Source organism: Bordetella saccharivorans (assembly GCF_045862855.1).
Classification (GTDB): Bacteria; Pseudomonadota; Gammaproteobacteria; order Burkholderiales; family Burkholderiaceae_B; genus Bordetella_A; species Bordetella_A petrii_F.
In genome coordinates, this window is the sequence record NZ_BAAFZO010000001.1 from 4,673,063 (window position 1) to 4,728,126 (window position 55,064).

Genomic DNA, 55,064 nt, shown 5'->3' on the forward strand with positions numbered 1-55,064 from the left:
CCTCGACGATGGTCCCTTCCGGCTTGCCCCGGTATTCGCCGGACGGCTTGACCAGCACGCGGTCGCCATGCAGCACCTTGAGCATTTCGCGCGGCGAGAGGAACAGGTCCGGCCCGCCGTCGTCGCGCAACAGGAACCCGAAACCGTCGCGATGCCCCTGCACCTTGCCGGCCACGAAGTCGAGCTTGGTGGCCAGCAGCAACACTCCCTTGCGGTTGGGCATGAGCTGGCCGTCGCGCTCCATGGCGCCCAGGCGGCGTTCGAACCCCACCAGGGTGGCCGGCCGCTCCACGCCCATGCGCTGCGCCAGTTCGGCGGGCGACAGCGGCGTCCCGGCGGAGCGCAGCGCCTTGAGGATCGCCTCGCGGGAAGGAACGTCCGGGTCGAAGTCTGGGGGCGTTTCGGGCAAGACGAATCCTGATCTGCCGTTGTTATTGTTATTGGAATCTTTATTCGATCGTTTTGCCAAAGTTGAAAATCCTGTATATAATCTTTTGCTTCTGTGGTCTGCCCAAGGCTGATCACTGCAGCAAGGCTGAATGGTAACCCTGTTTTGATGCGTCGCTGATTTATTTGCAGCGTATCATACAAAGGCATGAAACTTTGCTCAGTGCCCAGGTGGCGGAATTGGTAGACGCGCATGGTTCAGGTCCATGTGCCGCAAGGTGTGGAGGTTCGAGTCCTCTCCTGGGCACCACGGAATTTCCCGACCCCGGCAGCCGCAAGGCTGCCGGGGTTTTCACATTCGCGCGGCCCGCTCAACCGCCCTCGCCGCTTGCGCCGCTCCTGCGCGCCATGCGGCTGCCCTCGCGGCGCACGTGGTGGCGCTCGTAGCGCGCCCGCCCCATGGCCTCGATCTGCCCCGCCACCAGCGCCTCGAATGGTGCCAGCAAGGCTTCGAACGAGCGCGGCGCCTCCAGCGCGCCAAGCGCCGCCGCCACCGCCTCGATGGTGGCCAGCGCCCGCGGCAATGCCACGTGCCGCACCCGGTAGCGCGACACCGTGTCGGCTGGCACGGTCACGCGCGGCAGCGCCGCCAGTTCCGGATTGCCCGCCAGCAATTGGCGCGCCTGGCGCCAGGTGCCGTCGGGCACCACCAGCAGCGTGGGCGCGGCATCGCCCGCCTGCGCCTGCAGCACTTCCGCCTCCGGCCCGGGAAACAGCAGCCGCGCCTGGTAGCCGTCGATCCGCCACAACCGCGGGTCGTAGCGCGTGCCGACGTGCAGGCTGGCATTGCGCAGGCCCAGCACCGCCAGGCGCGCGGTATTCAGGGCATGGCGCGCTTCATCGGGGTGCTGCAGCACCAGCAACCGTGTCCGGCTGTCCAATGACGGAATCCGCGCGCACAGGCAATGCGACTGCGGGCGCAGGCAGCGCGCGCAGGTGGGCCGCCCCCCGGGCGCAGCCAAGTTGCGCCTGTCCTGAAAAGTGTGCATAATGCGCGTCCTCTGATGTTCAAACGCAGTCCGGCAACGGCACCGCGCCCGAGCAACAGCGCCCAGGTGGCGGAATTGGTAGACGCGCATGGTTCAGGTCCATGTGCCGCAAGGTGTGGAGGTTCGAGTCCTCTCCTGGGCACCAATTACATCATCGCGAGTCATCATCGCGGTGCGCCGAAGACCCCGATCGCTTTCACGGCGTTCGGGGTTTTTCTTTGCCTTCAATTTGCCAGCGCCCGGCTCATGGCCACGTGTTCAATGCCGGCCTCGACGAAAGTGTCGCCCTGGGCGCTGAAGCCGTGCGCCTCGTAGAACCCGCGGGCATGGGTCTGGGCATGCAGCAGCAGCATGCGGTGCCCGTCGCCATGCCCCTGGGCGATCAAGGCGTCCAGCACCTGCCCGCCCACGCCGCTGCCGCGGGCGTGCTTGCGCACCGCCATGCGGCCAATGTGCCCGTCCGGCAACAGGCGGCCGGTGGCAATGGGCACGCCGTCGGCGCCATAGGCCACGGCGTGCACGGCCAGCGGATCGTCGTCGTCGAGCTCGATGTCGACGGGCACGGCCTGTTCGATGACGAACACTTCATGGCGCACGGCGTAGGCGTCCTCGCGCAGGCGTTCCCAGGTTCCCAGGACGATACGGATATCGGGCGTGGCTGGCATGGCGGTCCTCCTGCGATGGCGTCAATGATGGCACAGCCCCATTTTCGCAGACAAGACGGCCGGCGGACCGCCCCCGGGCGCGGGTAGAATGTGCGCCTCTTCTCATTCCCGCTGTTTCATGCAAGCCGTCGCCACCGCCGCCCTGCCGGTCTTCGCCCTCATCCTGACGGGCTGGCTGGCCGCCCGCGGCGGCGCGCTGGGCCCGGCCGCGACCGATGCGCTCAACCGCTATGTGGTCTACCTGTCGCTGCCCGCGCTGCTGTTCCGCGCCATGGCCCAGGCGGATCCCGGACAGATGCACTGGGGCTTCGCGGCCGCTTTCGCCGGCGGCATCGCGATCACGTTCGCCACCCTCGTCCTGACACGGCGTCGCCACGGCCGCCTCACCGACCGGAGCATCGAAGGCCTGGCGGCGTCCTACACCAATGCCGGGTACATGGGCATCCCTCTCTGCCTGGCGCTGTTCGGGCCGGCCAGCCTGGCGCCGGCCGTGATCAGCACGCTGCTGACCGCCTGCGTACTGTTCGGCGCAGCCATCGCCCTGGTCGAACTCGACCAGCACCGCGATCGCAGTCCCGGCACGACCTTGCTCAAAGTGGCGCGGGCCCTGGCGCGCAACCCGCTGCTGGTCGCGCCGCTGCTGGGCCTGGCCAGCACGCTGTCCGGCGTGGCGGCGCCAGCCGGCCTGGACCGCTACCTGGAATTGCTGGCGGCATCGGCCAGCCCATGCGCGCTGGTCACCATCGGCCTGTTCCTCGCCCAGGCCGAATCTGGCGGCGCGGGCGACGCGGTCGGCCGGCTGGTGGCCGGCAAGCTGCTGTTGCAGCCGACCGTCACCGCGATACTGGCCTTCCTGGTGTTTCCTATGCCGCCCATGTGGGCATGGTGCGCCGTGCTGATGAGCGCCCTGCCCATCGGCACCGGCCCGTTCATGCTGGCCCGGTTGTACGGCCGCGACGCGCGCGCCACGTCGCGCGCCATCCTGCTCTCGACGGTACTATCGGTGCCGACCGTCTCGCTGCTGGTCGCCTGGATCAGCGCCCACCTTCCCTCTTGACCCCCGCCCGTGCTCCTGCCCGCCGCCATCTTCGTCGCCACCCTGGTCCTGGTCATCTGGCAGCCGCGCGGCCTGGGGATAGGCTGGAGCGCGTCAGCGGGCGCCGCACTCGCCCTGCTGGCGGGCGTGGTGCAGCCGGCCGATGTCGTCGCTGTCTGGCACATCGTCTGGAACGCCACGGCCACGTTCATCGCCATCATCATCACCAGCATCATCCTGGATGCGGCCGGCTTCTTCGAATGGGCCGCCCTGCACGTGGCGCGCTGGGGACGCGGGCGCGGACACTGGCTGTTCGCGCTCATCGTGCTGCTGGGCGCCGCCGTCTCGGCCCTGTTCGCCAACGATGGCGCCGCCCTCATCCTCACGCCCATCGTCATGGAAATGCTGCTGGCCCTGGGCTTCGGCCCGGCCGCCACGCTGGCCTTCGTCATGGCCGCGGGCTTCATCGCCGATACGGCCAGCACGCCCCTGGTGGTGTCGAACCTGGTGAATATCGTCTCGGCCGATTTCTTCGGCATCGGCTTCGGGTCGTACGCCGCCGTCATGGTGCCCGTCAACTTGGCCGCGGTGGGCGCCACCCTGGCGGTGCTGTTCGCGTTCTTCCGCAAACAGATCCCCGCCCGCTACGACCTCCGGCAACTGCCGGCGCCGCGCAGCGCCGTGCGCGACCCGGCCACCTTCCGGGCCGGCATGGCGGTGCTGGCGCTGCTGCTGGCGGGCTTTTTCGTGCTGGAGCCGCTGGGCATTCCCGTCAGCGCCATTGCCTGCGCGGGCGCGCTGGCGCTCCTGCTGGTGGCGGGACGCCAGCATATCGTCGGCACCCGCCGCGTCATGCGCGAAGCCCCCTGGCACATCGTGGTGTTTTCGCTCGGCATGTACCTGGTGGTGTACGGGCTGCGCAACGCCGGCCTGACTGCCCACCTGACGGCGCTGCTGGAGAATTTCGCCGCCTACGGCGTATGGGGGGCGGCGCTGGGCACCGGGCTGGTGACCGCCTTTCTCGCGTCGGTCATGAACAACCTGCCCGCGGTCCTGGTGGGCGCGCTGTCGATCGCCGACACCACCGCCACCGGCGCCGTGCGCGACGCCATGATCTACGCCAATGTCATCGGCACCGACCTGGGGCCGAAGATCACGCCCATCGGCAGCCTGGCCACTCTGTTGTGGCTGCACGTGCTGGCCCGCAAGGGGCTGCGCATCACGTGGGGCTATTACTTCAAGGTCGGCATCGTGCTGACCCTGCCGGTGCTGCTGGTCACGCTGGCCGCCCTGGCGCTGCGCCTGCAGCCGGCTCTTTAAATTACCTATAGCTATTAAAAAATCAAGATACTGTAGTTTGAGTTATTTATTTCCGCGCCTAGACTGGTGCAAGACTGCAACCTGCGGCACTGCCGCTTCTCGCCCATGCCATCCTCCGCCTCTTCTACCTTGCCCTACCCATCGGCCCTCCCGCCGGTCCAGATCAACCGCAAACCGCTGTGGTTCGCGCTGCTGGCCGTGCTGGCCGGGGCCATCTACCTGAGCCAGGCCGTCGGCTGGCGGCAGGGCGCATTATGGATCGTCGGCGCCTTGCTGGGGGTCACGCTCTACCACGCCTCGTTCGGCTTCACGCAAGCCTGGCGGGTATTTGTCTCGGACCGCCGCGGCGCCGGGCTGCGCGCGCAGATGCTGATGCTGGCCGTCGGCGTGCTGCTGTTCTTCCCCTTCCTGGCGCAGGGCACGCTGTGGGGCCAGCCGGTCAGCGGCTTCGTCTCGCCGCCGGGCGTCTCCGTGCTGCTGGGCGCTTTCCTGTTCGGCGTGGGCATGCAACTGGGCGGGGGCTGCGCCTCCGGCACGCTGTTTGCCGTAGGCGGCGGCAATACCCGCATGCTGGTGACGCTATTGTTCTTCATCATCGGCTCGGTGATCGCCACGGCGCATTTCCCCTGGTGGTCGTCCCTGCCGGCGCTGGCGCCCACGTCGCTGATCAAGAGCTGGGGCCTGTCCGTGGCGCTGGCGGCCAATCTCGCCGTGTTCGCCTTGATCGCGTGGCTCACCACCGTACTGGAAAGGCGCCGGCACGGCCGCGTCATCTCGTTCGCCGCGCGCACCAGCCGGCCGGCCTCGCTGCTGCAGGGCCCCTGGCCGCTGATCTGGGGCGGCGTGGCGCTGGTGGTGTTGAATTTCGCCACCCTGGCACTGGCCGGCCGTCCCTGGGGCATTACCTCGGCCTTCGCCCTGTGGGGCGCCAAGGCGTTGGACGCGCTGGGCGGCGACCCGGCCTCCTGGACATACTGGGCCAAGCAGCAGGCGGCGCTGGCCGCGCCGGTACGCCAGGACATCACCTCGGTGATGGACATCGGCCTGATGCTGGGCGCGCTGGCCGCCGCGGCCGCTGCCGGCAAGTTCGCCCCGGTCTGGAAAGTCCCGGCGCGCTCGCTGGCCGGCGCCGTCATCGGCGGCCTGCTGCTGGGCTACGGCGCCCGCCTGGCGTTCGGATGCAACATCGGCGCCTACTTCAGCGGCATCCTGTCCGGCAGTCTGCATGCCTGGCTGTGGCTGCCGGCGGCGTTCGCGGGCAGCGCGCTGGGCGTGCGCCTGCGCCCGCTGTTCGGGCTGGCGGTGGAACGCACGCCCGCCGCGTCCAGCTGCTGACAAAACCGCCGGCCGCGGCCGGCCGGCCCGCGCCATCTGGTATGGTTGCCGTCATCCGTATACCGGGAGACGCGCATGGACTGGATAGTGGGCCGATACACAACCTTCTTCCTGGTGCTGCTGGGCGCGGCGGTCACCACGCCGCTGGCGCTCGCCGCATCGCCCTGGTGGCTGTGGGCCGCGGTGCCGCTGTGGCTGCTCGCGCTGCTGGGGCTGTATGACCTGATCCAGGTGCGGCACGCCATCCGCCGCAACTATCCGGTGCTGGGCAACCTGCGCTTCCTGTTCGAATTCATCCGGCCCGAGATCCGCCAGTATTTCCTGGAGGACGACACGCATGCCGCGCCGTTCTCGCGCGCGCAGCGCTCCATTGTCTACCAGCGCGCCAAGCAGGAAATCGACAAGCGGCCGTTCGGCACCCAGGAAGACGTCTACGGCGACCGGTACGAATGGATCAACCATTCGCTGGTGCCGGCGCGCATCGAGGATGCCGATTTCCGGGTGACGGTGGGCGGCCCGGATTGTCGCCAGCCCTATTCGATGTCGGCATTCAACATCTCGGCCATGAGCTTCGGCGCCCTGTCCGCCAACGCCGTGATGGCCCTGAACGAAGGCGCGCGCCAGGGCAATTTCGCGCACGATACCGGCGAAGGCGGCATCAGCCGCTACCATCGCCAGCCGGGCGGCGCGCTGGTCTGGAACATCGGCTCCGGCTACTTCGGCTGCCGCGACGCCAACGGCGCGTTCTCCGAGGAGGCTTTCGCGCGCAACGCCTGTATGCCGCAGGTGAAGATGATCGAGATAAAGCTGTCGCAGGGCGCCAAGCCCGGCCACGGCGGCATACTGCCCGGCAGCAAGGTCACGCCCGAAATCGCCGACGCGCGCGGCGTGGCGGCGTGGCAGGACTGCAATTCCCCTTCCAGCCACAGCGCCTTCGACTCGCCCATCGGGCTACTGCATTTCGTGGCCCGCCTGCGCGAGCTGTCCGAGGGCAAGCCGGTCGGATTCAAGTTCTGCATGGGCCATCCGTGGGAATGGTTCGCCATCGTCAAGGCGATGCTCGAGACCAACATCACGCCGGACTTTATCGTCGTCGACGGCGCCGAAGGCGGCACGGGGGCGGCGCCGGCGGAATTCGTCGATCACGTCGGCACGCCGCTGCGCGAGGCCCTGCGCCTGGTGCACAACACGCTCATCGGCGTCAACCTGCGCGACCGCATCCGGCTGGGCGCCTCGGGCAAGATCATCACCGCGTTCGACATGGCACGCGCGATGGCCATGGGCGCGGACTGGTGCAACGCGGCGCGCGGCTTCATGTTCGCAATCGGCTGCATCCAGGCGCAAGCCTGCCACACCGGCAAATGCCCGACCGGCGTCACCACGCAAGACCCGCTGCGCCAGCGCGCGCTGGTGGTGCCGGACAAGGCCCAGCGCGTGGCCCACTTCCATCGCAATACCTTGCACGCGCTGGCCGAATTGCTGCAGGCTGCCGGCCTGACCCATCCCGGCCAATTGCGGCCGCACCATATCGCCCGCCGCATTTCGTCCAGCGAGGTGCGCTTGTTGTCGGCGCTGTTCCCGGAACTCGAGCCGGGCGAACTGTTGCGCGGCGAATTCCGCCACACCGTCTTCAAGGTGGGCTGGTCGATGGCGCGCGCCGACTCGTTCCAGCCGGCCCATGACGTGACGGCGGCGCTGGCCGCCATTCACCGCGCCCAGACCGCCACGGCGTGAGCGTGCCTACAGCCAGCGTTCGAACAGCCGCGAGAAGAACTCCATGAAGCGGGCGTCCAGGCCGCGATCCCGCCAGGCCTGCAGCGTCACGGGCGTGGATTCGGCGACATCGTGATCGAACAGCGCTTCCATTTCGGCGCCGAACTCGGGCCCCAGGATCACCGCATTGATTTCGTAGTTCAAGGCAAAGCTGCGCCAGTCCATGTTGCTGGACCCCACCGTCGACCACACGCCGTCGACAACGGCTGTCTTGGCGTGCAGCAGCGCGTCGCGGCGCTCGTGGATCTTGACGCCGGCTTCCAGCAGGCTTTCGTAATGCGAGCGCCCGGCATGGAATACCAGCGACGAGTCGCTGAATCCCGGCAGCACCAAGACTACGTCGACACCACGCCGCGCGGCGTTCTCCAGCGCCTCGACAAAGGCGGGATCGGGCACGAAGTACGCCATGGTGATGTGTATCGACTCTTGCGCGCTCTCGAATGCCGACATCAGGGTCAGGTACACGGTATAGCCATCGCTGCGGTCGGGCTGGTTGGCAAGAATGCGCACGGCCAGGTCGCCTGCCGGCTCGACCTCGGGAAGGAATTCGCGAGGAGTGAGCGGCGGCCCCTTTTGTGACGCCCAGCCCGCCAGGATGACTCGCTCGAGTTCGGCTACCGCCGGCCCGGCAATGCGGATGTGCGTATCGCGCCAGGGTTGCGCGCCGCGGGCGTCGCCGCCCGAAGGCGAGCCGGACGAATACACGCTGCTGACATTGATGCCGCCCAGGTAGCCAACCTTGCCATCCACCACCAGCAACTTGCGATGGTTGCGCTGGTTGGGCGACCAGCCGGCACGGGCCGAGGCGGGGTTGACCGGGTTGAAGACAGCGACCTGCACACCCGCGTCGCGCATGCGGTCGAACAGCGCATCGGGAGTCCCGAGCGTGCCGACCGCATCGATCATGACCGCGACAGCGGCGCCGCGCCGGTGCGCGGCGATCAGGGCATCGGCGAAGCGCCTGCCTTCTTCATCGTCTTCGAAAATATAGGTTTCCATGTGCACGTAATGCCGTGCACTGTCGATCGACTCGAGCATCGCCTGGTAGGTGGCGCGGCCATCGGCCAGCAGGCGCACCTGGTTGCCGTGCACCAGCGGCGCTCCGCTGATGGCCTGCTCGACCGCCAGGTGCTGCGCGCGAAAGTCGCGCGAACGCTGCGAACCAGCATGTGCCACGATATCGCGTCCCTTGCGGTAGCTGGACCAGCCGGAATCTGCCGATTGGCCGGCCTGCGCCTGGCGTGCCGCGCGCTCGTGCGCATCGGGCACGCTGGCACAGGCGGCCAGGCACGCCGCCAATGCCAGCCACGCCAGGCATTGCGCCGCACGGATCCGGCCGCGCGCCAGCATGGCGGCCTCCCGGAACTCAGGGCTGCCACTGCGTCCGGTGCGACACCGTCGTGCGACGCGACGATGGCGCGCGCCGCAGCGGCTCGCGATCGGTCCAGCGCCCGCCGCGCCAGCGGCCGTGCTCGCGGTCGACCTGGAATCCGCCGGCATCGCGCAGCAATGCCATCACGGCTTCTTCTTCGTCGGGCTCGACCTGCACCGCCAGCAGTACGGCTTGCTCGGCCGCCGGCACACCGTTCAGGGCGGCATTGCGCAATTCGAGCAGGCGGCGCGCCGCCCACAGCGCGCCCGCGGCCGCGCCGACACACGCGCCCAGGACGGCGCCCCCGACCACGGCCAGGTCGCCGCGGCTCAGGAACAGCGCCGCGACCGTGCCCAGCAGGGCGCCAGCCGCCGCCAGGGCGGCCGCGCGCCAGGCCACGCCATAGCGCACCTCCCCCGCCTGCGCCTCGGCATCCTCATCCCAGGGGTGTATCCGGCCGGAGCGGCGCCCGCCGCGGAACAGGCTGACCGCCTCTTCGCGAAAACCCTCGGCCAGGAGGGCATGTGCCGCACTTTTTGCCGACGGAACACTATCGAAACGCGCAACGATAATCGACGACATACTGAAAGCCTTGGCATAGTAGTTCTGGACTTTATTCTGCGCGCCCTGCCGGGCGCTGTCCTGTGGTTTCGCAACCAGCAGTAATCCGGTATTTCGGCGCCCGGGCGGACAACGCATTTTGTGGCGCTTGGCCGGTCGGCGCTTGCTTTTCGTTAAAAACCTTTGCAATCCGCGCACAAGCCTTGACAGTGTCCGCAGGTTGCCGGCCACAATAAGGATCGCTCCTGCAAGGAACCATCGCATGGTCCAATCCCGCAGCATGCTCGCCACCGCGCCGCCGGCCATTCCGGACGCGTCCTGTCCGGCCCTCCAGGAATTGCAAGCCGGCCTGCTCGCGCCAGCGGCGCACATCGATCCCAAATACCTCTACGACACCCTGGGCTCCAGCCTGTTCTCCGCCATCACCCAGTTGCCCGAGTATTACCCCACGCGCTGCGAGGCGGAGATCCTGCGCGATCACGGGCACGCCATTGCCGGGCATGTGGGCGCGGTCGACACCCTGATCGACCTAGGCGCCGGCGATTGCGTCAAGGCCGAACGGCTGTTCGGCGTCTTGCGCCCGCGGCGCTATGTGCCGATCGACATTTCGGCCGACTATCTGCAGGCCGCCGTGGCGCGCCTCGAGCACGCCCACCCCGGCCTGGAAATCGTCGCGCTCGGCCAGGATTTTCACGCGGCGCTGGCCGTGCCCGCGCAGGTACCGGCGGCGCGCCGGCTGTTTTTCTATCCGGGCTCCAGCATCGGCAACCTGGACCCGGCGCAGGCGCTGTCGCTATTGACGCGCATCCATGCCGAGTGCGCAGGCGGCGGCCTGCTGATCGGCGTCGACCGGGTCAAGCCGCGGCACATCCTCGAACCGGCCTACGACGATGCGCTGCACCTTACCGCCGCCTTCAACCTGAACCTGCTGCGCCACGTGAACACCTTGCTGGGCAGCGATTTCGACGTTCACCACTGGAGCCACGTGGCGCGCTACGACGAGGCGCATTCCCGCATCGAGATGCACCTGCAGGCGCTGACCGACGTGCGCGTCTGCTGGCCCGGCGGACAGCGGCGCTTCACCAGCGGCGAACGCATCCACACCGAGAATTCGTACAAATACACCGCCGACGCCTTCCGCGAGCTGCTGGCCCGCGCCGGCTTTGCCGACATCCAGCACTGGTCGGATGCGCGCGAATGGTTCTCCGTTTTCAGCGCGCGCGCCTGACCGGCCGCCATTGACCCGCCCAGGACACCATGGACCCTGCCTGCCTGTTGACCCACCCGGTATCGCCCTACCAGGAAGGCCTGCCCGGCCTGTCGCAACGCCACGAACGCATACGCAACCAGACGCTGGCGCTGGCCGAGCCGCTCAGTCCCGAAGATTGCCAGATCCAGTCGATGCCGGACTGCAGCCCCGTGAAATGGCACTTGGCTCATACGACCTGGTTTTTCGAAACCTTCATCCTCGCCAGGTTCCAGCCAGAACGCGCGCCGTTCAATCCGCATTACCGGATGCTGTTCAATTCGTACTACAACGCCGTCGGCGAGCGCCATCCGCGGCCACAGCGGGGCCTGCTGTCGCGCCCGCCGCTGGCCGAGGTGCTGGCCTATCGCCGCCATGTCGATGGCGCGATGTCGGACCTGCTGGCGCGCCGGGCCGGCATCGATCCGGAATTCGACGAACTGGTGGAGCTGGGCCTGAACCACGAACAGCAGCACCAGGAACTGATCCTTACCGACATCAAGCACGCCCTGTCGCTCAACCCGCTCAAGCCGGCTTATGCCGGGCCGGCCCCCGGCCGGTTGCCCGCCGCCACGGCAGCCGGGTGGACACGCTACGGGGGCGGCCAGGTGCGCATCGGCCACGAACCGCCCGGCTTTGCCTTCGATAACGAAGGCCCCGCCCATGAGGTCCTGCTACGGCCCTACTACCTTGCAGACCGCCTGGTCACGCAAGGCGAGTACCTGGAGTTCATGCGCGACGGCGGTTACCGCCGCCCCGAACTGTGGCTGTCGCTGGGCTGGGACCAGGTATGCGCGGAACAATGGCAGGCGCCCTTGTACTGGGAAGGCGCAAAAGACGACTGGCACGTCTTTACTCTGCACGGCATGCAGCCCCTGGACCCGCATGCCCCGGTGACGCACATCAGCTACTTCGAGGCCGACGCCTACGCGCGTTGGGCCCGTGTGCGCCTGCCGCGCGAAGCCGAATGGGAACATGCCGCCCGCACCGCCCCGCTTGGCCGCGCCAACCTGCTCGAGGCCGGGCACCTGCAGCCGCGCGCCGCGCCGCAGCGCCCGCCCGCGGGCGGGCCGGTCCAACTGTACGGCGACACCTGGGAATGGACCAGCAGCGCCTATGACGCCTATCCCGGATTCACGCCCCCGGCCGGCGCGGTCGGCGAATACAACGGCAAGTTCATGTGCAATCAGTATGTGCTGCGGGGCGGCTCGTGCGTCACCCCGGGCGACCACATCCGCGCCAGCTACCGCAACTTCTTCCCGCCACAGGCCCGCTGGCAGTTCTCCGGCATACGCCTGGCCCGCGATGCCTAGCCCAGCCATCTACCCACGTAAGTTTGCACGCTGCCATTAAGCCATGCTAGAATTTCTTTCTTCGCTTTTCGAGCATGTTTTCAAGAAGCGAAGCCGCAGCGGACGCGATTTCAGCGCCCTTCTGCATGGCGCATTAGCTCAGCCGGTTAGAGCGACGGAATCATAATCCGCAGGTCCCCTGTTCGAATCAGGGATGCGCCACCAAGAAATTCAAGGCCGTTAGTGATGGTGATCACTAACGGCCTTTCCTTTTGGCCGCTGCATACCGCCCCTGCTTTCAGGTTGCGCGCCCCTTCCGTGTCCGTGACATTACGATTTTTCCGCAACGCACAATAACGCTGGAACCGTTATATATCTGATTATTTCTGCGGTGATTTTTTATTTAAATTTACATGCTTCGCTGACTAAAAAGTTACTGTATATTTCGCAATTTTACGCAACGAATCCCGCGCTTGGAGAAAACCCGGCCGCCGTGGCCCGCCCACGCCGGAAACTGATGTGACCAGGGCACCGCCGCAGACGACGCCCCTCGCAAGAATTTCGTTTTTCCACAACAACAACGGCCCAATTTCGCCACAAAAAAGTAACAATGTTGCGAGATCTTCTCGAGAAGTGCGATATTTATGCACAAACCATCACAGGATCCGGGGGTTTTCGAGCATTTATCGAAACCTGACTGAATGAGACTTGATGAAAACCAAAAAATCCGCCAATGTATAGGTGAAATCAGGGAGAAACAGCACTGATTTTTACCCGATTGTTTCCAGGCTCGCGATACAACGGGTTACGCAGGTCAATGGGGAGGAATGTCATGCAGTATTCGCACTTCAAACCGTCCGACACTTACGACAGCCGGCTCTGCCCGTCCGAGTTGCGCGCCGCAAAAACGGCCGTGGCTTCCCGGACCATGACAGCCGACTACCTGCGACAGCGCAGCACTGAAGAAGAATTGGCGCAGTACGTGCGCGAAAAGTACGCGCGCAAAGATCGCATCTGACCGCCGATCGGCGGTCCACGCTTATCCAAACCGGAATACGGGCTCGCAGGCGGATGAACGCCCCGCGCGGGCGAGGTACGCCCGACCGCGCGAGGCGTGAGGAGCCCGGATATCCGCCGTTTCACTGGCAAACTGCGGGAGCCAGCATGTGCAGCACTATCGTCCAGAAGTCCGGGCCCATGGATTACATGGCAGCCTTGTTTTCCAACGTCGGCCGGACACGCCAAGCCAGCATCGCGCGTGACGACGACACCATCGGCGCGCGTCCGCTGGCGATCCACTGCTTCGGCGACACGCCCGCGATGGACCGGTTCCACTGGGGCTACGCCCCCAGTTGGTGGAAACGGCGCCCCGTCATGAATGCACGCCTGGCCGCCCTGCTGCGGGGCTCCGCCGTATGGCGGCCATTGCTGGGCCGGCGCGTGCTGGTGCCCGCCGACGGCTGGTACCAGCCCATTGGCGCCGATCCGGCCGCCAGCCGGTATGTCCGCGCACTTGACGGCAAGCCCATCTACATTGCCGCCCTCACCGCCTGGCGCCCTGGCAACCAGCATGGCGAACAGGACGGGCTCGCGATCGTCACGGACGACGTCGCCGACGCCCGCAGCGAAGGCCATGTCCGGCCCGTGGTGCTGCCGATCCAGGCCGCGCTGGCCTGGGTCGATCCCTCCACGCCGATCATCAACGCGCTGGAATTGGCCTGCACGCCCTGGATGGAATCGACATTCCAGTGGCAGCCGGCGGTCGCCACCCTGCAATGAGGCCGGGCGCCGTCGCCCGACAGGGCGACGCGGCGAACGAAGATCAATGCTTCGGCGGAAAGTCGCCGGGCCAGTCCATGTCGTCGCCATGGGCTTCCGGCACGATATTGGCGCATTCCATCATCGCTATCTCCTTGTGAAGTCCAACGCGACAATGCCGTTCGCAAGCCACGTGCCCGACACCCCCGGCATCGCGGCGTATTTGGGAACAGCAAGGCATGCGCGTCGTCGCCACCGGCCTGCGCGATTATGTGAACGGCCCGCTGGGCTCGGAGACCTGGGAGATTACCCACGAGGAATGGCCTGCACGCCGCCGCGCGGACCCGGCCCGGGCGTAGAACGCGGCGCGCGGCGGCGGCCGTCAGGCGGCCATTCTGAGGTGGCGCTTGGAGACTGGCGTGGGCCGCAGCAGGCTGCTGGGCACATCCTCCACGAATTCCGCCGGCTCGCAGCGCACGCTGACCTGGCCCGGCAGGATCCAGCTCTTGCCGCCCCGGCATTCGGTCGCCTGCAAGCGCTGCGCCAGGCGCAAGGCATCGAGTTCGGCGCGGTCGCGGCCGGGCCGGACCATATCGCAGAAGCGCGTGAAACTGAACATGTGGGCGCCTTCGCGCGCGATGACGTCCACGCAACCCCGGAACTCTCCGAAATCGACTTCATGCACCCGCGGACGGATGGAATAGCTCACCCTGGAAGCAAAGGCAGAAAAAGTATCCATGGCTTGATCTCCCTGATGAAGTACTACGACTCCAGGGTAGAGCAAAAACAAGGCACCGCCGCGCACGCCTTGCAATCTTTGAAGACGATTACCCAGGGGTTACAGAAATCCATAATTGACTACATCCCTCACCTGACGATCAAACGGTGACGGAGCACTGGCCTCAGGGGCGGCGAGGCGTGTCGCCGTCCGCAGCGGGCTGGGCAAAATCCGAAGTGAAAAGGTCCCAGCAGGCAATGAACAAGGCCGCGACCAGCGGGCCGATCACGAAGCCGTTGAGGCCGAACAACGCCATGCCGCCCAGTGTGGATATGAGCACCACGTAGTCCGGCAGCTTGGTGTCCTTGCCCACCAGCAGCGGACGCAGGACGTTATCGACCATGCCGATGACCAGCACGCCGTACAGGATCAGCGTCACGCCTTGCCAGATCGCGCCGGTCACCAGGAAATACACCGCTACAGGCACCCAGATGAGCCCTGCGCCGATCGCCGGCAGCAAAGACAGGAAGGCCATGACGACGCCCCATAGCACCGGTCCCTGGATGCCCAGTATGTAGAAGATCACGCCGCCCAGCGCGCCCTGCACGGCCGCCACCGCGATATTGCCCTTGACGGTGGCGCGGATCACGGTGGTGAACTTGCGCAGCAGGTGCATCTTGTGCCCCTCGCTGAGCGGAATCGCGGCGCGCAGGCGCGCCGACAGCAGCGAGCCGTCGCGCAGCAAGAAGAACAGCAGATAGAGCATGATGCCGAAGCTGACCAGGAACTGGAACGTATCCTGTCCAATATTGAACGCCTGGGTGGCCAGGAACTGGCTGCCCTGCATCACGCCGGCGGTCAGCTTGTCCTGCAGGCTGGTGATGTCGGCCAGGCCAAAGCGTGACAACATGTCGTGCAACGACGGCGGCAGCGCATCAAGGACCTGCTGGAAATACAGGCCGAAATTGAGGCTGCCGGATTTGACGCGCTGGTAGAGGTTGGCGCCTTCCTGCACCAGCGACCCGGTGATGAATGTCACGGGCACGATCACCACCAGCAGCACCAGCAGCAGCGAGATCAGCGCGGCCAGGTTGCGCCGCTTGCCCAGCTTGGCGGCAATGCGCCGATGCACCGGGGCAAAGATGATGGCCAGAATGGCGCCCCAGAAGACGGCTCCGTAGAACGGCCACAGCACCCAGCCGAAAGCGACCGATACGACCACCAGCAACAACAGGAAAATGCGGTAATGCAGGTTAGAGCCGTTCATGTTTGATCCCGTGCGCGGCGGCGGCCGCGTGAGGCGCAATTGTACAAAGCCGGTATCGCAGCGGTCTCAATCCGCCGCCCCGGGTGCCAGCGCGGCCCGCGCCTGGCCCACCGCGGCCGCATGGCTGTTCAACGCATCCAGGAGGCGGTTCAGTTCGCGCTGGACCGACGGGTCGCGCACGGCCGCCGCATCGGCATCCACTGATATCTGGTCGCGATGCGCGGCGATGAATTCCGCAGCGCGCAGGGCGTCATCCAGCGCCGCCCCGGCTGTTGCGAACAGCGCATCGAGCCGTTGCGCCTCGGTGGTTACGAACCGTTCATAGGCTTGCGCGTAGAGCGGCTGCAGGTCGGCCGGCTGATCAAGGTCCGCGCGCGCGGCGCCGGCCTGCGCCAGCGCCTCGTGCAAAGCCGCGCGCGCGCCGGACAACGCCTGCCGGTCGTCCTGCAGGGCAGCGTGGCGCGCCTGCAACTGCGCCACCGAATGCAACTGCTCGTGCTCGATGGCCTGGCGCAGCGTCCGCCTGGCTGCTACCGCCGCGACGTGGAAATCGGCCAGCACGGCATAGTGTTCCGCATAGTCGCCGAAGGCATCGCGCTGCGCCTCGTCCGGCGCCGGCAAGTCGGCGCCCGACGCCACTTGCGCCTGCGCACTCAGCCATTGCATGAAGGCGGCGCGCTCTTCGGGCTCTTTATTGACACACCCGGCCAGCAACAGCCCGGCCAGCAGCAGCGAAATGAAACGGCACACGGCCCGCATGATCCCTCCAGGTTGCCGGCGCCCGCACGACAGCGAGCCCGGCCGGTTCGGAACCTTACCGCAAGTGCGCGCGGCGAAATAGCGCTTGTAGGAATTGTTGCCTCGGAAGCGATATGTGACATCGGGGCGGCGCGCCGCCCGCCATGCCCTACAATGCCCGCAAGCCAACCGCCCACTCATGCCGCCCCATGAATTCCGCCTCCCACACGGCCACAGATACCGATGCCCAGGAACCCTGGGGCCATGCCCACCCGGAGTGCCGCGGCGCCAACGCGTTCCTGTTCTTCACGTCCGACCTGGCGCGCACAGTGAACCAGGCGCTGGCCAACGCTCCCCTGGACGCTGCCGCGCTGGCTGGCGCGCAGCGCGCGGTCGACGCCCTGGTGCAGCGCTATGTGGACATCCAGGCCGCGCCGGCGGCATTCAACGGCCAGCGCATCCGCCTGAAGCTCGAGACGGCTCCCGGCGCTGCCCCGCAGGTCGCCCTGGAAATGTCGCCCGAACTGGAAGACCAGATCATCGAAGCCCAGCGCCTGGCCCACCAGCAAGCCGCCTTGCAGCGCTGAGTGCGGACGCGGGCGGCCCCTCGCCCTTGCCGCTTGACATAACACGCCGCCTCAACTACTATCAATAAATTAGTGCGCATTTTTACGTCGGCCGCTCGATACCACAAAACAAGGCCGGCTTCGCACTGACCGCGTCGCAACCCTGCGACCCCGCCCGTACGGTACCCGTACCGGAATATCGCCCGGGCAGCCCCGCACCCAACCGGGGCCACGAAGCGCCACGCTCGCCATCCAGCCAGCCTCCCGCAGCGCCGCCATCGGCCGCGCCCTGCCCTGCTTGCGTCCCGTTCGCGAGGCGGCGCCGCATTTCCTCATAACCAGAACTCGAAAAGCGAGAAAAACATGAACCACTCCATCCACCCCATCACTGCCGCCCACCTGGTGCGCCGTCGGCCGCACAGCAAACTGGACCAGATGCCGATCCATGTTGGCGACGTGGTGCACCTGCGCCCGGCCGACGGTCCGGAAATCCGCGCCACGGTCATCTACAACGCGCCGATCAACGGCACGGTGACCTACACCACCGACATGGTGCGCCCGTACGGCGCGGACCACGGCCCCGGCGTGCGCATCCGCTTCCGGCACGAGCACGTGCACCGGATCGAACCGCTGCGCCGCCAGGCCTGCCGCCACGCGTGAGCGCGCGGACGGCAACAGGACGCATGATAAATTCAGCTTCATCGTCCTTTGCCGCCCCCGCCATGCAGCACACGCGTTCATCCATCCGCATCTGGGATCTGCCCACCCGCCTGTTCCATTGGTCCCTGGCCGTCTGCGTCATCGGCGCCTATGTCAGCGTCAAGCTGGGCGGGCTGTACATGGACTGGCATGTGCGTTTCGGCCTGGCGACGCTCGGGCTGGTCGTTTTTCGCCTGCTGTGGGGCTTCGCGGGGCCGCGTTATGCGCGCTTCGCCACCTTCCTGCGCGGGCCGGCCGCCATCAAGGCGTACCTGCGGGGCGCGGCGGCGCCGGCGGGCCACAATCCGCTCGGCGCGCTATCGGTCGCGGCCCTGCTGGCCGCACTGGGCTTCCAGGCCGTCAGCGGCCTGTTCGCCACCGATGACATCATGACGCAAGGGCCGCTCTATGCCCGCGTCGACGAAACGATCGCAAGCCGCCTGACGTCCTGGCACCACTCCAACGAATGGGTCATCATCGGCCTCGTCGTCCTGCACTTGCTCGCCGTGGCCTGGTACGTGGCAGTGCGGCGCAAGCGCCTGGTGCGCCCGATGATTACCGGCGATGCGCGCCCGCAAGACCTGCCCGCCGCCACGCCGCCCGCCGAAGACGGCCCGGCCGTCTGGCTGCGCGCCCTGCTCGCGGCAGCCCTGGCGACGGCGCTGGTGCTCTGGATACGCTCGCTGGAAATCGTGGCCGATTTTTCATTCTCATAAGCCGCGCCGCGGCAGCCGCATGGACAAAAAAAAACGGCACCGCCCAGGGTGCCGGTTTTTTTTAGGCGGCCGCCGCTTATTTCTTCTTGCGATAGGAGTCGTGGCAGGCCTTGCAGCTTGCGCCCACATCGCCGAAAGCGGCGCGCAGCTGGCCGAGGTCGCCCGAATCGGCGGCGGCCGACAGCTTCGCCATGTTCTCCTTGAAGCGGTCCTGCTTCTGCTTGAAGCCCGCCGCATCGCTCCAGACCTCGGGCAGCGCATCGCCGCCCTCGGTGCCGGGACCGAATCCCGCCCAGGGCAACTCGGACAGCGTGTTCAGGATCTGCACGTTGGCCTTGATCTGTGCCGCGTCGTACGGCGCCTGGCCCTTGACCACCGGCTGCATGCGGCCGAAGTGGGAAGCCATCAGCGTCAACGCCGATTGCCGGTACTTGATGGCGTCGGCGGGCTTGGCGAATTGCGCCTGGGACGCCGTGGACCACAGCGACATCACGCTGAAACAGGCCGCGGCGGCCAGCAAGGGGAACTGCTTCATGAAGGATCTCCCGGTAGGTACGACAAGACCGGCGCCGCGACAGACGGCGCCGGCAGTGCCGACTATACCTCCCGGGCCAGGCGCGCGGCCAGTCCCACATAGGCGCGCGGCGTCAACGCCAGCAGCCGCTGCTTGGGCTCGTCGGGCAGCGCCAGGCCGCCTACGAATTCGCGCAGGGCCGCCTCGGTGATGCCCTTGCCACGCGTCAGCGCCTTGAGCTGCTCGTACGGCTGGGGCAGCCCATAGCGGCGCATGACCGTCTGCACCGGCTCGGCCAGCACTTCCCAGCATGCGTCGATGTCGGCGTCGATGGCGGCGGCGTTCACTTCCAGCTTGCCCAGGCCGCGCAGGCAGGAATCCCATGCCACCAGGCTGTAGCCCAGGCCCACGCCAAGATTGCGCAGCACGGTGGAATCCGTCAGGTCGCGCTGCCAGCGCGACACCGGCAGCTTCTCGGACAAGTGGCGCAGCACCGCATTGGCCAGGCCCAGGTTGCCTTCGGAGTTCTCGAAGTCGATCGGGTTGACCTTGTGCGGCATGGTGGACGAGCCGACCTCGCCCTCTTTCAGGCGCTGCTTGAAATAACCGAGCGACACATAGCCCCAGATGTCGCGGTCGAGATCCAGCACGATCACGTTGGCGCGCGCCACCGCGTCGAACAACGCGGCCATCCAGTCGTGCGGTTCGATCTGGATCGTGTGGCGATTCTGCGTCAGGCCCAGGCCCTGCAGCACGCGGGCGCTGAAGGCGGGCCAGTCGATCTCCGGGTAGGCCGACAGATGGGCGTTGTAGTTGCCGGTCGCGCCGTTGAGCTTGGCCAGCGGCTCGACCGCCTCGATGGCGGCAATGGCGCGGCCCAGGCGCGCGGCGACATTGGCGAATTCCTTGCCCAGCGTGGTGGGGCTGGCGGGCTGGCCGTGCGTGCGCGACAGCATCGGCTGGTCGGCGTGCTGGCGCGCCATGTCCTCGAGCTTGCCGGCGATCTGGCGCAGGCGCGGCACGATGACCTCGGCGCGGGCGCGGGTCAGCATCAGCGCATGCGACGTATTGTTGATGTCTTCCGAGGTGCAGGCGAAATGGATGAACTCGGCCGCGCGCGCCAGTTCGGCGTCGTCCGCCACCTTTTCCTTGAGCCAGTACTCGACGGCCTTGACGTCATGGTTGGTGGTGCGCTCGATATCCTTGATGCGGGCGGCGTCGGCCTCGGAAAAATCCCGCACCAGTTGCGCCAGTCGCGCGCGCGCCTCGGCGGAAAACGGCGCCAGCTCGGGCAGGCCGGCATCGGACAATGCCACCAGCCATGCCACTTCGACTTCGACGCGGTGCGCCATGAAGCCCGCTTCGGACAGCAGGCCGCGCAGCGCGTCCCCGCGCGCGGCATAGCGGCCGTCCAGCGGCGAAAGAGCGTTGAGGTGGCTGATCTGGTCGGCAATCTGCATGGCGTGGAAACAGGATGGAAATCGATGAAAGGCGGGTGGCGATTTTATCACCCGAGGCAATGTAACAATGTTGGACAAAAGCGTTGTGCGATGGGAACGTCGCACTTTTAAGGCTGCCTGTCCCTGCTATACTGCGGCCGCTTTCCGACTTCGCTTGTGGCTTCCATGAAACTGATCGGCTCGCTTACCAGTCCCTATGTTCGAAAAGTGCGGGTCGTCATGGCCGAAAAGAAGCTGGACTACCAACTCGAGCTCGAGAACGTCTGGTCTCCCGACACGCAAATCCAGTCCTACAATCCACTGGGCAAGGTGCCCTGCCTGGTCATGGAAGACGGCGGCGCGCTGTTCGATTCGCGCGTCATTGTCGAATACCTGGACACCCTCTCCCCGGTGGCGCGCCTGATTCCGCAGTCGGGCCGCGAACGCGCGGCGGTCAAGTGCTGGGAAGCCATCGCCGACGGCGTGCTCGACGCATGCGTCATTATCGTCAAGGAAAACCAGCGCCCCGAAGCGCAGCGCAGCGACGACTGGATCGGCCGCCAGCACCGCAAGATCCACGCCGGCCTGGACGCCATGGACAACAGCCTGGGCGAGCAGGCGCACTGCATGGGCGTGAACTACAGCCTGGCCGACATCGCCGTGGGCTGCGCGCTGGGCTACCTGGACCTGCGCTTCGCTTCGCTGGACTGGCGCGCCAACCACCCCAACCTGGCCCGCCACTACGAAAAGCTCGCCGCGCGCCAGTCGTTCATCGACAGCGCGCCGCCGGCCGCCTGAGCGGTCGCCAGGCGCGCAGCCGCCTCAGAGCGCGAAGGCCTGCCAGGCCTTCGCCAGCATGTACGCCGCCAGCGCGAACAGCAGGCAGGCGAATACCCGCTTCAAGGTGCCAACCGGCAGGCGATGCGCCATGTGCGCGCCAGCCGGCGCCGTGAGCACGCTGGTGGCGACCAGGGCCAGCAGCGCCGGCCAATAGATGTACCCCAGCATGCCGGGGTATGTCGCCGCGCCTTGATTCAGGCCCGACACCACATAGCCGATGCTATTGGCCAGCGCGATGGGAAAGCCCAGCGCCGCCGAGGTCGACACCGCGGCGTGCAGCGCCACGTTGCACCACACCATGAACGGCACCGACAGGAACCCGCCGCCGGCGCCCACCAGCCCCGACAGGAAACCAATGCCGGCGCCCACCGCCGTGGTGCCCACCACGCCAGGCATCTGGCGCGACGGCTTGGGCTTCTTGTTGCGCAGCATGCTCCAGGCCGAATAACCGACGAATACGGCGAAGAACAAGGACAGCCAGGCGGTGCTCAGCGCCGCGAACACGGTGCCGCCGGACAGCAGGCCGCCCAGGATGATGCCCGGCGCCATGGCAAACACGATCTTCCATTGGATCGTGCCCTTGCGCTGGTGGGCGCGCACGCTGGAAATGGACGTGAAGAGGATGGACGTCATCGACGTGGCGATGGCGGCATGCACCACCAGGTCCTGCGGCATGCCCTTCCAGGCAAACAGCATGGTGAGGAACGGCACCAGCAACATGCCCCCGCCGATGCCCAGCAGCCCGGCGGCAAAACCCACCACGGCGCCCAGCGCCAGCAGGCAAACCAACAACGTTACATCCACTTCGATCTCCTCTTGGTAATGAAACAGGTCCGGACTTCCGCCCCCTCCCCGGGGCGGACTGGTCAGGCGATGATGCCGCCGCCCAGGCAGATGTCGCCGTCGTACAGCACGGCCGATTGCCCGGGCGTCACCGCCCACTGCGGCTGGCTGAACGATAGCTCGAAAGCGCCGTCGTGGCCGGCGCCCTGCAGCATACAGGCTGCATCGCTCTGCCGGTAGCGCGTCTTGGCCCCATAGCCGCCGGCGGCAGGCGGACGGCCGGCCACCCAGCTGGCATCCAGCGCCTGCAGGCGGGCCGACAGCAGCCAGGGGTGGTCATGGCCTTGCACCACATAAAGCACGTTGTTTTTCAAATCCTTGCGCGCCACATACCAGGCGTCGGCGGTGCCGTCTTCGCGCTGGCGCCCCTTGACGCCGCCGATGCCCAGCCCCTTGCGCTGGCCCAGCGTATAGAACGACAGGCCGTGGTGCCGCCCCACGCGCCGGCCTTCCGGGGTGAGGATATCGCCCGGCTCGGTGGGCAGGTAGCGGTTCAGGAACTCACGGAACGGTCGCTCGCCAATGAAGCAGATGCCGGTGGAGTCTTTCTTGGCGGCGTTGTGCAGCCCGATCTCGTGAGCGATGCGCCGCACTTCGGTCTTGTGGAGCTCGCCCAGCGGAAACAGGGTGCGCGACAGTTGCGCCTGGTTCAGGCGGTGCAGGAAATAGCTCTGGTCCTTGGAGGCATCGAGCGCCTTGAGCAGCTGGTATTCGCGCCCGTGCGGGCCGGCGATGGCGCGCACCCGCGCATAATGGCCGGTGGCGATGTGCTCGGCGCCAAGCGTCATGGCGTGGTCCAGGAACGCCTTGAACTTGATCTCCGCATTGCACAGCACGTCGGGGTTGGGCGTGCGGCCGGCGGAATACTCGCGCAGGAACTCCGCGAACACGCGATCCTTGTATTCGGCGGCGAAATTGACGTATTCGAAATCCACGCCGACCACATCGGCCACGCTGGCCGCGTCGAGCAGGTCCTGGCGCGTGGAGCAGTATTCGGAATCGTCGTCGTCTTCCCAGTTCTTCATGAACAGGCCGACGACCTCGTAGCCTTGCTGCTTGAGCAGCCAGGCGGTGACGGAGGAATCCACGCCGCCCGACATGCCGACGACGACGCGGCCCTTGCCGGAGGATGAACGGGGCGTTACGGAAAACATGATGGCGTTATTTTAGTGCCGCGCCGGTTTCGTCGCCGATGCGCGGCTCGGCGGCCATGGAGACCTCCATGAGCCAGGCGCGGAAGGCCTGCAGGATGGGCAGGCTGGCCTTCTGCTCGGGGTAGCACAAGTAATAGCCCTGGCGCGCGCGGATGGGCAGCTGCAGGGCCACCGCCAGGCGGCCGTCGCGCAGCTCTTCCTCGACCAGGCAGCGCGGGATGAGCGCGATGCCGAATCCCGCGGCGGCGGCCTGCGACAGCAGCGAATATTGGTCGAAGCGCGTGCCTTCCAGGGCGCGCCGCGTATCGCAGCCGGCTTGCTCGAACCAGTCGCGCCACCCTTCCAGCGCCGAGGTATGGTGCAGCAGCGGATAGCGCAGCAGTTCTTCGGGCCGTTCGCACCCGCCCGCGATCAGGCGCGGGCTGCACACCGGCACGACATCGCGTCCCACGATGTAGTCGGCGCCGCTGCCCGGCCAGATGCCGTCGCCGAAGCGCACCGCCGCATCCAGCTCGGGCGTGGAGAAATCGTAGCCTTGCCGGTGCGGCAGGAATTCGACATGGATGTCCGGCCGCACCCGCATGAACGTGGCCAGGCGCGGGATCAGCCAGCGCGCGCCGAACGTGGGCATGCAGGTCAGGTGCAAGGTCCCGCCCCGGCCCTGGTGGGCGATCAGTTCGACGGTAGCGGCTTCGATCTGGCCGAGGCCGGCCTGGATTTTCTTCAGATAGCTCTGGCCCGCCTCGGTGAGCACCAGGCCTTGCCTGATCCTCAGGAATAGTTCGACGCCGAGGAAGGCCTCCAGATGTTTCACTTGTTTACTGACCGCGCCCTGGGTCACGCAGAGCTCCTGGGCCGCCCGGGTAAAGCTGCTATGCCTCGCAGCGACTTCGAAAGCCTGGAGGTCGGTCAGGGACGGGCAGAATCGGCGCATGGAAGGACGTAGGTGTTGTAATTACTTACAACTCCTGGCATGAGAAAAAGGAATAGCTTACGGAGAATCTTTCGTTTGCGCAAATAGTTGCGGACGCACAGAATCTTCAGGTTTGCTGTCCGCATACTCAACTTCCTACAGGGGAATCCATGCAACGTCGCCATGCCATCCTGGGCTTGACCCTCGCCGCGGCCCTGGCCGCTCCGCTGACCGCCGTCCAGGCGCAAGATGCCTATCCGACCAAGCCCATCCGCCTGGTGGTGCCCTTCCCGCCCGGCGGCACCACCGACATCGTCGGCCGCCTGTTCGCCGACAAGCTCAGCCAGGCCCTGGGGCAGACCGTAGTGGTCGAGAACAAGGCCGGCGCGGGCGGCTCGATCGGCAGCGCGCAGGTCGCCAGCAGCGAGCCCGACGGCTACACGCTGGGCATTGCCACCGTGAGCACCCACGGCATCAACCCTGCCATCTACCACAACCTGCCGTTCGACGCCGAAAAGGACTTCACGCCGATCTCCAACCTGGCCGCCGTGCCCAACGTCATGGTGATCAACCCCAAGGTGCCGGCTAAGAACATCAGCGAATTCATCGCGCTGGCCAAGAAAGAGCCCGGCAAGCTGGCCTATGCGTCGGCCGGCAACGGCTCGGTGTCGCACATGATGGGCGAGCTGTTCAAGATGGCGTCGGGCACCGACCTGATGCACGTGCCCTATCGCGGCGTGGGCCCGGCGCTCAATGATACGCTGGCCGGCCAGGTCGACGTGCTGTATGACAACCTGCCCTCGTCGCTGCCGCACGTGCAGGCGGGCAAGCTGGTGGCCATGGCCGTCGCCGCGCCCAAGCGCGTGGCCGCGCTGCCGAATGTCCCCACTTTCGCCGAAGCCGGCCTGGAAGCGGTGAATGATTCGTCGTGGTTCGGCCTGGTGGGCCCGGGCAATCTGCCCAAGCCGGTGGTCGAGAAACTGCATGCGGCGGTGGTCAAGGTCAGCGCCGACCCCGCCGTGGTGCAGCGCCTGGAGAGCCTGGGCGCCGCGCCGGTGGCCAATACGCCGGAAGAATACGCCCAGCAGATCTCGGCCGAGATCGCCAAGAACAAGCGTATCGCCAAAGAAGCCAACGTGAAGATCGACTGATCGATCTGCGGCCCCGCCGGCAGGCGGGGCCGCCCTCCCTCTTTCGTAGCCGTATCGATTCCTCCATGCTGATCACCCGTCCCCTGTCGTATCGCCTGGCGCTGCCGGCCCGTTATCCGGACGACGCCGCCGCCCTGGTGCTGGACTCGCCGCACAGCGGCACCACCTACCCGCCCGATTTCGCGCCTTCCGTGCCGTTCGCCGCGCTGCGGACCGCCGAAGACACCTGGGTCGACGACCTGTGGGGCGATGCCGTCGACATGGGCGTGCCGCTCATTTCCGCCGCGTTCCCGCGCGCCTATATCGACGCCAATCGCTCGCTCGAGGAAATCGATCCGCAATTGCTGGCCGAGCCCTGGCCGCAACCGCTGCCGGAGTCGCCCAAGGTGCGCCTGGGCAAGGGCCTGATCTGGCGCATGCTGGACGACGGCACGGCGCTGTACGACCGCAAGCTGAGCCTGGATGAAGTGCGGCATCGCATCGACGCCTGCTGGAAGCCCTACCATGCGGAGCTGGCCCGCCTGCTGGACCAGGCCCATGCGCGCCACGGCAAGGTCTGGCACATCAACTGCCACTCCATGCCCAGCGTGGCCGGCGCGTACGCCACCGACAAGCCAGGGCTGGTGCATCCCGATTTCGTGCTGGGCGATCGCGACGGCTCGACCAGCGACCCGGCCTTCCGCGAGTTCGTGGCCGCCTGGCTGCGCGAGCGCGGCTACGAAGTCAGCGTGAACGACCCCTACAAGGGCGTCGAACTGGTGCGCGCCTTCGGCCGCCCCGCCGAAGGCCGGCACAGCCTGCAGATCGAAGTGAATCGCAAGCTGTACATGGATGAAGTCTCGCTGCGGCCCTCGACGGGCTACGACAAACTCAAGAGCGACCTGCGCGGCCTGACCGCCGCCCTGCTCGACTGGACGCGCGCGCAAACGGCCTGACGCCGGACGTTGGTGCGCACGTGGCCGGCGGCAACGCGCCGGCCGTCTCAGACGCCTTGGCCCCGCCAAGGCGTTTTTTTTGCCGCCATGGCGGAACGCCGCTGTATGGATGGTCCCGCCCGGCAGCCACAAGCCGCGCCCCGCCGATTCGTGTATAACTACGCGAACCTTGGAGGAGAAGCGACGATGCAGATCGGTATACCGCGAGAATCCCGCGAGGGCGAGACTCGTGTCGCAGCAACGCCGGAGACCGTCAAGAAGTATATCGGCGCCAAGCATACGGTAGTGGTCGAGCGCGGCGCGGGGCAGGCGGCGCGCTATCCTGACGACGCCTATGCCGCCGCCGGGGCTGTCCTGGGCAGCGCGCAGGAAGCACTTGCTTGCGAGCTGGTGCTCAAGGTGCGGGCGCCCACGGCCCAGGAACTGCCCGCCATGAAACCCGGCGCGGTCTTGGCCGGCATGCTCGACCCGTTCGACGCCGAAGGGCTGGCGGCGCTGGCGGCGGCGGGGCTCACCGCCTTCGCCCTCGAGGCCGCGCCGCGCATCACGCGGGCGCAGAGCCTGGACGTGCTCTCGTCGCAAGCCAACCTCGCCGGATACAAGGCAGTGCTGCTGGCGGCCCATTACTACGGACGCCTGTTCCCGATGATGATGACCGCCGCCGGCACCCTCAAGGCAGCTCGCGTGGTAGTGCTGGGCGCCGGCGTGGCGGGCCTGCAGGCCATCGCCACGGCCAAGCGGCTCGGCGCGGTGGTGGAGGCCTCGGATGTGCGTCCGGCCGCCAAGGAGCAAGTCGAATCGCTGGGCGCCAAGTTCATCGACGTCCCGTTCGAGACCGACGAGGAACGCGAGATCGCGCAGGGCACCGGCGGCTATGCGCGCCCCATGCCGCCAGCCTGGATGGCGCGCCAGGCGGCCCTGGTGTCCGAGCGCTGCAAGCAGGCCGACATCGTCATCACCACCGCCCTGATCCCCGGCCGCCCGGCGCCCACGCTGCTGTCGGCGGAGACCGTGCAGGCCATGAAGCCCGGTTCGGTGGTGGTCGACCTGGCGGTCGAGCGCGGCGGCAATTGCCCGCTTTCCGAGCAAGGCCACGTGGTGGAAAAACATGGCGTGACCCTGGTCGGCCTGACCAACCTGCCCGGCCTCGTGCCCACCGACGCCTCGGCGCTGTACGCGCGCAACCTGCTCGATTTCCTCAAACTCATCACCGATCCCGACGGCGCGCTGGCCATCAAGCGCGACGACGAGATCGTCGCGGCGTGCCTGGTGTGCGAAGGCGGCAGCGTCATCCGGAGGGCCTAGCCATGGAAGCGATCGATCCCACGCTCGTCAACCTGATCATCTTCGTGCTGGCCATCTACGTCGGCTACCACGTCGTCTGGAACGTCACGCCCGCGCTGCATACGCCCCTGATGGCGGTCACCAACGCGATCTCGGCCATCATCATCGTGGGCGCCATGCTCGCGGCGGCGCTGACCGAGGGCGGCCTGGCCCGCGGCATGGGCGTGGTGGCAGTGGCCCTGGCCGCCGTGAATGTGTTCGGCGGGTTCCTGGTCACGCGCCGCATGCTCGAGATGTTCAAGAAAAAGGACAAGAAGCCCGCCAAGGAGAGCAGCCAATGATCTCGCTGAACGTGGTCACACTGCTGTATCTGGTGGCGTCGGTGTGCTTCATCCAGGCGCTCAAGGGCCTGTCGCATCCCACCACCTCGCGGCTGGGCAACGCCTTCGGCATGGCGGGCATGGCCATCGCCGTGCTCACCACCGCCGCGCTCATCGTGCAGCTCGCCCGCGCGGGGACGGCCGGGCCGGGCCTGGGCTGGGTGCTGCTCGGACTGCTGGTGGGCGGCTCCATCGGCACCTTGATGGCCAAGCGCGTCGAAATGACCAAGATGCCGGAGCTGGTGGCCTTCATGCACAGCATGATCGGCCTGGCGGCGGTGGCGATCGCCGTGGCGGTGGTGGCCGAGCCGCACGCCTTCGGCATCGCCGCGCCCGGCGCCGCCATTCCGGTGGGCAACCGGCTCGAGCTCTTCATCGGCACCTTCGTCGGCGCCATCACCTTCTCCGGTTCGGTCATCGCGTTCGGCAAGCTGTCGGGCAAGTACAAGTTCCGGCTGTTCCAGGGCGCGCCCGTGGCGTTTGCCGGCCAGCACATGCTGAACCTGCTGCTGGCCCTGGCCATGCTGGGCTGCGGCTTCTGGTTCATGGCCACCCAGGCCTGGACGCCGTTCATCATCATGACCGCCATCGCTTTCGTGCTGGGCGTGCTGATCATCATCCCGATCGGTGGCGCCGACATGCCGGTGGTGGTTTCCATGCTCAACAGCTATTCGGGCTGGGCGGCGGCCGGCATCGGGTTCTCGCTGAACAATCCCATGCTGATCATCGCCGGCTCGCTGGTCGGCTCGTCGGGCGCGATCCTCTCCTACATCATGTGCAAGGCGATGAACCGCTCTTTCTTCAACGTGATCCTGGGCGGGTTCGGCGGCCAGGGCGCGGCCGCCGCCGGCGCGGGCGATGGCCAGCAGCGCAGCGTCAAGTCGGGCAGCCCGGACGACGCGGCCTTCCTCATGACCAACGCCGAAACGGTCACCATCGTGCCCGGCTACGGCCTGGCCGTGGCGCGTGCCCAGCATGCCCTGAAGGAGCTGGCCGAGAAACTCGGCGAAAAAGGCGTGACGGTGAAGTACGCCATCCACCCGGTGGCCGGGCGCATGCCTGGCCACATGAACGTGCTGCTGGCCGAGGCCGAAGTCCCGTACGACCAGGTGTTCGAAATGGAGGACATCAACGGCGAATTCGGCCAGACCGACGTGGTGCTCGTGCTGGGCGCCAACGACGTGGTCAACCCGGCGGCCAAGAACGACCCGTCCTCGCCGATTGCCGGCATGCCTATTCTCGAGGCCTACAAGGCCCGCACCGTGATCGTCAACAAGCGCTCGATGGCGGCGGGCTACGCCGGCCTGGACAACGAGCTGTTCTATATGGACCGCACCATGATGGTGTTCGGCGACGCCAAGAAGGTGCTCGAGGACATGGTCAAGGCGGTCGAATGAAGCACGCCGCGCCCCGCCATCCATGCGCCCGCCCGCGCGGGCGGGTCGGCTGGCAGGGCTAGCGGCGCAGGCGCGCGTCCACGACCTCGATCCAGTGGCGCACCGGCGTGTCGGTGCCGCTTTGCAGGTGCGACACGCAGCCGATGTTGGATGAAATGATCACCGGCGGAGCCTGCGGCGCGATAGCGGCCAGCTTGCGGTCGCGCAGCTCGAGCCCCATCGCGGGATTGAGCACCGAATATGCGCCCGCCGACCCGCAGCACAGATGCGAATCGGCGAATGGCTGCAGGTCGAAGCCCAGCTCGCCCAACAGCCGTTCGCTCAAGGGCCGCAGGCCCTGCCAGTGTTGCAGCGTGCAAGGCGGGTGGAATGCCGCCCGGCCGCCCGGCTCCATGCGAGCGCGCAGGGCCTGGGCGTGCGGCGCCACCACTTCGGCCACATCCTTGACCAGCGCCACGATGCGCGCGGCGCGCTCCGCGTAGCGGGCGTCGTGACGCAGGTGATGGGCGTACTCCTTGATCATCGCCCCGCATCCCGACGCATTCATCACGATGGCCTCGATGCCGCCCTCCTCCACCAGCGGCCACCATGCGTCGATGTTGGCGCGCATCTGGTCGAGCGCCTGCGCCTGGGCATCGAGGTGGAAATTCACGGCCCCGCAGCAGCCGGCGCCCGGCGCCAGGCGCGCGCCGATGCCGATGGCATCCAGCACGCGGATGGTCGCCGCGTCGATGGTGGGCATCATGGCCGGCTGCACGCAACCCGCCAGCATCAGCACCTGGCGCGCGTGGCGCGACGGGTCGGGCAGCAGCCCGGGATTGCGCCACACCGGCACTTTGCGCTTGAGCGCGGCCGGCAGCAGCCCGCGCAACATCTGGCCGGCCCGCATCGCCGGGCCGAACAGCGGGGAATTCAATCCCTTGCGCAGCACCGCGCGACGCAGGCGATCGCCCCAGGGACGGCGCACCTTCTGGTCGACGACATGGCGGCCGATATCGACCAGGTGCCCGTACTGCACGCCGGATGGACAGGTTGTTTCGCAATTGCGGCAAGTCAGGCAGCGGTCCAGGTGCTGCTGGGTCGCCAGCGTCGGCTCGGCGCCCTCGAGGACCTGCTTGATCAGATAGATGCGGCCGCGCGGACTATCGAGCTCATCTCCCAATACCTGGTAGGTGGGACAGGTGGCAGTACAGAACCCGCAGTGCACGCAGCGGCGCAGGATCGCATCGGCCTCGCGGCCCATGTCCGTATCGCGCGCCCAGGAGGCAAGATTGGTCTGCATGCTGCGCTATAGCTCCAACACAAGGCGGCCAGGGTTGAACAGCCCTGCCGGGTCCAGTTCCTGCTTGAGGCGCCGGGTGATCGCGGCCACGCCGGATGCCAGGGGATGAAACACGCCATCGGCGGGGATGGCCGCGCCGGCGGGCCGGAACAGCGTGGCATGGCCGCCCAGGCGCTGCGCCGCGTCGCGCAATGCCTGGGCATCGGCGGCCCCGCTCAGCCAGCGCTGGCCGCCGCTCCATTCCACCAGGACGGGCAGACCGAAATCCTGCGCGGGCGCGGTCGGCGGCAGCGCCAGTCGCCACAGCGGCAGGCCTCGATTGAAGAATGGGTGCGTCTGTTCGCGTAGCGAAGCCCACCACTGTCCGGCCTCGGCGGCTTCGAGCGCCTGCCCGCCGATGCGCGCCGCGGCGGCGCGCACCGCGGGCGGCGCGCCCGACAAGCGCACCGTTGCGTGGCCCCCGCCGCCCTGCCCGTCGGCGCTCCAGCAGGTGGCCGATATGGGCAGCGGCTGGCCGCGCCATTGCGCGAACAGCGCCAGGGCCTCTTCCTGGGTGGCCTCGAGCCGCAGGCTGCACTCTTCGAATGGCCGGGGCAGCACCTTCAGCGATACCTCCAGGATGGCGCCGAATATGCCGTGCGAGCCGGCCAGCAGGCGCGAGACATCGTAGCCGGCCACGTTCTTCATGACCTCGCCGCCGAACGACAGGATGCGCCCTTGCGAGTCGAGCAGCCGCGCGCCCAGCACGAAATCGCGCACCGCGCCCGCGGCCATGCGGCGCGGACCGGCCAGCCCGGCCGCCACGCAGCCGCCCACCGTCGCGCCGGTCCCGAAATGCGGCGGCTCGAAGGCCAGCATCTGGCCATGCTCGGCCAGGGCGGCCTCCAGCACGGACAACGGCGTGCCGGCACGCGCAGTCACCACCAGCTCGGACGGCTGATAGCTGACGATGCCGCTATAGGCGGTCATGTCCAGCAGGCAGTGGCCGTCTTGCGGAGTGACGGGACGATAATTGCCATAGAACGACTTGCTGCCGCCTCCCATGACGAACAGCGGCTTGTGGCCGGCACGCGCTGTCATGACCTGGTCGCACAACTCCGACAGGACGAATTCCATGCGTTTCGTCCCGGGGTCTAAAAGCGCGCCAATTCAGGGAAGCTCAGTTCGCCGGCATGCACGTGCATCTTGCCGTATTCGGCGCAGCGTGCCAGCGTGGGAATCACCTTTTCGGGATTGAGCAGGCCGGGCGGATCGAAAGCCCGTTTCACGGCCACGAAAGCATCCAGCTCATCGCGCGAGAATTGCACACACATTTGATTTATCTTCTCCATACCCACGCCGTGTTCACCGGTCAGGGTGCCTCCCACTTTGACGCACAGCTCCAGAATGGCGGCGCCGAATTTCTCTGCCCGCTCGACCTCGTCGGGCTTGTTTGAATCGAACAGGATCAACGGATGCAGGTTGCCGTCGCCAGCGTGGAACACATTGGCGCAGCGCAAGCCGTATTCGTCTTCCATTTGCTCGATGGCGCCCAGCACGCGCGCCAGATGGCGGCGCGGAATGGTGCCGTCCATGCAGTAGTAGTCGGGCGACACGCGCCCCGCGGCGGGGAAGGCGTTCTTGCGCCCCGCCCAGAACCTCAGCCGCTCGGCCTCGTCGCGCGAGACCTGCAGGCGCGTCGCGCCCGCCTTGCGGAACACCGCCTCCATGTGCTCGATCTCGTGCGCCACCTCTTCGGCCGTGCCATCCGACTCGCACAGCAGGATGGCCTGGGCGGCGACATCGTAGCCGGCATTGACAAACGGCTCGACCATCTGCACGGCCTGGCGGTCCATCATTTCGAGCCCCGCCGGGATGATGCCGGCGGCGATGATATCCGTGACCGCCTGCCCGGCCGCCTCGACGCTGGAGAAACTCGCCATCACCACCCGCGCGCAGGCCGGCTTGGGAATCAGCTTGACGGTGACTTCCGTCACGATGCCCAGCATGCCTTCCGAACCGACGAACAGCGCCAGCAAGTCCAGGCCGGGCGCGTCCGGCGCCTCGGAACCCAGATCCACCACATCGCCGTCGATAGTGACGATCCGCACGCCCAGCACGTTGTGCACGGTCAGGCCGTACTTGAGGCAGTGCACGCCGCCCGAGTTCTCGGCCACGTTGCCGCCTATGGAACAGGCGATCTGGCTGGAAGGGTCGGGCGCGTAATACAGCCCATGGGCCGCGGCCGCCTCGGAAATGGCCAGGTTGCGCACGCCGGGGCCGACCACCGCCACGCCGGCGGCAGGATCGATGCGCTTGATGCGATTGAACTTGGCCAGGCCCATGAGCACGCCCTGCGAATGCGGCATCGCGCCGCCCGACAGGCCGGTGCCGGCGCCGCGCGCGACCAGCGGCACATTGAGCCGCTTGCACAACCGCATGACCGCCACCACCTGCTCTTCGGTTTCGGGCAGCACTACCACCGGCGGCAGCGCACGATACAGCGACAGGCCGTCGCACTCGTAGGGACGGGTATCTTCTTCGCGGTGCAACACGCAGTGCGCGGGCAGCACGCCCAGCAATGCGTCGACGACCCGGGACGCGGAAAACGACTGCTCGTCGCGACCAAGATGAGGTTCGACCAGTGAATTCATGAGCGCAACAATAGCGCGTGGCCCGGCTTCGCGGCAGGGCGGATTTACCCGCACCCGCCGCGCCGGCGGCCCTTGCCGGGCCGGTCGATCACCAGCTGACGATCTTGCCGGGGTTGAGGATGTTGTTGGGGTCGAAGGCGTGCTTGAGGCTGCGCATCAGGGAAAGCGCCTCTTCGCCGTGCTCTTCGGCCATGAACTGCATCTTGTGCAAGCCCACGCCGTGCTCGCCGGTGCAGGTGCCGTCCGCCGCAATGGCGCGCCGCACCAAATTGTGATTGATTGTTTCAGATTCTTGCCACTCGGCTTCGCTGTCGGGATCCAGCAACATCAGGACATGGAAATTGCCGTCGCCGACGTGGCCCACGATGGTATAGGGGAAGCTGGCGCGGTCGAGTTCGTCCACGGTCTCGCGCACGCAGTCGGCCAGCCGCGAGATCGGCACGCAGACGTCGGTGGTGCTGGAGCGGCAACCGGGGCGCAGCTGCAGGCCGGCGAAATAGGCGTTGTGCCGCGCCGTCCAGAGCCGGCTGCGGTCCTCGGGACGTTCGGCCCATTCGAAGTCCATGCCGCCATGTTCGGCGGTGATGGCCTGGACCGTCTCGGCCTGCTCCTGCACGCCGGCCGGGCTGCCGTGGAACTCGAACACCAGCATGGGCGTCTCGCGCAACGTGAGCTTGCTGTGCAGGTTGACCGCGCGCACCGCGGCGGCGTCCATGAATTCGACGCGGGCCACCGGCACGCCCATCTGGATGATTTCGATCACGCTCTGCACCGCCTCGTCGAGCGAGGGAAAGTTGCAGACTGCCGCCGAGACGGCTTCGGGCTGCGGATACAGCCGCACCGTGACCTCGGTGATGATGCCCAGCGTGCCTTCGCTGCCCACGAAGATGCGGGTCAGGTCGTAGCCCGCCGACGACTTGCGCGCGCGGCCCGCGGTACGCACCACGCGCCCGTCCGCGGTCACGACGGTCAGCGCCACGACGTTCTCGCGCATGGTCCCGTAGCGCACGGCATTGGTGCCCGAGGCGCGCGTGGCCGCCATGCCGCCCAGGCTGGCGTCGGCGCCCGGATCGATCGGGAAGAACAGCCCGGTATCGCGGATTTCCTCGTTAAGCTGCTTGCGCGTGACGCCGGCCTGCACGGTGACGGTGAGATCCTCGGCGTTGACCGCCAGCACGCGGTTCATTTGCGACAGGTCGATGCTGACGCCGCCCTGGATCGCCAGCAGGTGCCCCTCCAGCGAGGATCCCGCGCCGTAGGGGATCAGCGGCACGCGGTGCTCGTTGCACAGGCGCGCCACCGCCGCGACTTCCTCGGTGCTGTGGGCGAATACGACCGCGTCCGGCAACATGGGCGGATATGGCGATTCGTCCCGGCCGTGATGTTCGCGCACGGCGTGCGCGACGGACAGGCGGTCGGCGAACAGTGCGCGCAGGGCCTCCAGGAAGGCGGGCGGGACCGGGCGGCGCAGGGATTCAGCGGAAGCGGGAGCGTTCATGGCGGGGGGCGAATGAAAGAATCGAATCTTTCATTCTACGCCTTCGCCCGGCTATTTCCCGGCGGTCGAGGCGGCCCGACGGCGTTCCTTCACCGCCCGCGCCAGCCGCTCGAGCACCGCCACCGAGGCATCCCAGTCGATGCAGCCGTCGGTGATGCTCTGGCCATACACCAGGGGCTCTCCCGGCACCATGTCCTGGCGCCCGCCCAGCAAGTGGCTTTCGATCATCACGCCGACGATGCGGGTCTCGCCCGCCTCGAGCTGGCGCGCCACGTCCTCGGCCACCAGCGGCTGGTTCTCCGGCTTCTTGCTGCTGTTGGCATGGCTGGCGTCGATCATCAGGCGCTGCGCCAGGCCCGACTTCGCCATGTCCTGGCACGCCGCGGCAACGCTGGCCGAGTCGTAGTTCGGGGTCTTGCCGCCCCGCAGAATGACGTGGCAGTCTTCGTTGCCCGCCGTGGAGACGATGGCCGAATGCCCGCCCTTGGTGACCGACAGGAAATGGTGCGGCTGCGAGGCCGCCTTGATCGCGTCCACCGCGATCTTGACGTTGCCATCGGTGCCGTTCTTGAAGCCCACCGGGCACGACAGTCCGGAAGCCAGCTCGCGATGAACCTGGCTTTCGGTCGTGCGTGCGCCGATGGCTCCCCAGGACACCAGGTCGGCGATGTACTGCGGCGTGATCATGTCGAGGAACTCGCAGCCGGCCGGCAGGCCCTGGCTGTTGATGTCCAGCAGCAGCTCGCGCGCCACGCGGATGCCGCGGTTGATCTCGAAACTGCCGTCCAGCCCCGGGTCGTTGATGAGGCCTTTCCAGCCCACCGTGGTGCGCGGCTTCTCGAAATACACCCGCATGACGATTTCCAGTTCGCCTTGCAGGCGGTCGCGCACCGGCTTCAGGCGCCCGGCGTATTCCAGCGCCGCCTTGGTATCGTGGATGGAACACGGGCCGATGACCACGATGAGGCGGTCGTCCATGCCATGCAGGATGCGGTGCATCGCCTGGCGCGCGGCGAAGACGGTTTCGGAAGCCTGCTGGGTGCAGGGGAACTCGCGCATGACGTGCGAGGGCGGGTTCAGCTCTTTGATTTCGCGGATGCGAAGGTCGTCGGTGTTGTGCGACACGGTGGGGCTCCTGGGTTGCCCGCCAGGCTGACGGCACAAAAAAGCCGCCAGGGAGCTGGCGGCTTTTTCGAGGGATTCTTTACGGACTTCAGACTGCGCGCGTCCCTTCCTCCGCCAGCGGCTTCAGAAAACCATAAAAATAAAAGTAAAAAGCGGGGGACGCGAATTTCATGACGAAAGACTCTAGCACAAAACGTCCCGCATCGTCCAGGCGCAGCCTTGAATCTGCGCAAACCGCCCTCATCCAGCAGACATGGCCGACTCCTCATCGCTCGTGCGCGGCGCGCGGCGCCTGCTGATACTGGTCGCGCTGGGCGCCGCCGCCTGGTGGGCCTGGCCGCGCCTGCCGGAGCCTTGGCGCGCGCCCTGGCACATGCTGCGGCTTTCCCTGCAGCCCGCGCCCACCGCCCTGCCCGTGCCGGTGGCCGGCGTGGGGCCGGGCCAGTTGGCCGACACCTGGGGCGCGGCACGCGCGCACGGCCGGCGGCATGAGGGCATAGACATCTTCGCGCCGCGCGGCACTGCGGTCCTGTCCACCACCGAGGGCGTGGTCACCAGGGTGGGAACCAACGACCTGGGCGGCCGGGTCGTGTGGGTGCTGGGCCCGGGACGGCAGATGCACTACTACGCGCACCTGGACCGCTACGCCGAGGTGGCGCCCGGCAGCCATGTCATGCCGGGCACGCCGCTGGGCTATGTCGGCAATACCGGCAATGCCCGCACCACCCCGCCACACCTGCACTACGGCATCTACCAGGCCGGCGGCGCGCTCAACCCCTACCCGCTGCTGCGCGCGGCGCGCTAGCGAAACCCTATTGCGGCGTCAGGCCGGCGTCGCGGAATACCTTGCCCCATTTGTCGATGTCGGCGCGGATCAACTGGCCGAACGCCTGCGGCGTAGAGGGCATGGGGGTCAGGCCGCTGGCGGCGAATTGCCGGCGCAGGCCCGGGTCGGCCAGCGCTTCGCCCAGCGCGGCGTTGATCTGTTGCACGACCGCGCCGGGCATGCCCGCCGGACCGGCCATGCCGAACCACACATTCAGGTCATAATCCGGCAGCCCGGCCTCGGCGAGCGACGGAATATCCGGCGCCAGCGGCGAGCGCTGCCGGCTGGTCACGCCGAGGGCCACCACGCGTCCCGCCTGGGCCTGCTGCATGCCGTTGACCATGTCGGCGATGGTGAAATCGATGGTGCCGCCGATCAGGTCGGTCATCGCCTGCGGCACGCCGCGGTACGCGACCGGCACGGCGCTGAAGCCGCCCATGGAAACCACCTGCGCGCCGCACAACTGGGCGCTGCCCGAACCGTAGCCGTACGACAGCTTGCCCGGATTGGCCTTGCCGTATGCCAGCAGCCCTTGCAGATCGCGCACCTGCAACGCATTGCTGGCCACCAGCATGAACGGCGCCTCGGCGACCGCGCCGATCGGCGTGAAGTCGCTGCGCGGATCGTACGGCAGCGACTTGAAGGCGCTGACATTGCTCGCCCCCGTGCTGACGCCCACCATGAACAGCGTGTAGCCGTCTGGTTCAGCGCGAGTCGCCGCCACGGTGCCGACGATGCCGTTGGCCCCTGCCCGGTTCTCGATCACGATCGGCTGCCCCAGGCGCGGGCCGATGCCCTCGGCGAGCGTGCGCGCGACCACGTCCGTAATGCTGCCCGGCGGAAACGGCACCACCAGGCGCACGGGCTTGTCCGGATAGGCATGGGCCGACAGCGGCAGCGCGCACAGCAGCGCGGCGAACAGGTATCGCATCACGAATCGTCTCCTAGGTGTTGTCATGAGCGGCCCCGCGCGCGGCGAGGCGGCGGCAGACATGCATCCTAGGAACAAAGCCGCGCTGCGGCGAGTGCTGTTTATGCGATGGGATATAGCCCGATGTTATGCGGCGCGGGCCGCCACGCGGCCGCGGGACGGCCGCCTGCCAAGGTGCGGGCCGTCATGGACGGCGCGCGCCGGGCACAGCCGGGGCTCAGGCCGTGCCGCCCACCGTCAGCCCGTCCATGCGCACGGTCGGCATGCCGACGCCCACCGGCACGCTCTGGCCGTCCTTGCCGCACGTGCCGACGCCCGAATCGAGCCGCAGGTCATTGCCGATCAGGCTGACGCGGGTCATGGCTTCCGGGCCGTTGCCGATCAGGGTGGCGCCCTTGACCGGATAGGTGACCTTGCCGTTCTCGATCATGTAGGCTTCCGACGCCGAGAACACGAACTTGCCGTTGGTGATGTCGACCTGGCCGCCGCCGAAATTCGCGGCATAGATACCGTGCTTGACCGAGGCGATGATCTCTTCGGGCGGCGTCTCGCCCGCCAGCATGTAGGTGTTGGTCATGCGCGGCATGGGCAGGTGCGCGAACGATTCGCGCCGCCCGTTGCCGGTGGCGGCGGTCTTCATCAGGCGCGCGTTCAGCGTGTCCTGCATGTAGCCGCGCAGGATGCCGTCCTCGATCAGCACGTTGCGCTGGGTGGCGTTGCCTTCGTCGTCGATGTTGAGCGAGCCGCGGCGATCCGGCAGCGTGCCGTCGTCGATCACCGTCACGCCCTTGGAAGCCACGCGCTGGCCGATGCGGCCGGAAAACACGCTCGACCCTTTGCGGTTGAAGTCGCCCTCGAGCCCGTGGCCGACTGCCTCGTGCAGCAGGATGCCCGGCCAGCCGGAGCCCAGCACGACAGTCATTTCGCCGGCCGGCGCCGGGCGCGCCTCGAGGTTGACCAGCGCCTCGTGCACCGCGCGCTCGACATAGCCCTGCAGCACGTCGTCCGTGAAATACCCCAGGCCGGTGCGCCCGCCGCCGCCGGCATGGCCCATTTCGCGGCGGCCGTTGCGCTCGGCAATCACCGTCAGCGACAAGCGCACCAGCGGACGCACGTCGGCGGCCAGGCGCCCGTCGCTGCCGGCCACCAGGATGACGTCGTATTCCGCGCCCAGCCCGGCCATCACCTGGATGACGTGCGGATCGCGTGCGCGCGCCATCCGCTCGACCCGCTCGAGCAGGGCCACTTTTTCCGGCGCGCTGAGGGTGGCCAGCGGATCCATGCCGGCATACAGGCTGCGGCCGGCCTCCGGCGGCACTTGCGCCGCCACCTTGACCTTGCCGGCGCCGCGCCGGGCGATGCCGCGCACGGTGCGGGCCGATGACAGCAAGGCATCCGGCGACAATGAGTCGGAATAGGCAAAGGCGGTTTTCTCGCCGCTGATCGCCCGCACCCCTACACCCTGTCCGATGGAGAAGCTGCCGGTCTTGACGATGCCCTCCTCCAGGCTCCAGCCTTCGCTGCGCGTGTATTGGAAGTAGAGGTCGGCATAATCGACCTTGTGCGTGAAGATTTCGCCCAGCGCGCGCGCCATGTCGGCTTCGGTCAGGCCCCACGGGTCGAGCAGCAGCGATTTGGCGGTGGCGAGGGACTGGATATCGGGATCGATCAGTTTCATAAGATTCTGGTGTCTACAGGACGCGGTGACGCAGGGCGGGCAGCGCGGCGCGGACTTGCGCCAGCCGCTCAGCCTCTATGGTACCGCTGACCACGCCGGGGCCTTCCGGCAATACTTCGACGACCTCGCCCCAGGGATCGACCAGCATGGAGTGCCCCCAGGTACGGCGGCCATTCGGATGGCGCCCGCCCTGGGCGGCAGCCAGCACATAGCACTGGTTCTCGATGGCGCGGGCGCGCAGCAGCAGTTCCCAGTGGGCCTTGCCCGTAGTGTAGGTGAAGGCCGCCGGCACCAGGATCAGATCCACCGTGCCCAGGGCGCGGTAAAGCTCGGGAAAGCGCAGGTCGTAACAGACCGACAGGCCCACTCTGCCCCAGGGGGCCTCGAACGCCTGGACGGCGCTGCCCGGGTGAATGGCGATGGACTCGTCATAAGCCTCCTCGCCGCGCTGGAAATTGAATAAATGGATTTTGTCGTAGCGCGCCAGCGATTTACCGTCCGGCCCGTAGACAAAACTGGTATTGAATACCCGTTCCGGATCCGGACAAGCCAGCGGCAGCGTGCCGCCCGCCAGCCAGATGCCGTGGCGGGCAGCCTGCCCGGCGAGGAAATCCTGAATCGGCCCGTCGCCCGGTTGTTCCTTGATTGCCAGTTTTTGACGGTCGCCGTGGCCCATGAAGCAAAAATACTCGGGCAGGGAAACCAGTTGCGCGCCGGAACCGGCGGCTTGGGCGATTAATTCAGCTGCCTGCCGCAGATTATCCGCGACCTCGGGCGACGAAACCATCTGCAATGCCGCCACTGTTACGGAATTCGACCCGGAAATGCCCATTTTTCAATCCTCTGGAATGATAAATTTGTCACATAATAATGAATCGGTCCGCTATTTTCTGTATTATTGGCGGATTGCCCCCCATTTCCGCCATACTACGCGCTTGTTACCGCCATATATGGCCGGCTGAACCATCGAAGTATTTATCCAGGACCCACCATGCCCCGCGAGACCTATGCCGCCCTGCAAGCCAAGATAGAAAAAGAAATAACCAAGCTGCAAAAAAAAGCGGAAGCCCTTCAATCCAAACGACGCAAGCCTGTTATTGCGTCGATCATCACCTCGATGCGTGAATACAATATAACGCCCGAGGAAATCGCCGCGGCTTTCAACGGCGCCGCCAAAGCCCCCCGCGCGGCTTCCCGCAAGGCCGCCGCACCAGCCGCCAAGCGCCAGGTGGCACCCAAGTACCGCCACCCGGACACCGGCGAAACCTGGAGCGGCCGTGGCAAGGCGCCGCGCTGGCTTACCGCCGAGGAAGCCGAAGGCAAGCAGCGCGACAGCTTCCTGATCAAGGAATAATGCCGCGCATCCGGCCGCCCTGTCGAGGGCTCCGGCATTTATCCGGCCCGGCCCGCGGGGCGTCGCCCCGGGCGCCGGGCAATATACCGCCTGCCTGTGCCAGGCAACTGGCTAGCGATCCAGCGGATATTCCACTTCGCGTTCCGATCCATTATTGCCGGGGAAATTATCGAATATCGCCCGGACCAGATACGGCATGGTGCGCACCAGGTCTTCCCGCCCCGTGACTATATAAGCCGTGGAGCGATAGACCTCGGCGCCGCCGCGGGTCGCGTCGTGGATTTCGACGCTCAGCCGGTTCCGGTATGCCACGGCGGGCACATCGACCCAGTCTGGCCCCCAGTAACCGAAGCCGCCACCCCACCAACGCGGTCCATAAAAGCCGCCATAACCGCCATAGAAATAGGGGTCGTAGGCGCGCCGCACCATTACCTGCGTCTGCTCGGCGCCGTACCGGAACGATACGGTGAAGCGCGCTCGCCCGCCGTCGCGGGCCTCGACCAGCCCGGTGGGGCCGATGCCAGCCCGCACCATGTCCTGGTATGCCTGGTATTCGAGATTTCCCGCCTGGCCCGGGACGGCGTCGACGAACCGGTAGGTTTCTCCTTCGACGCCAGCGGGCCATTGCTGGAACGACGTGACGCGCGCCTGCACCGTCGGCGTGGCGCAACCGCTGAGCAGCGCCGCCGACAGGGCAACCGCGACACCCGCCCAACGGCACAGGCCGAGCCAGGTTCTGGATGGGGACATGAGCGATTCTCCGGAGTGGCTCATTTGGAAATGGATATTTGACCAGACGCGCGATCGAAAGTTTTCAACCGGATATTTCGGCCGGCATATGAAGCGACCACGTACCACTACAATACGGCATTACCTATATTTTGAACCGATCCGAGCATGCGCACCGAGACGCCTGTAACCGTATATCGCAAGGATTATCAGCCCTATCCTTACGCCATTCCAGAAGTCGCCCTGGCATTCGACCTGGATCCGGCGTCCACCGAGGTGCGCTGCGCCCTGAAAGTGGAGCGCAAACCCGATGCGCCCGCCGACGCCCCGCTGGTCCTGGACGGCGCCGACCTGGAGCTGGTATCGGTACAAGTGGACGGCCAGCCCTGGCCCGCGGCGCGCTACACGCTGGATGAAGCCACCCTGACCCTCACGGGCCTGCCCGCCCGCACGGAGGTCGAGATCGTCAGCCGTTGCCGGCCCAGCGCCAATTCGACGCTGATGGGCCTGTATGTGTCGGGCGGCAATTTCTTCACCCAATGCGAGGCCGAGGGTTTCCGGCGCATCACCTGGTTCGCCGACCGGCCCGACGTGATGTCGCGCTACCGCGTCACCCTGCGGGCCGGCGCCGACTACCCGGTCCTGCTGTCCAACGGCAACCTGCTGGCCACGCGCGTCCTGCCCGACGGCCGCCACGAGGCCGAATGGGAAGACCCCTTCCCCAAGCCCTGCTACCTGTTCGCACTGGTGGCCGGACGCCTCACGCACCGCGAAACCAAGGTCCGCACGGCATCGGGCCGCGAAGTGCTGCTGCAGGTATACAGCGACCCCGGCTCGGAAGACCGCACCGGATGGGCGCTCGAATCGCTGGTGCGGGCGCTGCGCTGGGACGAGACCCGCTTCGGCCTGGAGCTGGACCTGGATCGCTTCATGGTGGTCGCCGTGCGCGACTTCAACATGGGCGCGATGGAAAACAAGGGCTTGAACATCTTCAACGCGGCCTACGTGCTGGCCGACCCGCAAACCGCGACCGACGCCAACTACGAAGGTATCGAGGCGGTGGTCGGGCACGAGTATTTCCATAACTGGACCGGCAATCGCGTCACCTGCCGCGACTGGTTCCAGCTGAGCCTGAAAGAAGGCCTCACCGTATTCCGCGACCAGGAATTCACCGCCGACATGATGGCGCGCGGCCTGGAGCCGGCCGCGGCGGCCAGCGCGCGCGCCGTCAAGCGGATCGACGACGTGGTGACGCTGCGCGCGGCGCAGTATCCGGAAGACGCCGGCCCGATGGCGCACCCGATCCGCCCCGAGAGCTACCAGGAAATCGGCAATTTCTATACCGCCACCGTGTATGAGAAAGGCGCCGAGGTGATCCGCATGCAGCATACGCTGCTGGGCGAAGCGGGTTTCCGCGCCGGCATGGACGAGTATTTCCGTCGCCACGACGGCCATGCCGTCACCTGCGACGACTTCGTGGCGGCCATGGAGTCGGTCTACATGCGCCAGCATCCCGGGCGCGACCTGGCGGTGTTCCGCCGCTGGTACCGCCAGGCCGGCACGCCGCGCGTGGCGGTGGCGTTGCACTACGACGCGGCCGCCCGGCGCTGCACCGTCACGCTTACCCAGCGCTGCCCGCCGGTAGGGGTGGAAAAGCGCGCGGACGACGGCTACGTCAAGGCGCCGTTCCATATCCCGTTCGCCATCGGCCTGCTGGATCCCGCAGGGCGCGCCCTGCCCCTGCGCCAGGGCGACGGCACGGTCGCAACCGCCCTGCTCGAGCTGACCCAGGAGTCCCAGCAATGGGTGTTCGAGGATATCGATGCCCGGCCGGTGCCGTCGCTGCTGCGCGGCTTCTCGGCGCCGGTCATCGTGGAATACGACTGGACCGATGCCGAACTGGCCTTGTTGTCGGCCCATGACAGCGACCCGTTCGCGCGCTGGGAAGCCGGCCAGGAACTGGCCACCCGCCAGATCCTCGCGCTGGCCGGCCGTCATCAGGCGGGCCAGCCGATGCAGGCCGAGGATGCTTTCCTCCAGGCCTGGCGGGCGCTGCTGACCGATCCGGCGCTGGACGCCGGATACCGCGCCCGCGCCCTGGCCCTGCCCTCGGAAAAAACCCTCGCCGAGCGCATGGAGGCCATCGACCCGCCGGCCCTGGCGGCGGCGCGCGATTTCCTGCGTGCCGAGCTCGGGCGGCAGTTGGCCGCGCAATGGCGCGCCGCGTTCGACCAGAACCAGACGCCGGGCGAGTACAGCCCCGCGCCGGAACCCGCCGGCAAGCGCGCCCTGAAGAACCTGGCGCTGGCCCACCTGATGGCGGGAACCGTGACTGGCGCACAGGAACTGGCACAGGCGCAATTCGACCAGGCTGGCAACATGACCGACAGCCTGGCGGCGCTTTCCGCCCTGGTCAACTACGGCCAGGGCCAGGCGCCCACGCAGGCGCTGCAGGCCTTCTACACCCGCTGGCAGGACGACCCGCTGGTCATCGACAAATGGTTCACGCTGCAGGCCACCGCCCGCGGCACCGACGTCGACAAGGTGCGTGCGCTCATGGCTCATCCCGCCTTCACGCTGCGCAACCCGAACCGGGCGCGCGCGCTGGTGTTCCAATTCTGCCTGAACAACGCGCGCGGCCTGCACCGCCCCGACGGCGCCGGCTATGCGTTCTGGGCCGAGCAAGTGCTGGCACTTGACGCCCTGAATCCCGAGGTCGCCGCCCGGCTGGCGCGCGCCCTCGACAACTGGGCACGCTTCGTGCCGGCCCTGCGCGCGCCGATGCAGCAAGCGCTGCAGCGCGTGCGCGAACATGCCGGCCTGTCGCGCAATGTGCTCGAAATCGTATCGAAGGCGCTGGAATTCGCCGCCTGAATCCCGCCTCCCATAGGCTGCCTACGGAGACCTCTCTTGAAACACAAAACCCTGACTCAATACCTGGTCGAGCAACAGCGCTCGGCCCAGGCCCTGGCCCCCGAAGTGCGCCTCTTGATCGAAGTGGTGGCGCGCGCCTGCAAGGCCATCAGCCATGCCGTCAGCAAGGGCGCGCTGGGCGGCGTGCTGGGCAGCCTCGAATCCGAGAATGTCCAGGGCGAGGTGCAGAAGAAACTGGACGTGCTGTCCAACGAGATCCTGCTCGAAGCCAATGAATGGGGCGGCCACCTGGCCGCGATGGCGTCCGAGGAAATGGAAACCATCCACCTGATCCCCAACCGCTACCCGAAGGGCGAATACCTGCTGTTATTCGATCCCCTCGACGGCTCGTCCAACATCGACGTCAACGTCTCGATCGGGACCATTTTCTCGGTGTTGCGCGCCCCGCATCGCGTGGCCGGCGCCGAGGAAGTCTGCGAACAGGACTTCCTGCAGCCCGGCAACCAGCAAGTGGCTGCCGGCTATGCGGTCTACGGCCCGCAGACCATGCTGGTGCTGACCATCGGCAATGGCGTGGTGGGCTTCACGCTGGACCGCGAAATGGGCTCGTGGGTACTGACCCACGAACGGCTGAGCATTCCGGCGGATACCAAGGAGTTCGCCATCAACATGTCGAACATGCGCCACTGGGCCCCGCCGGTCAAGCGCTACATCGACGAATGCCTGGCTGGCAAGACCGGCCCCCTGGGCAAGGACTACAACATGCGCTGGGTCGCCTCGATGGTGGCCGACGTGCACCGCATCATGACGCGCGGCGGCATCTTCATGTATCCCTGGGATGCGCGCGAACCGGGCAAGCCCGGCAAGCTGCGCCTGATGTACGAAGCCAACCCCATGAGCATGATCGTCGAGCAGGCCGGCGGCGCCGCCATCGACGGCAAGCAGCGCATCCTGGACATCCAGCCCGAGAAACTGCACCAGCGCGTCAGCGTGATCCTCGGCTCGAAGAACGAAGTCGAGCGCGTCGGCCGCTATCACGCCGAGGAATAGGCCTGTGGGCTCAGGAGGTGTCTGACGCCCCCAGGGTGTCAGACACCTCGCGCACCTCGCGGAACACTCCGCGGGCACCCGGCAAAAAACAAGGGGCCAGGCACGGTGACGTGCCTGGCCCCTTGTCGCATCGGGTGTGTTACTTCACTTCCTCGATGCTCTTCACATCGTCCTTGTTCATCTGGACCTTGTGGCCGTCTTTCTCGTATTCGTAGAAGCCCGTGTCCTCGTTGTACTCGGGCTCATCGGGCGTGACGACCTGGCTGCCATCGCGCTTTTCCACCATCGATGGCGTCGAGCAGCCCGCCAGTACGCCGACTCCGGTCAAGATCAGGGCGAGCGTCGTGGTCTTCAGGTTCATGAGGCATTTTCTCCGTCAGGCTTGAATGAGTTTTCAATGTAGGACGCGACACGCGCCCATACCGTGACGGGATGTCTGCAAAATGCACAAGTCTGTAATGACAGTGCCACATGCCCGCGCTCGCCGCGGCGAGGCGCGTCCCCGAGCACCCGGCCCCTCAATGCAAAACCCCCGGCCTGCGGGCCGGGGGTCCTGTCGCATAAACACGCGGCAAACAAGCTTACACTTTGGCATTGGCCTCGATGTAGCGTCGTACCAACTGTGGATCGCAATCGAGCACGGTGACGCGCTGCGGCAACGACTCCAGGTCGGCCAGCGCGGGCGGCGGCGTGACCGGCCGGCCCAGCGCTTCCTCGATGGTGTCGGAGAATTTCGCGGGCAAGGCGGTTTCCAGCACCAGCATGGGCACGCCGGGCTCGACGAACTCGCGCGCCACCTTCACTCCGTCGGCGGTGTGCGGGTCCACCAGCACGCCCGTGGCGTCATAGGTGGCGCGGATGACGGCCAGCCGGTCGGCGTGGGTGCTGGTGCCCGCCACGAAGCCATATTGCGATTCGAACGCCGGCTTGTCGGCCGACAGGTCGAAGAAGCCGTCGCGCGCCAGGTCGGCCCACAGGGTCCGCACGCGCTGCGGATCGCGGCCGGTGAGGTCGTAGACGAAGCGCTCGAAATTCGAGGCGCGCGAGATGTCCATGGAAGGGCTGGAGGTCGCGTAGGTCTGCTCGGCGGCGCGCGGCCGGTAGATGCCCGTGCGGAAGAACTCTTCCAGCACGTTGTTCTCGTTGGTGGCCAGCACCAGCCGGCGCACCGGCAGGCCCATGGCCCGCGCGATATGGCCGGACAGGATATTGCCGAAGTTGCCGGACGGCACGGCGAAGGAGACCTGCTGCTCCGGCGCGGAAGTGGCCCGCAGCCAGCCATGGAAGTAATAGACCACCTGCGCCGCGATGCGCGCCCAGTTGATCGAATTGACGGCGCCGATGCGGTAGCGCGACTTGAAGTCGAGGTCGCCGGCCAGCGCCTTGACGATGTCCTGCGCGTCGTCGAACACGCCACGCACGGCGATATTGTGGATGTTCTCGTCCTGCAGCGAGTACATCTGGGCGCGCTGGAAGGCGCTCATGCGGCCGTGCGGCGACAGCATGAAGACCGCCACACCCTGCTTGCCGCGCAGCGCGTATTCCGCCGCCGAGCCGGTGTCGCCGGAAGTGGCGCCCAGGATGTTGAGCGTGGCGCCGCGCCGGCTCAGCACGTATTCGAAGACCTGGCCGAGGAACTGCATGGCCATGTCCTTGAAGGCCAGCGTCGGGCCTTCGGAGAGTCCCAACAGATGCAGGCCGCCGTCGAGCGGGCGCAGCGGCACGATATCTTCGCTGCTGAATACGCCCTGGCGGTACGCCGCGCGCGTCAGGCGGCGCAGGTCGTCGGCCGGAATATCGGTGGCGAAACGCGACAAGACCTCGAACGCCAGGTCGGCATACGGCAGGCCGCGCCAGGATTCGAGGGTCTCGGCCGACACCTGCGGCAAGGCCTCGGGAACGGCCAGCCCGCCATCGGGCGCCAGGCCCTCGAGCAGGATGTCGCTGAATGCTTGCGGCGCCATGCCGCCACGGGTAGATACGTATTTCATAGGGTTTCCACACGCAGGCGTGTCACGCTGGAGCGCACGAACGGCAACTGCTCGATGCTGCGGATGGCCTGGTCGACATTGCCTTCGACGGCCTGGTGAGTCAGGAAAATAATGTCGGCGCCGCCGATGTGCGACGGCTGCTGGATCATCGAGCCGATCGAGATGCCGCGCTCGGCCAGCACCCGCGCGATGTCGGCCAGCACGCCGGGCTGGTCGTCCACGCGCAGGCGCAAGTAGTAGGACGTGCTGATCTTTTCGATCGGCAGGATCGCCAGGTCCGAGAGCGCGTCCGGCTGGAACGCCAGGTGCGGCACCCGGTTGCCCGGATCCGCGGTATGCAGGCGGGTCACGTCGACCAGGTCGGCCACCACGGCGGACGCGGTGGGTTCCTCGCCCGCGCCCTGACCGTAATACAGCGTCGGGCCGACGGCATCGCCGCGCACCAGCACCGCGTTCATGGCGCCTTCGACATTGGCCAGCAGGCGCTCGGCCGGCACCAGCGCCGGATGCACGCGCAGCTCGATGCCGTCGGCGCGGCGCTTGGTGATGCCAAGCAGCTTGATGCGGTAGCCCAGCCGCTCGGCGTGGGCGATGTCTTCCTGGGCGAGCTGGGAAATGCCCTCGATGTAGGCCTTGTCGAACTGCACCGGCACGCCGAACGCCAGCGAGGCCAGCAAGGTGAGCTTGTGGGCGGCATCCACGCCCTCGACGTCGAAGGTGGGGTCGGCTTCGGCATAGCCCAGGCGCTGGGCTTCGGCCAGCACGTCGGCGAACGGCAGGCCGCGCGCCCGCATTTCGGACAGGATGAAATTGGTGGTGCCGTTGATGATGCCGGCGACCCATTCGATGCGGTTGGCCGTCAGGCCTTCGCGGATGGCCTTGATGATGGGAATGCCGCCGGCCACGGCGGCCTCGAATGCCACCATGACGCCCTGCGCCGAGGCCGCGGCGAAGATTTCATTGCCGTGCTTGGCCAGCAAGGCCTTGTTGGCGGTCACCACGTGCTTGCGATGGGCGATGGCCTCGAGCACCAGCTCGCGCGCCAGGGTATCGCCGCCGATGAGTTCGACCACGATATCGACTTCAGGGTCGCGCACCAGCGCGTGCACGTCGGTATCGACGGCGACGGCATCGCCGACGCGGCTGCGCGCCTTGGCCACGTCGCGCACGGCGACACGGCTGACCTCGATGCGCCGCCCGGCGCGGCGGGCGATTTCCTCGGCGTTGCGGGCCAGCACGCTCCAGGTGCCTCCGCCCACCACGCCCAGCCCGAGCAGGCCGATCTTGATGGGCTTGATCTCGGCCGACGGTCGGGGCGTGCCCGTGGCGGGCAGGGTATGCAGCGTACGTGTAGCGTTTGTCATGTCATTCCAGATACGGCAGGTGCCGGGCGCCTCCGTGGGGAGACACGCAGGTGTCAGACACCCATGGGGTGTCTGACACCTGGATAGGCACCTGGGGAAGGTTCTTTACTTTAGCAAGCCGTCCTTGCGGAACATGTCCTTGATGCCGCGCACCGCCTGGCGGGTGCGTTGCTCGTTCTCGATGAGGGCGAAGCGCACGTATTCATCGCCGTACTCGCCGAAGCCGATGCCGGGCGACACCGCCACCTTGGCATCGGACAGGACGCGCTTGGAGAATTCCAGCGAGCCCATGGCCCGGTAGGGTTCGGGGATATGCGCCCAGATATACATGGAGGCCTTGGGAATCTCCACGTTCCAGCCCGCCTCGTGCAGGCCGCGCGCCAGGACGTCGCGGCGGCTGCGGTATTGCTCGACCACCTCGGCCACGCAGTCCTGCGGGCCGTCCAGCGCGGCGATCGACGCCACCTGGATGGGCGTGAAGGTGCCGTAGTCGTGGTAGCTCTTGATGCGTGCCAGCGCATTGACCAGCTCGCGGTTGCCCACCATGTAGCCGATGCGCCAGCCGGCCATGTTGTAGCTCTTGCTCATGGTGAAGAATTCCACCGCCACGTCGCGCGCGCCGGGCACCTGCATGATGGATGGCGCCACGTAGCCGTCGAAACAGATGTCGGCGTAGGCCAGGTCGTGCACCACCAGGATGTCGTGTTCCTTGGCCAGCGCCACCACGCGCTCGAAGAACGACAGGTCGACGCACTGCGCGGTCGGGTTGCTGGGAAAGCCCAGGATCATCATCTTCGGCTTGGGAATCGATTCGCGCACCGCGCGCTCGAGCTCTTCGAAGAAGTCCACGCCGGGCGTCATGCGCACCGAACGGATGTTGGCCCCGGCGATGACGGCGCCATAAATATGGATGGGGTAGCTGGGATTGGGCACCAGCACCGTGTCGCCGCGGTCCAGCGTGGCCAGCATCAGGTGCGCCAGGCCCTCTTTCGAGCCGATGGTGACGATGGCCTCGGCGTCCGGGTCGAACTCGACCGCGTAGCGGCGCTGGTACCAGTCGCAAATGGCCTTGCGCAGGCGCGGGATGCCCTTGGAAACCGAATAGCCATGGGTGCTGGGCCGGCTCGAGGCCTCGACCAGCTTGTCGACGATGTGCTTGGGCGTCGGGCCGTCGGGGTTGCCCATCGACATGTCGATGATGTCCTCGCCGCGCCGCCGGGCGGCCATCTTGAGCTCGCCGGTGATATTGAACACGTACGGAGGCAGACGCTCGATGCGGGAGAACTTCCTCATGGGGAACGATTCCTTGATGATGGCGGGATGTGACAAGAGGTTTGCAGCGCAGCAAAACTCAGTAATCTAGCGCAAGCGGGCCCGGGCGGCAAATGACGGCATTCCGTCCCCTTTGACCGTGGATACCCTGCAACATGAGCGCATTTCGATGCGCTATGATCGGAATCATAGAGCTGGAGTACTTATTGAAGCTGCACACCGACCCTGCATCGGCCCTTAATACCGTTACCGCCTACGGCGACGGCTATATCGAGGTCAACCAGGTCCGATTTTCCCACGCGGTCGCTTTCGGCCCCGAAGGCGCCGTCACCGAATGGCCGGTCCAGGCCGCCACCGACATCACCGCATCGCTCCTGCAGCAGGCTGCCGGCCTGCCCGACGCTCCGCGCGACCCCATGGCATTCCTCGACGCGCCCGAAGGGGCCGTGCGCCAGCCCGGCGGCGGGCCCGAGGTGCTGCTGGTGGGCACGGGCAGCCGCCAGCGGCTGCTCGGCCAGGACGTGCTGCGCCCGCTGCTGGCCGCCGGCATCGGCGTCGAGGTCATGGATACCCAGGCCGCGGCGCGCACCTACAACATCCTGATGGCAGAGGGCCGCCGCGTCGTCGTGGCCCTGCTGCCGACACAAGGAGAATCCCCCGCATGACGCCGCATATAGGCAAACCCGCCCCGCTCTTCACCGCCGAGAGCACCATCGGCCCGATCAGCCTGGAACAATGCCAGGGCCGTGCCGTGGTGCTGTATTTCTACCCCAAGGACAACACCCCCGGCTGCACCACCGAAAGCCAGGATTTCCGCGACCTGCACGCCGATTTCCTGGAAGCCGGCGCGGTGGTGGTGGGCATTTCGCGCGATTCGCTGAAATCGCACGAGAACTTCCGCGCCAAGTACGAGCTGCCCTTCCCGCTCATCGCCGACACCGACGAAGCGGTCTGCAACCTGTACGGCGTCATCAAGCAGAAGAATATGTACGGTAAACAGGTGCGTGGCATCGAGCGCAGCACCTTCCTCATCGATGCCTACGGCCGGCTGGTGCAGGAATGGCGGGGCGTCAAGGTGCCCGGCCATGCCAGCGAGGTGTTGCAGGCTGCCCGCAGCATCGGCTGAGTCCGTACCGGAACCACGGAATCATTGTCAGGCGCTATAGCCGGCCCCCCAGGAGAATGACCTATATGCCGCTACCGAAGATGCCCACTCGACCCGCAGCCATCCTGACGTTTCCCTCGGGCGAAGCCGCCCGCAGCAAGACCCGCGCTGGCGCAGCCAAGCCGGCGGCGCCGGCAGCCGCGGCGCCGGCAGCCAAGCCGCTGCCGGTCCAGCCCGAACTCGACGGCATCAAATCGCAGGCACCGGCCGCTGTCGCGCCGGCTCCCGTCGCGGCGCCCCGCCCCGCCCGCGCCGGCAAGGCTTCCACCGCCGGGCGCAAGCCCAAGGCGCGCGCGCAAAGCGCCGTGCGCAAGCTGTTCGTGCTGGACACCAACGTGCTGTTGCACGACCCCACCTCGCTGTTCCGCTTCGAAGAGCACGATATCTTCCTGCCCATGATGACGCTGGAGGAGCTCGACCACCAGAAGAAAGGCATGTCGGAAGTGGCGCGCAATGCACGCCAGGTCAGCCGCTCGCTGGACGCGCTGGTGCATGGCGCCGAGCAGCTCGACGAGGGCCTGGAACTCAGCGCGCTGGGCAACAAGGACGCCACCGGCAAGCTGATGTTCCAGACCACGGCGATTCACAGCACCCTGCCGTCGGACTTGCCGATGGGCAAGGCCGACAACCAGATTCTCGGCGTGGTGCGCGCGCTGCAGGAAAAATTCCCGCAGCGCGAGGTGGTGCTGGTGTCCAAGGACATCAACATGCGCCTGAAGGCGCGCGCCCTGGGCATGGCGGCCGAGGACTACTACAACGACCATGTCCTGGAAGACTCGGACCTGATGTATTCAGGCGTCATGCAGCTGCCCGAGGACTTCTGGAACCGGCACGGCAAGGACGTCGAATCCTGGCAACAGGGCGGCACGACTTTCTACCGCATCCACGGCCCGCTGTGCGCGCAGTTCATGGTCAACCAGTTCGTGTACTTCGAAGGCCAGATGCCGCTGTATGCGCAGGTGCGCGAAGTCAGCGGCAAGACCGCGGTGCTGGCCACCCTGCGCGACTACACCCACGGCAAGAACAATGTGTGGGGCATTACCGCGCGCAACCGCGAACAGAATTTCGCGCTGAACCTGCTGATGAACCCGGATTGCGATTTCGTGTCGCTGCTGGGCCAGGCAGGCACCGGCAAGACGCTGCTCGCCCTGGCCGCCGGCATCACCCAGGTGCTGGAGACCAAGCGCTATACCGAGATCATCATGACCCGGGTGACCGTGCCCGTGGGCGAAGACATCGGTTTCCTGCCGGGCACCGAGGAAGAAAAGATGCTGCCCTGGATGGGCGCGCTGGAAGACAACCTGGACGTCCTGAACATGGGTGACGGCGACGGCGGCGACTGGGGCCGGGCGGCCACCATGGACCTGATCCGCTCGCGCATCAAGGTCAAGTCGCTCAATTTCATGCGCGGCCGGACCTTCCTGAACAAGTACCTGATCATCGACGAAGCGCAGAACCTCACGCCCAAGCAGATGAAGACGCTGGTCACGCGCGCGGGTCCGGGCACCAAGGTGGTCTGCCTGGGCAACGTGGCCCAGATCGACACGCCCTATCTCACCGAAGGCAGTTCGGGCCTGACCTTCGTGGTGGACCGCTTCAAGGGCTGGCCGCACGCCGGGCACGTAACGCTGCAGCGCGGCGAACGCTCCCGCCTGGCCGACTACGCGGGCGACGTCCTGTAATGCGCACGCGGCCGCCCGTCGGCATCACGATGGGCGATGCCGCGGGCATCGGCCCGGAAATCATCGTCAAGGCCTGCGCCCAAGGCCTGAAGGCGCCCGCCGTGGTCTATGGCGATACGGACACCATGCGCCGCGCCGCCGCGCTGTTGGGAGCCCGGCTGGACATCGCCGAAATCGGGGCCGTCAGCCAGGCCAGCGGCGCCCCCGGCCGCATCGAGGTGATCCCCTGTGCGCCGCCGCTGCCCGCCGGCCTGCCGCCCGGGCGCGTCAGCGCGGCCGCCGGCCGCGCCGCCTACGACTGCCTGTGCGCGGCGATCGATGATGCACAGGCCGGGAGCATCCGCGCCATTGTCACGGCGCCGCTGAACAAGCATTCCATGCACTTGGCCGGCATCGACCAGCCCGGCCACACCGAGATCCTGGCCGAGCGCTCCGGCACTGCTGATTTCGCCATGATGCTGGCCAACGACGAATTGCGCGTGCTGCTGGTCACCATTCACATGCCGCTGGCCGCGGTGCCGGCCGCGATCACGGCGCAGGCCGAAGCGCGGGCGATCCGGCTGGCCGACCGGGCCTGCCGCCAGATGGGCATCGAACGGCCGCGCATCGCGGTGGCCGGCTTGAATCCGCACGCCGGCGAGGACGGCAAGTTCGGCCGCGAAGACCTGGATGTCATCGCGCCCGCGATCGCCGAGGCGCGCGCCGCCGGCCTGGACGTATCGGGGCCGTGGCCCGGCGACACCGTCTTCATGCGTGCGCGGCGCGGCGAATTCGATATCGTGGTCGCCCAGTATCACGACCAGGGCCTGATCCCCGTGAAGTACCTGGGCGTGGACCAGGGCGTCAACGTCACGGTGGGGCTGCCGTTCGTGCGCACCAGCGTGGATCACGGCACTGCGTTCGACATTGCCTGGAAAGGCATGGCCGACCATGCCTCGCTGGTGGCGGCATTCGACCTGGCCCTGGCGATGACGCCCTGAAAAGCGGCAGTTCCCTACGGCAAGCTGAACATGGCCGGCGCGCGGCCCGTCTACAATAGCGCGCTTTGGCTGCCTCGCCGCGGCTGTCCACGCTACGCGCCATGTCCCGCTACACCCGCTTCCTGCCTGACCGCTTCACGCTTTTCCTCGTCATCACCGTCGTCATCGCCAGCGTGCTGCCCGCCCATGGCAAGGGCATCGTGGCCTTCAGCTGGATCACCAATATCGGCATCGCCCTGCTGTTCTTCCTGCACGGCGCGCGCCTGTCGCGCGAGGCCATCGTGGCCGGCATCACCCACTGGCGATTGCACCTGACCGTCTTCTCGGCCACCTTCATCATGTTCCCGCTGCTGGGCGTCGCGCTCAAGCCGGTGCTGCAGCCGCTGGTGACGCCGGAACTCTATACCGGCGTGCTGTTCCTGTGCTGCCTGCCGGCCACCGTGCAATCGGCCATCGCGTTCACCTCGATGGCGCGCGGCAACGTGCCGGCTGCCGTATGCAGTGCCTCGGCTTCCAGCCTGCTGGGCATCTTCCTCACGCCGCTGCTGGTGGGCACGGTGGTGGCCGCCAGCGCCAGCGCGCCGATTTCCTTCGATGCGGTAGGCAAGATCATGCTGCAGCTGCTGCTGCCCTTCGTGCTGGGCCAATTCCTGCGGCGCTGGATCGGCGCCTGGGTGTACCAGCGCAAGGCGCTGTTGAAGTTCGTCGACCAGGGCTCGATCCTGCTGGTGGTTTATACGGCCTTCTCCGAAGCGGTCAACGAAGGGCTGTGGCGCGAGACGCCCCTGCCCGCGCTGCTGGGCCTGGTGCTGTGCTGCGTGCTGCTGCTGGCCCTGGCGCTGCTGGGCTGCGTGGCGCTGGGCCGGCTGTTCAAGTTCAAGCTGGAGGACCGCATCACCCTGCTGTTCGGCGGCTCGAAGAAAAGCCTGGCCAGCGGCATCCCGATGGCGCAGGTCATTTTCGCCGGCCAGGCGGTCGGCGCCATCGTCCTGCCGCTGATGCTGTTCCATCAGATCCAGCTGATGGTGTGCGCCGTACTGGCGGCCCGCTACGCCAAGCGGCCGCACTAGCGGCCGGGTGGGCGCCCGGCATGATCTGCCGTGCGCGGCGTTCGGCAGTGTCAGGCACCCGCCGGGTGTCTGACACCGGGATGTCGCCAGGCCGGCGCCCGCGCAGCGCGGCATTCCAGTGACTTGCCGCGTACGGCGCTCAACCCGCCATCAGCTTGCGCCAGCCGTCCCAGCCGAGCCGGCGCAGCGTTTCCATGTTTTTCTCGTAGATC

General features: G+C 67.0%; 53 protein-coding genes and 3 tRNA genes (2 of these 56 running past the window's edge). 29 read left to right on the forward strand and 27 right to left on the reverse strand.

The features are described from left to right. Positions 1-469, reverse strand: partial view of a ribonuclease R gene (gene rnr / locus ACKTT0_RS22365; RefSeq protein WP_407851951.1) — the 5' end (the start) only. It extends 2,009 nt beyond the left edge of the window; only the first 469 of its 2,478 coding nucleotides appear in the window; its start codon is at positions 467-469; the stop codon falls past the left edge of the window. Positions 470-612: 143 nt separating this feature from the next. On the opposite strand from rnr, the gene ACKTT0_RS22370 reads away from it, so the two are divergent. Next, positions 613-697, forward strand: a tRNA-Leu gene (locus ACKTT0_RS22370). A 61-nt stretch (positions 698-758) separates the two neighbouring features. On the opposite strand, the gene ACKTT0_RS22375 is transcribed toward ACKTT0_RS22370, so the two are convergent. Further along, positions 759-1,436, reverse strand: coding sequence for a tRNA-uridine aminocarboxypropyltransferase (locus tag ACKTT0_RS22375; protein ID WP_407851952.1), 678 nt, complete (start codon positions 1,434-1,436; stop codon positions 759-761). Positions 1,437-1,496: 60 nt separating this feature from the next. Between ACKTT0_RS22375 and ACKTT0_RS22380 the strand changes: the two genes are divergently transcribed. Further along, positions 1,497-1,581 (forward strand) — tRNA-Leu (locus ACKTT0_RS22380). Positions 1,582-1,660: 79 nt separating this feature from the next. Here ACKTT0_RS22380 and ACKTT0_RS22385 read toward each other — a convergent pair. Next, entirely contained in the window at positions 1,661-2,101 is a 441-nt protein-coding gene (locus ACKTT0_RS22385; RefSeq protein WP_407851953.1) for a GNAT family N-acetyltransferase, read from the reverse strand. A gap of 118 nt (positions 2,102-2,219) precedes the next feature. On the opposite strand from ACKTT0_RS22385, the gene ACKTT0_RS22390 reads away from it, so the two are divergent. The 4 genes from ACKTT0_RS22390 to ACKTT0_RS22405 all read left to right on the forward strand — a co-directional run bounded on the left by ACKTT0_RS22390 (position 2,220) and on the right by ACKTT0_RS22405 (position 7,526). Beyond that, complete coding sequence (locus tag ACKTT0_RS22390) at positions 2,220-3,158, forward strand: AEC family transporter (RefSeq protein ID WP_407851954.1); 939 nt, start codon at positions 2,220-2,222, stop codon at positions 3,156-3,158. A gap of 9 nt (positions 3,159-3,167) precedes the next feature. Next, positions 3,168-4,457 (forward strand): arsenic transporter, encoded by a 1,290-nt coding sequence (locus ACKTT0_RS22395; RefSeq protein ID WP_407851955.1) that lies wholly within the window; start codon positions 3,168-3,170, stop codon positions 4,455-4,457. Between the two features lie 105 nt (positions 4,458-4,562). Next, positions 4,563-5,792 (forward strand): YeeE/YedE family protein, encoded by a 1,230-nt coding sequence (locus ACKTT0_RS22400; RefSeq protein WP_407851956.1) that lies wholly within the window; start codon positions 4,563-4,565, stop codon positions 5,790-5,792. Between the two features lie 75 nt (positions 5,793-5,867). Continuing rightward, on the forward strand, positions 5,868-7,526 hold the full coding sequence (locus ACKTT0_RS22405) for an FMN-binding glutamate synthase family protein (RefSeq protein WP_407851957.1): 1,659 nt from the start codon (positions 5,868-5,870) through the stop codon (positions 7,524-7,526). A gap of 6 nt (positions 7,527-7,532) precedes the next feature. On the opposite strand, the gene cls is transcribed toward ACKTT0_RS22405, so the two are convergent. Next, positions 7,533-8,915, reverse strand: a complete 1,383-nt coding sequence (gene cls / locus ACKTT0_RS22410) for a cardiolipin synthase (protein WP_407851958.1) — start codon at positions 8,913-8,915, stop codon at positions 7,533-7,535. Between the two features lie 16 nt (positions 8,916-8,931). After that, the gene (locus ACKTT0_RS22415; RefSeq protein WP_407851959.1) at positions 8,932-9,519 is read right to left on the reverse strand and encodes a hypothetical protein; all 588 of its coding nucleotides are present in this window, start codon (positions 9,517-9,519) and stop codon (positions 8,932-8,934) included. 241 nt (positions 9,520-9,760) lie between these two features. On the opposite strand from ACKTT0_RS22415, the gene egtD reads away from it, so the two are divergent. The 5 genes from egtD (at position 9,761) to ACKTT0_RS22440 (ending at position 13,815) form a co-directional block, all read left to right on the forward strand. After that, on the forward strand, positions 9,761-10,726 hold the full coding sequence (gene egtD / locus ACKTT0_RS22420; RefSeq protein ID WP_407851960.1) for an L-histidine N(alpha)-methyltransferase: 966 nt from the start codon (positions 9,761-9,763) through the stop codon (positions 10,724-10,726). Between the two features lie 29 nt (positions 10,727-10,755). Next, the gene (egtB, locus tag ACKTT0_RS22425) at positions 10,756-12,057 is read left to right on the forward strand and encodes an ergothioneine biosynthesis protein EgtB (protein WP_407851961.1); all 1,302 of its coding nucleotides are present in this window, start codon (positions 10,756-10,758) and stop codon (positions 12,055-12,057) included. 127 nt (positions 12,058-12,184) lie between these two features. Beyond that, positions 12,185-12,261: transfer RNA gene (locus tag ACKTT0_RS22430), tRNA-Met, on the forward strand. A gap of 607 nt (positions 12,262-12,868) precedes the next feature. Continuing rightward, positions 12,869-13,054 (forward strand): hypothetical protein, encoded by a 186-nt coding sequence (locus ACKTT0_RS22435; RefSeq protein ID WP_028355770.1) that lies wholly within the window; start codon positions 12,869-12,871, stop codon positions 13,052-13,054. A gap of 179 nt (positions 13,055-13,233) precedes the next feature. Further along, the gene (locus ACKTT0_RS22440; protein ID WP_407851962.1) at positions 13,234-13,815 is read left to right on the forward strand and encodes an SOS response-associated peptidase family protein; all 582 of its coding nucleotides are present in this window, start codon (positions 13,234-13,236) and stop codon (positions 13,813-13,815) included. A gap of 361 nt (positions 13,816-14,176) precedes the next feature. Here ACKTT0_RS22440 and ACKTT0_RS22445 read toward each other — a convergent pair whose 3' ends face one another. From ACKTT0_RS22445 to ACKTT0_RS22455, 3 genes are all read right to left on the reverse strand, one after another. Continuing rightward, a complete protein-coding gene (locus ACKTT0_RS22445; protein ID WP_407851963.1) occupies positions 14,177-14,533 on the reverse strand; it encodes a hypothetical protein in 357 nt (118 codons plus the stop codon). 163 nt (positions 14,534-14,696) lie between these two features. Continuing rightward, complete coding sequence (locus tag ACKTT0_RS22450; protein WP_407851964.1) at positions 14,697-15,779, reverse strand: AI-2E family transporter; 1,083 nt, start codon at positions 15,777-15,779, stop codon at positions 14,697-14,699. A 66-nt stretch (positions 15,780-15,845) separates the two neighbouring features. After that, positions 15,846-16,538, reverse strand: a complete 693-nt coding sequence (locus ACKTT0_RS22455; protein ID WP_407851965.1) for a DUF3053 family protein — start codon at positions 16,536-16,538, stop codon at positions 15,846-15,848. 188 nt (positions 16,539-16,726) lie between these two features. Here ACKTT0_RS22455 and ACKTT0_RS22460 point away from each other — a divergent pair, with 188 nt between their 5' ends. The 3 genes from ACKTT0_RS22460 to ACKTT0_RS22470 all read left to right on the forward strand — a co-directional run bounded on the left by ACKTT0_RS22460 (position 16,727) and on the right by ACKTT0_RS22470 (position 18,498). Further along, complete coding sequence (locus tag ACKTT0_RS22460; RefSeq protein ID WP_407851966.1) at positions 16,727-17,104, forward strand: hypothetical protein; 378 nt, start codon at positions 16,727-16,729, stop codon at positions 17,102-17,104. Between the two features lie 342 nt (positions 17,105-17,446). Then, positions 17,447-17,743, forward strand: coding sequence for a hypothetical protein (locus tag ACKTT0_RS22465; RefSeq protein WP_407851967.1), 297 nt, complete (start codon positions 17,447-17,449; stop codon positions 17,741-17,743). A gap of 62 nt (positions 17,744-17,805) precedes the next feature. Further along, positions 17,806-18,498: a cytochrome b/b6 domain-containing protein gene (locus ACKTT0_RS22470; RefSeq protein ID WP_407851968.1), complete on the forward strand. Its 693-nt coding sequence runs from the start codon at positions 17,806-17,808 to the stop codon at positions 18,496-18,498. 76 nt (positions 18,499-18,574) lie between these two features. Here the strand turns inward: ACKTT0_RS22470 and ACKTT0_RS22475 are convergent, their stop codons facing one another. Both ACKTT0_RS22475 and purB read right to left on the reverse strand, forming a co-directional pair. Continuing rightward, entirely contained in the window at positions 18,575-19,033 is a 459-nt protein-coding gene (locus tag ACKTT0_RS22475; RefSeq protein ID WP_407851969.1) for a c-type cytochrome, read from the reverse strand. A 62-nt stretch (positions 19,034-19,095) separates the two neighbouring features. Next, positions 19,096-20,472 carry an adenylosuccinate lyase gene (gene purB, locus ACKTT0_RS22480; protein ID WP_407851970.1) on the reverse strand — a complete coding sequence of 459 codons (1,377 nt, stop codon included), beginning with the start codon at positions 20,470-20,472 and terminating at the stop codon, positions 19,096-19,098. 165 nt (positions 20,473-20,637) lie between these two features. On the opposite strand from purB, the gene ACKTT0_RS22485 reads away from it, so the two are divergent. Next, on the forward strand, positions 20,638-21,249 hold the full coding sequence (locus tag ACKTT0_RS22485; RefSeq protein ID WP_407851971.1) for a glutathione S-transferase: 612 nt from the start codon (positions 20,638-20,640) through the stop codon (positions 21,247-21,249). Between the two features lie 24 nt (positions 21,250-21,273). Here ACKTT0_RS22485 and ACKTT0_RS22490 read toward each other — a convergent pair whose 3' ends face one another. The 3 genes from ACKTT0_RS22490 to gcvA form a co-directional block, all read right to left on the reverse strand. After that, the gene (locus tag ACKTT0_RS22490) at positions 21,274-22,095 is read right to left on the reverse strand and encodes a sulfite exporter TauE/SafE family protein (RefSeq protein ID WP_407851972.1); all 822 of its coding nucleotides are present in this window, start codon (positions 22,093-22,095) and stop codon (positions 21,274-21,276) included. Positions 22,096-22,157: 62 nt separating this feature from the next. Next, positions 22,158-23,288: a tRNA 2-thiouridine(34) synthase MnmA gene (gene mnmA / locus ACKTT0_RS22495; protein WP_407851973.1), complete on the reverse strand. Its 1,131-nt coding sequence runs from the start codon at positions 23,286-23,288 to the stop codon at positions 22,158-22,160. A gap of 7 nt (positions 23,289-23,295) precedes the next feature. Continuing rightward, positions 23,296-24,222, reverse strand: a complete 927-nt coding sequence (gene gcvA, locus ACKTT0_RS22500) for a transcriptional regulator GcvA (protein WP_289785437.1) — start codon at positions 24,220-24,222, stop codon at positions 23,296-23,298. 149 nt (positions 24,223-24,371) lie between these two features. Here gcvA and ACKTT0_RS22505 point away from each other — a divergent pair, with 149 nt between their 5' ends. The 5 genes from ACKTT0_RS22505 to ACKTT0_RS22525 all read left to right on the forward strand — a co-directional run bounded on the left by ACKTT0_RS22505 (position 24,372) and on the right by ACKTT0_RS22525 (position 29,348). After that, a complete protein-coding gene (locus ACKTT0_RS22505; protein ID WP_407851974.1) occupies positions 24,372-25,352 on the forward strand; it encodes a Bug family tripartite tricarboxylate transporter substrate binding protein in 981 nt (326 codons plus the stop codon). A gap of 65 nt (positions 25,353-25,417) precedes the next feature. Continuing rightward, complete coding sequence (locus tag ACKTT0_RS22510) at positions 25,418-26,287, forward strand: N-formylglutamate amidohydrolase (RefSeq protein WP_407851975.1); 870 nt, start codon at positions 25,418-25,420, stop codon at positions 26,285-26,287. A gap of 186 nt (positions 26,288-26,473) precedes the next feature. Further along, a complete protein-coding gene (locus ACKTT0_RS22515) occupies positions 26,474-27,592 on the forward strand; it encodes a Re/Si-specific NAD(P)(+) transhydrogenase subunit alpha (RefSeq protein ID WP_407851976.1) in 1,119 nt (372 codons plus the stop codon). 2 nt (positions 27,593-27,594) lie between these two features. After that, positions 27,595-27,912, forward strand: a complete 318-nt coding sequence (locus tag ACKTT0_RS22520) for an NAD(P) transhydrogenase subunit alpha part 2 (RefSeq protein WP_028355754.1) — start codon at positions 27,595-27,597, stop codon at positions 27,910-27,912. Then, entirely contained in the window at positions 27,909-29,348 is a 1,440-nt protein-coding gene (locus tag ACKTT0_RS22525) for an NAD(P)(+) transhydrogenase (Re/Si-specific) subunit beta (RefSeq protein WP_407851977.1), read from the forward strand. Before ACKTT0_RS22520 ends, ACKTT0_RS22525 begins: the two co-directional genes overlap by 4 nt. A 58-nt stretch (positions 29,349-29,406) precedes the next feature. Here the strand turns inward: ACKTT0_RS22525 and glcF are convergent, their stop codons facing one another. The 5 genes from glcF to aroG form a co-directional block, all read right to left on the reverse strand. Continuing rightward, positions 29,407-30,630 (reverse strand): glycolate oxidase subunit GlcF, encoded by a 1,224-nt coding sequence (gene glcF, locus ACKTT0_RS22530; protein WP_407851978.1) that lies wholly within the window; start codon positions 30,628-30,630, stop codon positions 29,407-29,409. 6 nt (positions 30,631-30,636) lie between these two features. Then, positions 30,637-31,746, reverse strand: coding sequence for a glycolate oxidase subunit GlcE (gene glcE, locus ACKTT0_RS22535; RefSeq protein ID WP_407851979.1), 1,110 nt, complete (start codon positions 31,744-31,746; stop codon positions 30,637-30,639). 17 nt (positions 31,747-31,763) lie between these two features. Then, on the reverse strand, positions 31,764-33,263 hold the full coding sequence (locus tag ACKTT0_RS22540) for an FAD-linked oxidase C-terminal domain-containing protein (protein ID WP_407851980.1): 1,500 nt from the start codon (positions 33,261-33,263) through the stop codon (positions 31,764-31,766). Positions 33,264-33,351: 88 nt separating this feature from the next. Continuing rightward, positions 33,352-34,761, reverse strand: a complete 1,410-nt coding sequence (locus ACKTT0_RS22545) for an FAD-binding oxidoreductase (RefSeq protein WP_407851981.1) — start codon at positions 34,759-34,761, stop codon at positions 33,352-33,354. Positions 34,762-34,812: 51 nt separating this feature from the next. Then, positions 34,813-35,886 (reverse strand): 3-deoxy-7-phosphoheptulonate synthase AroG, encoded by a 1,074-nt coding sequence (gene aroG, locus ACKTT0_RS22550; protein WP_407851982.1) that lies wholly within the window; start codon positions 35,884-35,886, stop codon positions 34,813-34,815. 253 nt (positions 35,887-36,139) lie between these two features. Here aroG and ACKTT0_RS22555 point away from each other — a divergent pair, with 253 nt between their 5' ends. Beyond that, positions 36,140-36,691 carry a M23 family metallopeptidase gene (locus ACKTT0_RS22555; protein WP_407851983.1) on the forward strand — a complete coding sequence of 184 codons (552 nt, stop codon included), beginning with the start codon at positions 36,140-36,142 and terminating at the stop codon, positions 36,689-36,691. Positions 36,692-36,698: 7 nt separating this feature from the next. On the opposite strand, the gene ACKTT0_RS22560 is transcribed toward ACKTT0_RS22555, so the two are convergent. From ACKTT0_RS22560 to ACKTT0_RS22570, 3 genes are all read right to left on the reverse strand, one after another. Beyond that, positions 36,699-37,643, reverse strand: coding sequence for a Bug family tripartite tricarboxylate transporter substrate binding protein (locus tag ACKTT0_RS22560; protein ID WP_407852481.1), 945 nt, complete (start codon positions 37,641-37,643; stop codon positions 36,699-36,701). 217 nt (positions 37,644-37,860) lie between these two features. Then, a complete protein-coding gene (gene tldD, locus ACKTT0_RS22565; RefSeq protein WP_407851984.1) occupies positions 37,861-39,321 on the reverse strand; it encodes a metalloprotease TldD in 1,461 nt (486 codons plus the stop codon). Positions 39,322-39,334: 13 nt separating this feature from the next. Beyond that, positions 39,335-40,153, reverse strand: coding sequence for a carbon-nitrogen hydrolase family protein (locus tag ACKTT0_RS22570; protein WP_407851985.1), 819 nt, complete (start codon positions 40,151-40,153; stop codon positions 39,335-39,337). A 159-nt stretch (positions 40,154-40,312) separates the two neighbouring features. Here ACKTT0_RS22570 and ACKTT0_RS22575 point away from each other — a divergent pair, with 159 nt between their 5' ends. Then, entirely contained in the window at positions 40,313-40,675 is a 363-nt protein-coding gene (locus ACKTT0_RS22575) for an H-NS histone family protein (RefSeq protein WP_407851986.1), read from the forward strand. Between the two features lie 111 nt (positions 40,676-40,786). Here the strand turns inward: ACKTT0_RS22575 and ACKTT0_RS22580 are convergent, their stop codons facing one another. Beyond that, entirely contained in the window at positions 40,787-41,425 is a 639-nt protein-coding gene (locus ACKTT0_RS22580) for a DUF4136 domain-containing protein (protein WP_407851987.1), read from the reverse strand. A gap of 147 nt (positions 41,426-41,572) precedes the next feature. On the opposite strand from ACKTT0_RS22580, the gene pepN reads away from it, so the two are divergent. Both pepN and ACKTT0_RS22590 read left to right on the forward strand, forming a co-directional pair. After that, positions 41,573-44,278: an aminopeptidase N gene (gene pepN / locus ACKTT0_RS22585; protein WP_407851988.1), complete on the forward strand. Its 2,706-nt coding sequence runs from the start codon at positions 41,573-41,575 to the stop codon at positions 44,276-44,278. Positions 44,279-44,314: 36 nt separating this feature from the next. Beyond that, positions 44,315-45,328: a class 1 fructose-bisphosphatase gene (locus tag ACKTT0_RS22590; RefSeq protein WP_094806939.1), complete on the forward strand. Its 1,014-nt coding sequence runs from the start codon at positions 44,315-44,317 to the stop codon at positions 45,326-45,328. Between the two features lie 139 nt (positions 45,329-45,467). Here ACKTT0_RS22590 and ACKTT0_RS22595 read toward each other — a convergent pair whose 3' ends face one another. From ACKTT0_RS22595 to alaC, 4 genes are all read right to left on the reverse strand, one after another. Beyond that, complete coding sequence (locus tag ACKTT0_RS22595; RefSeq protein WP_407851989.1) at positions 45,468-45,689, reverse strand: YgdI/YgdR family lipoprotein; 222 nt, start codon at positions 45,687-45,689, stop codon at positions 45,468-45,470. 220 nt (positions 45,690-45,909) lie between these two features. Next, on the reverse strand, positions 45,910-47,319 hold the full coding sequence (gene thrC, locus ACKTT0_RS22600) for a threonine synthase (RefSeq protein WP_407851990.1): 1,410 nt from the start codon (positions 47,317-47,319) through the stop codon (positions 45,910-45,912). Continuing rightward, complete coding sequence (locus tag ACKTT0_RS22605) at positions 47,316-48,617, reverse strand: homoserine dehydrogenase (RefSeq protein WP_407852482.1); 1,302 nt, start codon at positions 48,615-48,617, stop codon at positions 47,316-47,318. The genes thrC and ACKTT0_RS22605 overlap by 4 nt, the downstream gene beginning before the upstream one ends. Positions 48,618-48,788: 171 nt before the next feature. Beyond that, a complete protein-coding gene (alaC, locus tag ACKTT0_RS22610; protein ID WP_028355736.1) occupies positions 48,789-49,976 on the reverse strand; it encodes an alanine transaminase in 1,188 nt (395 codons plus the stop codon). 185 nt (positions 49,977-50,161) lie between these two features. On the opposite strand from alaC, the gene ACKTT0_RS22615 reads away from it, so the two are divergent. The 5 genes from ACKTT0_RS22615 (at position 50,162) to ACKTT0_RS22635 (ending at position 54,852) form a co-directional block, all read left to right on the forward strand. Beyond that, positions 50,162-50,620 (forward strand): Mth938-like domain-containing protein, encoded by a 459-nt coding sequence (locus ACKTT0_RS22615; protein ID WP_407852483.1) that lies wholly within the window; start codon positions 50,162-50,164, stop codon positions 50,618-50,620. After that, positions 50,617-51,081, forward strand: a complete 465-nt coding sequence (locus ACKTT0_RS22620; protein ID WP_094806940.1) for a peroxiredoxin — start codon at positions 50,617-50,619, stop codon at positions 51,079-51,081. The genes ACKTT0_RS22615 and ACKTT0_RS22620 overlap by 4 nt, the downstream gene beginning before the upstream one ends. Before the next feature lie 65 nt (positions 51,082-51,146). Next, a complete protein-coding gene (locus tag ACKTT0_RS22625; RefSeq protein ID WP_407851991.1) occupies positions 51,147-52,802 on the forward strand; it encodes a PhoH family protein in 1,656 nt (551 codons plus the stop codon). Continuing rightward, positions 52,802-53,782 carry a 4-hydroxythreonine-4-phosphate dehydrogenase PdxA gene (gene pdxA / locus ACKTT0_RS22630; protein ID WP_407851992.1) on the forward strand — a complete coding sequence of 327 codons (981 nt, stop codon included), beginning with the start codon at positions 52,802-52,804 and terminating at the stop codon, positions 53,780-53,782. The genes ACKTT0_RS22625 and pdxA overlap by 1 nt, the downstream gene beginning before the upstream one ends. A 101-nt stretch (positions 53,783-53,883) precedes the next feature. Next, positions 53,884-54,852, forward strand: a complete 969-nt coding sequence (locus ACKTT0_RS22635) for a bile acid:sodium symporter family protein (RefSeq protein WP_407851993.1) — start codon at positions 53,884-53,886, stop codon at positions 54,850-54,852. 139 nt (positions 54,853-54,991) lie between these two features. Here ACKTT0_RS22635 and ACKTT0_RS22640 read toward each other — a convergent pair whose 3' ends face one another. Then, positions 54,992-55,064, reverse strand: partial view of a DUF1415 domain-containing protein gene (locus ACKTT0_RS22640; protein ID WP_407851994.1) — the end only. 482 nt of this gene lie beyond the right edge of the window; 73 of the gene's 555 nt are visible here — the last part of the coding sequence; its start codon lies off the right edge, out of view; it ends in the stop codon at positions 54,992-54,994.

Excerpts from the sequence above, each read along its gene's own strand:
- thrC (WP_407851990.1), bottom strand. The coding sequence starts at position 47,319 with ATGAAATACGTATCTACCCGTGGCGGCATGGCGCCGCAAGCATTCAGC.
- egtB (WP_407851961.1), top strand. The coding sequence starts at position 10,756 with ATGGACCCTGCCTGCCTGTTGACCCACCCGGTATCGCCCTACCAGGAA.
- ACKTT0_RS22405 (WP_407851957.1), top strand. The coding sequence starts at position 5,868 with ATGGACTGGATAGTGGGCCGATACACAACCTTCTTCCTGGTGCTGCTG.
- ACKTT0_RS22510 (WP_407851975.1), top strand. The coding sequence starts at position 25,418 with ATGCTGATCACCCGTCCCCTGTCGTATCGCCTGGCGCTGCCGGCCCGT.
- cls (WP_407851958.1), bottom strand. The coding sequence starts at position 8,915 with ATGCTGGCGCGCGGCCGGATCCGTGCGGCGCAATGCCTGGCGTGGCTG.
- ACKTT0_RS22595 (WP_407851989.1), bottom strand. The coding sequence starts at position 45,689 with ATGAACCTGAAGACCACGACGCTCGCCCTGATCTTGACCGGAGTCGGC.
- ACKTT0_RS22520 (WP_028355754.1), top strand. The coding sequence starts at position 27,595 with ATGGAAGCGATCGATCCCACGCTCGTCAACCTGATCATCTTCGTGCTG.
- glcF (WP_407851978.1), bottom strand. The coding sequence starts at position 30,630 with ATGCAGACCAATCTTGCCTCCTGGGCGCGCGATACGGACATGGGCCGC.
- pepN (WP_407851988.1), top strand. The coding sequence starts at position 41,573 with ATGCGCACCGAGACGCCTGTAACCGTATATCGCAAGGATTATCAGCCC.
- ACKTT0_RS22475 (WP_407851969.1), bottom strand. The coding sequence starts at position 19,033 with ATGAAGCAGTTCCCCTTGCTGGCCGCCGCGGCCTGTTTCAGCGTGATG.
- egtD (WP_407851960.1), top strand. The coding sequence starts at position 9,761 with ATGGTCCAATCCCGCAGCATGCTCGCCACCGCGCCGCCGGCCATTCCG.
- ACKTT0_RS22575 (WP_407851986.1), top strand. The coding sequence starts at position 40,313 with ATGCCCCGCGAGACCTATGCCGCCCTGCAAGCCAAGATAGAAAAAGAA.
- ACKTT0_RS22485 (WP_407851971.1), top strand. The coding sequence starts at position 20,638 with ATGAAACTGATCGGCTCGCTTACCAGTCCCTATGTTCGAAAAGTGCGG.
- ACKTT0_RS22400 (WP_407851956.1), top strand. The coding sequence starts at position 4,563 with ATGCCATCCTCCGCCTCTTCTACCTTGCCCTACCCATCGGCCCTCCCG.
- ACKTT0_RS22625 (WP_407851991.1), top strand. The coding sequence starts at position 51,147 with ATGCCGCTACCGAAGATGCCCACTCGACCCGCAGCCATCCTGACGTTT.
- tldD (WP_407851984.1), bottom strand. The coding sequence starts at position 39,321 with ATGAAACTGATCGATCCCGATATCCAGTCCCTCGCCACCGCCAAATCG.
- ACKTT0_RS22470 (WP_407851968.1), top strand. The coding sequence starts at position 17,806 with ATGCAGCACACGCGTTCATCCATCCGCATCTGGGATCTGCCCACCCGC.
- ACKTT0_RS22375 (WP_407851952.1), bottom strand. The coding sequence starts at position 1,436 with ATGCACACTTTTCAGGACAGGCGCAACTTGGCTGCGCCCGGGGGGCGG.
- ACKTT0_RS22460 (WP_407851966.1), top strand. The coding sequence starts at position 16,727 with ATGAATTCCGCCTCCCACACGGCCACAGATACCGATGCCCAGGAACCC.
- gcvA (WP_289785437.1), bottom strand. The coding sequence starts at position 24,222 with ATGCGCCGATTCTGCCCGTCCCTGACCGACCTCCAGGCTTTCGAAGTC.
- ACKTT0_RS22620 (WP_094806940.1), top strand. The coding sequence starts at position 50,617 with ATGACGCCGCATATAGGCAAACCCGCCCCGCTCTTCACCGCCGAGAGC.
- ACKTT0_RS22555 (WP_407851983.1), top strand. The coding sequence starts at position 36,140 with ATGGCCGACTCCTCATCGCTCGTGCGCGGCGCGCGGCGCCTGCTGATA.
- ACKTT0_RS22545 (WP_407851981.1), bottom strand. The coding sequence starts at position 34,761 with ATGAACGCTCCCGCTTCCGCTGAATCCCTGCGCCGCCCGGTCCCGCCC.
- ACKTT0_RS22580 (WP_407851987.1), bottom strand. The coding sequence starts at position 41,425 with ATGTCCCCATCCAGAACCTGGCTCGGCCTGTGCCGTTGGGCGGGTGTC.
- ACKTT0_RS22560 (WP_407852481.1), bottom strand. The coding sequence starts at position 37,643 with ATGCGATACCTGTTCGCCGCGCTGCTGTGCGCGCTGCCGCTGTCGGCC.
- ACKTT0_RS22455 (WP_407851965.1), bottom strand. The coding sequence starts at position 16,538 with ATGCGGGCCGTGTGCCGTTTCATTTCGCTGCTGCTGGCCGGGCTGTTG.
- mnmA (WP_407851973.1), bottom strand. The coding sequence starts at position 23,288 with ATGTTTTCCGTAACGCCCCGTTCATCCTCCGGCAAGGGCCGCGTCGTC.
- purB (WP_407851970.1), bottom strand. The coding sequence starts at position 20,472 with ATGCAGATTGCCGACCAGATCAGCCACCTCAACGCTCTTTCGCCGCTG.
- ACKTT0_RS22635 (WP_407851993.1), top strand. The coding sequence starts at position 53,884 with ATGTCCCGCTACACCCGCTTCCTGCCTGACCGCTTCACGCTTTTCCTC.
- ACKTT0_RS22570 (WP_407851985.1), bottom strand. The coding sequence starts at position 40,153 with ATGGGCATTTCCGGGTCGAATTCCGTAACAGTGGCGGCATTGCAGATG.
- ACKTT0_RS22515 (WP_407851976.1), top strand. The coding sequence starts at position 26,474 with ATGCAGATCGGTATACCGCGAGAATCCCGCGAGGGCGAGACTCGTGTC.
- ACKTT0_RS22440 (WP_407851962.1), top strand. The coding sequence starts at position 13,234 with ATGGATTACATGGCAGCCTTGTTTTCCAACGTCGGCCGGACACGCCAA.
- ACKTT0_RS22465 (WP_407851967.1), top strand. The coding sequence starts at position 17,447 with ATGAACCACTCCATCCACCCCATCACTGCCGCCCACCTGGTGCGCCGT.
- ACKTT0_RS22435 (WP_028355770.1), top strand. The coding sequence starts at position 12,869 with ATGCAGTATTCGCACTTCAAACCGTCCGACACTTACGACAGCCGGCTC.
- ACKTT0_RS22540 (WP_407851980.1), bottom strand. The coding sequence starts at position 33,263 with ATGAATTCACTGGTCGAACCTCATCTTGGTCGCGACGAGCAGTCGTTT.
- ACKTT0_RS22525 (WP_407851977.1), top strand. The coding sequence starts at position 27,909 with ATGATCTCGCTGAACGTGGTCACACTGCTGTATCTGGTGGCGTCGGTG.
- alaC (WP_028355736.1), bottom strand. The coding sequence starts at position 49,976 with ATGAGGAAGTTCTCCCGCATCGAGCGTCTGCCTCCGTACGTGTTCAAT.
- pdxA (WP_407851992.1), top strand. The coding sequence starts at position 52,802 with ATGCGCACGCGGCCGCCCGTCGGCATCACGATGGGCGATGCCGCGGGC.
- ACKTT0_RS22390 (WP_407851954.1), top strand. The coding sequence starts at position 2,220 with ATGCAAGCCGTCGCCACCGCCGCCCTGCCGGTCTTCGCCCTCATCCTG.
- ACKTT0_RS22415 (WP_407851959.1), bottom strand. The coding sequence starts at position 9,519 with ATGTCGTCGATTATCGTTGCGCGTTTCGATAGTGTTCCGTCGGCAAAA.
- ACKTT0_RS22385 (WP_407851953.1), bottom strand. The coding sequence starts at position 2,101 with ATGCCAGCCACGCCCGATATCCGTATCGTCCTGGGAACCTGGGAACGC.
- ACKTT0_RS22505 (WP_407851974.1), top strand. The coding sequence starts at position 24,372 with ATGCAACGTCGCCATGCCATCCTGGGCTTGACCCTCGCCGCGGCCCTG.
- ACKTT0_RS22445 (WP_407851963.1), bottom strand. The coding sequence starts at position 14,533 with ATGGATACTTTTTCTGCCTTTGCTTCCAGGGTGAGCTATTCCATCCGT.
- glcE (WP_407851979.1), bottom strand. The coding sequence starts at position 31,746 with ATGGAATTCGTCCTGTCGGAGTTGTGCGACCAGGTCATGACAGCGCGT.
- ACKTT0_RS22450 (WP_407851964.1), bottom strand. The coding sequence starts at position 15,779 with ATGAACGGCTCTAACCTGCATTACCGCATTTTCCTGTTGTTGCTGGTG.